This is a genomic window from Pseudoalteromonas sp. 2CM28B, assembly GCF_023161935.1.
Genome location: NZ_JALNTH010000045.1, coordinates 1 through 47671 on the forward strand (window position 1 = coordinate 1; position 47671 = coordinate 47671).

General features: G+C 40.7%; 40 protein-coding genes, 2 tRNA genes and 1 pseudogene. 15 read left to right on the forward strand and 28 right to left on the reverse strand.

Features of this window, described 5'->3' with window-relative positions; translation table 11 throughout:
• Positions 1-137 precede the first annotated feature (137 nt).
• Positions 138-788, reverse strand: coding sequence for a SprT family zinc-dependent metalloprotease (locus tag MTN96_RS31920; RefSeq protein ID WP_248534131.1), 651 nt, complete (start codon positions 786-788; stop codon positions 138-140).
• A 309-nt stretch (positions 789-1097) separates the two neighbouring features.
• On the opposite strand from MTN96_RS31920, the gene MTN96_RS31925 reads away from it, so the two are divergent.
• Positions 1098-4430, forward strand: a complete 3333-nt coding sequence (locus tag MTN96_RS31925; protein ID WP_248534133.1) for an MHYT domain-containing protein — start codon at positions 1098-1100, stop codon at positions 4428-4430.
• Positions 4431-4439: 9 nt separating this feature from the next.
• Positions 4440-5435: a two-component system response regulator gene (locus tag MTN96_RS31930; protein WP_248534135.1), complete on the forward strand. Its 996-nt coding sequence runs from the start codon at positions 4440-4442 to the stop codon at positions 5433-5435.
• Here MTN96_RS31930 and MTN96_RS31935 read toward each other — a convergent pair.
• Positions 5432-5860 (reverse strand): VOC family protein, encoded by a 429-nt coding sequence (locus MTN96_RS31935; RefSeq protein ID WP_096041487.1) that lies wholly within the window; start codon positions 5858-5860, stop codon positions 5432-5434. The genes MTN96_RS31930 and MTN96_RS31935 overlap by 4 nt on opposite strands.
• Position 5861: 1 nt before the next feature.
• The gene (locus tag MTN96_RS31940; protein WP_004589186.1) at positions 5862-6518 is read right to left on the reverse strand and encodes an HD domain-containing protein; all 657 of its coding nucleotides are present in this window, start codon (positions 6516-6518) and stop codon (positions 5862-5864) included.
• 140 nt (positions 6519-6658) lie between these two features.
• Between MTN96_RS31940 and MTN96_RS31945 the strand changes: the two genes are divergently transcribed.
• The gene (locus tag MTN96_RS31945; RefSeq protein ID WP_096041486.1) at positions 6659-7849 is read left to right on the forward strand and encodes a class I SAM-dependent methyltransferase; all 1191 of its coding nucleotides are present in this window, start codon (positions 6659-6661) and stop codon (positions 7847-7849) included.
• Between the two features lie 94 nt (positions 7850-7943).
• On the opposite strand, the gene MTN96_RS31950 is transcribed toward MTN96_RS31945, so the two are convergent.
• From MTN96_RS31950 to MTN96_RS32000, 11 genes are all read right to left on the reverse strand, one after another.
• Positions 7944-8240 carry a PilZ domain-containing protein gene (locus tag MTN96_RS31950; protein ID WP_004589184.1) on the reverse strand — a complete coding sequence of 99 codons (297 nt, stop codon included), beginning with the start codon at positions 8238-8240 and terminating at the stop codon, positions 7944-7946.
• Between the two features lie 9 nt (positions 8241-8249).
• A complete protein-coding gene (locus tag MTN96_RS31955) occupies positions 8250-8630 on the reverse strand; it encodes a PleD family two-component system response regulator (RefSeq protein WP_024034218.1) in 381 nt (126 codons plus the stop codon).
• Between the two features lie 74 nt (positions 8631-8704).
• Entirely contained in the window at positions 8705-12592 is a 3888-nt protein-coding gene (gene hrpA, locus MTN96_RS31960; protein ID WP_248534137.1) for an ATP-dependent RNA helicase HrpA, read from the reverse strand.
• Between the two features lie 95 nt (positions 12593-12687).
• A complete protein-coding gene (locus MTN96_RS31965; RefSeq protein WP_248534139.1) occupies positions 12688-13722 on the reverse strand; it encodes an isoaspartyl peptidase/L-asparaginase family protein in 1035 nt (344 codons plus the stop codon).
• Positions 13723-13967: 245 nt separating this feature from the next.
• Complete coding sequence (locus MTN96_RS31970; RefSeq protein ID WP_004589180.1) at positions 13968-14675, reverse strand: SapC family protein; 708 nt, start codon at positions 14673-14675, stop codon at positions 13968-13970.
• Between the two features lie 338 nt (positions 14676-15013).
• Complete coding sequence (pgl, locus tag MTN96_RS31975) at positions 15014-15724, reverse strand: 6-phosphogluconolactonase (RefSeq protein ID WP_248534141.1); 711 nt, start codon at positions 15722-15724, stop codon at positions 15014-15016.
• Between the two features lie 3 nt (positions 15725-15727).
• Entirely contained in the window at positions 15728-17200 is a 1473-nt protein-coding gene (gene zwf, locus MTN96_RS31980) for a glucose-6-phosphate dehydrogenase (RefSeq protein ID WP_004589178.1), read from the reverse strand.
• A 268-nt stretch (positions 17201-17468) separates the two neighbouring features.
• Positions 17469-19115, reverse strand: coding sequence for a glucose-6-phosphate isomerase (pgi, locus tag MTN96_RS31985; protein ID WP_248534143.1), 1647 nt, complete (start codon positions 19113-19115; stop codon positions 17469-17471).
• A 518-nt stretch (positions 19116-19633) separates the two neighbouring features.
• Entirely contained in the window at positions 19634-21859 is a 2226-nt protein-coding gene (locus MTN96_RS31990; RefSeq protein ID WP_248534145.1) for an aminotransferase class V-fold PLP-dependent enzyme, read from the reverse strand.
• Between the two features lie 126 nt (positions 21860-21985).
• Complete coding sequence (locus MTN96_RS31995; protein ID WP_096041482.1) at positions 21986-23062, reverse strand: AI-2E family transporter; 1077 nt, start codon at positions 23060-23062, stop codon at positions 21986-21988.
• Positions 23055-23273: a hypothetical protein gene (locus MTN96_RS32000; protein WP_138579812.1), complete on the reverse strand. Its 219-nt coding sequence runs from the start codon at positions 23271-23273 to the stop codon at positions 23055-23057. The genes MTN96_RS31995 and MTN96_RS32000 overlap by 8 nt, the downstream gene beginning before the upstream one ends.
• A gap of 147 nt (positions 23274-23420) precedes the next feature.
• On the opposite strand from MTN96_RS32000, the gene MTN96_RS32005 reads away from it, so the two are divergent.
• Genes MTN96_RS32005 through MTN96_RS32025 form a run of 5 tightly spaced genes read left to right on the forward strand, consistent with a single transcriptional unit; the run spans position 23421 to position 26941 of the window.
• Positions 23421-24086 (forward strand): hypothetical protein, encoded by a 666-nt coding sequence (locus MTN96_RS32005; protein ID WP_004589173.1) that lies wholly within the window; start codon positions 23421-23423, stop codon positions 24084-24086.
• A 1-nt stretch (position 24087) separates the two neighbouring features.
• Complete coding sequence (locus tag MTN96_RS32010) at positions 24088-25545, forward strand: M48 family metalloprotease (protein ID WP_024034211.1); 1458 nt, start codon at positions 24088-24090, stop codon at positions 25543-25545.
• 54 nt (positions 25546-25599) lie between these two features.
• The gene (gene arsC / locus MTN96_RS32015; RefSeq protein ID WP_029772483.1) at positions 25600-25947 is read left to right on the forward strand and encodes an arsenate reductase (glutaredoxin); all 348 of its coding nucleotides are present in this window, start codon (positions 25600-25602) and stop codon (positions 25945-25947) included.
• Positions 25947-26501, forward strand: coding sequence for an NAD(P)H:quinone oxidoreductase (gene wrbA, locus MTN96_RS32020; RefSeq protein ID WP_248462853.1), 555 nt, complete (start codon positions 25947-25949; stop codon positions 26499-26501). Before arsC ends, wrbA begins: the two co-directional genes overlap by 1 nt.
• A complete protein-coding gene (locus MTN96_RS32025) occupies positions 26498-26941 on the forward strand; it encodes a DUF2069 domain-containing protein (RefSeq protein ID WP_024034209.1) in 444 nt (147 codons plus the stop codon). The genes wrbA and MTN96_RS32025 overlap by 4 nt, the downstream gene beginning before the upstream one ends.
• Positions 26942-27224: 283 nt before the next feature.
• Here the strand turns inward: MTN96_RS32025 and MTN96_RS32030 are convergent, their stop codons facing one another.
• Together MTN96_RS32030 and MTN96_RS32035 are read right to left on the reverse strand one after the other, a co-directional pair.
• A complete protein-coding gene (locus MTN96_RS32030; protein WP_004589168.1) occupies positions 27225-28562 on the reverse strand; it encodes an ankyrin repeat domain-containing protein in 1338 nt (445 codons plus the stop codon).
• Positions 28563-28772: 210 nt separating this feature from the next.
• Positions 28773-29366, reverse strand: a complete 594-nt coding sequence (locus MTN96_RS32035) for a phospholipid-binding protein MlaC (RefSeq protein WP_248534147.1) — start codon at positions 29364-29366, stop codon at positions 28773-28775.
• 246 nt (positions 29367-29612) lie between these two features.
• Here MTN96_RS32035 and MTN96_RS32040 point away from each other — a divergent pair, with 246 nt between their 5' ends.
• Positions 29613-30149, forward strand: coding sequence for an acyloxyacyl hydrolase (locus MTN96_RS32040; protein WP_029772479.1), 537 nt, complete (start codon positions 29613-29615; stop codon positions 30147-30149).
• Between the two features lie 121 nt (positions 30150-30270).
• Here the strand turns inward: MTN96_RS32040 and MTN96_RS32045 are convergent, their stop codons facing one another.
• The gene (locus tag MTN96_RS32045) at positions 30271-31641 is read right to left on the reverse strand and encodes a YjiH family protein (protein WP_029772478.1); all 1371 of its coding nucleotides are present in this window, start codon (positions 31639-31641) and stop codon (positions 30271-30273) included.
• 70 nt (positions 31642-31711) lie between these two features.
• The gene (bamC, locus tag MTN96_RS32050) at positions 31712-32770 is read right to left on the reverse strand and encodes an outer membrane protein assembly factor BamC (protein WP_029772477.1); all 1059 of its coding nucleotides are present in this window, start codon (positions 32768-32770) and stop codon (positions 31712-31714) included.
• Positions 32771-33130: 360 nt separating this feature from the next.
• Here bamC and MTN96_RS32055 point away from each other — a divergent pair, with 360 nt between their 5' ends.
• Positions 33131-33667 carry a glycine cleavage system protein R gene (locus MTN96_RS32055; protein WP_024034205.1) on the forward strand — a complete coding sequence of 179 codons (537 nt, stop codon included), beginning with the start codon at positions 33131-33133 and terminating at the stop codon, positions 33665-33667.
• A 10-nt stretch (positions 33668-33677) separates the two neighbouring features.
• Positions 33678-34157, forward strand: a complete 480-nt coding sequence (gene bcp / locus MTN96_RS32060) for a thioredoxin-dependent thiol peroxidase (protein WP_029774548.1) — start codon at positions 33678-33680, stop codon at positions 34155-34157.
• Positions 34158-34273: 116 nt separating this feature from the next.
• Here bcp and MTN96_RS32065 read toward each other — a convergent pair whose 3' ends face one another.
• The 4 genes and pseudogenes from MTN96_RS32065 to queE form a co-directional block, all read right to left on the reverse strand.
• Positions 34274-34771 (reverse strand): lactoylglutathione lyase family protein, encoded by a 498-nt coding sequence (locus MTN96_RS32065; RefSeq protein WP_248534153.1) that lies wholly within the window; start codon positions 34769-34771, stop codon positions 34274-34276.
• Positions 34772-34849: 78 nt separating this feature from the next.
• A pseudogene (locus MTN96_RS37095) lies at positions 34850-34930 on the reverse strand (twin-arginine translocation signal domain-containing protein); the annotation flags it as partial.
• Between the two features lie 190 nt (positions 34931-35120).
• The gene (locus tag MTN96_RS32075; RefSeq protein WP_248534149.1) at positions 35121-36698 is read right to left on the reverse strand and encodes a DUF4041 domain-containing protein; all 1578 of its coding nucleotides are present in this window, start codon (positions 36696-36698) and stop codon (positions 35121-35123) included.
• A gap of 854 nt (positions 36699-37552) precedes the next feature.
• Positions 37553-38218 carry a 7-carboxy-7-deazaguanine synthase QueE gene (queE, locus tag MTN96_RS32080; protein WP_055255637.1) on the reverse strand — a complete coding sequence of 222 codons (666 nt, stop codon included), beginning with the start codon at positions 38216-38218 and terminating at the stop codon, positions 37553-37555.
• Between the two features lie 145 nt (positions 38219-38363).
• Here queE and queC point away from each other — a divergent pair, with 145 nt between their 5' ends.
• A complete protein-coding gene (gene queC / locus MTN96_RS32085; protein ID WP_004589469.1) occupies positions 38364-39020 on the forward strand; it encodes a 7-cyano-7-deazaguanine synthase QueC in 657 nt (218 codons plus the stop codon).
• A 99-nt stretch (positions 39021-39119) separates the two neighbouring features.
• Here queC and MTN96_RS32090 read toward each other — a convergent pair whose 3' ends face one another.
• A complete protein-coding gene (locus tag MTN96_RS32090; protein ID WP_248534151.1) occupies positions 39120-39569 on the reverse strand; it encodes an isoprenylcysteine carboxylmethyltransferase family protein in 450 nt (149 codons plus the stop codon).
• Between the two features lie 344 nt (positions 39570-39913).
• Between MTN96_RS32090 and MTN96_RS32095 the strand changes: the two genes are divergently transcribed.
• Positions 39914-40156 (forward strand): hypothetical protein, encoded by a 243-nt coding sequence (locus MTN96_RS32095; protein WP_024034198.1) that lies wholly within the window; start codon positions 39914-39916, stop codon positions 40154-40156.
• On the opposite strand, the gene MTN96_RS32100 is transcribed toward MTN96_RS32095, so the two are convergent.
• From MTN96_RS32100 to MTN96_RS32120, 5 genes are all read right to left on the reverse strand, one after another.
• A complete protein-coding gene (locus MTN96_RS32100; RefSeq protein ID WP_096041473.1) occupies positions 40153-41190 on the reverse strand; it encodes a hypothetical protein in 1038 nt (345 codons plus the stop codon). The genes MTN96_RS32095 and MTN96_RS32100 overlap by 4 nt on opposite strands.
• 101 nt (positions 41191-41291) lie before the next feature.
• Entirely contained in the window at positions 41292-41963 is a 672-nt protein-coding gene (locus MTN96_RS32105) for a tRNA (adenine(22)-N(1))-methyltransferase TrmK (protein ID WP_096041472.1), read from the reverse strand.
• Between the two features lie 148 nt (positions 41964-42111).
• Entirely contained in the window at positions 42112-43065 is a 954-nt protein-coding gene (locus MTN96_RS32110) for a class I SAM-dependent methyltransferase (protein WP_096041471.1), read from the reverse strand.
• The gene (gene uvrB, locus MTN96_RS32115; protein ID WP_096041470.1) at positions 43066-45060 is read right to left on the reverse strand and encodes an excinuclease ABC subunit UvrB; all 1995 of its coding nucleotides are present in this window, start codon (positions 45058-45060) and stop codon (positions 43066-43068) included.
• Between the two features lie 4 nt (positions 45061-45064).
• Complete coding sequence (locus MTN96_RS32120) at positions 45065-46435, reverse strand: MATE family efflux transporter (RefSeq protein WP_096041469.1); 1371 nt, start codon at positions 46433-46435, stop codon at positions 45065-45067.
• Between the two features lie 1062 nt (positions 46436-47497).
• Between MTN96_RS32120 and MTN96_RS32125 the strand changes: the two genes are divergently transcribed.
• Together MTN96_RS32125 and MTN96_RS32130 are read left to right on the forward strand one after the other, a co-directional pair.
• Positions 47498-47574 (forward strand) — tRNA-Asn (locus MTN96_RS32125).
• A gap of 21 nt (positions 47575-47595) precedes the next feature.
• A tRNA-Asn gene (locus MTN96_RS32130) sits at positions 47596-47669 on the forward strand.
• The last annotated feature ends 2 nt before the right edge of the window (positions 47670-47671 follow it).

Genomic DNA, 47671 nt, shown 5'->3' on the forward strand with positions numbered 1-47671 from the left:
CGAGCGGCCAAAGGGATCAGACTGTAAATCTGACGGCTCAGCCTTCGCTGGTTCGAATCCAGCTCCCTCCACCACTTCTTATCTTCAGTATCCTTTTCTATATCTTTTTCATTACTATTTAAAACTTCATTTTTAGACTAATTATCAAATACCCACTGTAATGTTGCCCCGTGGTTTTTAAGCCATGCTGATGCAGATTTATAATCGGGATAAAAATTAGCTACGCGCTTCCAAAAAGCGCTGCTGTGGTTCAAATACTTTAAATGAGCCAATTCGTGCACAATAACATAATCAATTATATGATGAGGCGCCCCAACAAGGTTAAGGCTAAAGGTTAGCTCTCGCCGAGAATTACAACTCCCCCACTTACGTTTATAACTTCCAATCGTCAATTTAGTCGGTAATGCTTCTGACATCTGTTGGCAATAATAAGCTAAACGCATTTCAATGTAGTTTGTTAGCATTTCTTCAAGGGCAAGGCAAAGTAACTGCTTGCGTTTTTCAGGCTGTTTTTTTACTCGATTAGAAGTGTAAATAGTAAATACGCTATCGGATTGCTGAACATGCGAGCGTGTCCCTTTTGCGAAAGTAATGGTATATGGCTTAGCAAAAACCATTATTTGCTGGTTTTTAAACGGGTGTTGTTGAGTATCAATGGCGTTAAGTTGTTTATGTAATTGCGCAGTTACCCACTCATTTTTACTAAACAGCCATTGTTCTATTTGTAGTTTTGGCACGTGTGTAGGCGCATAAACAGTAACTAATTTTTGGCTAACTTTTATTGCCACTGTTTTACGCCTTGCACTGCGTTTTAGCTGATACTCAAACAAGGTGTATGCTCTAAATATAAATAAAAGCGTATTATAAAGCCTTATTTAATCAATGCAGTTATTTAGCGATAAATAAATGGGCTCAGTGTTTATTATTATTTTTATTTACGCAAAATCACGTCTTATTAATAAAGTACGCTACGCATGTTAATACTTTAATGCTAAAAAGTAACCTCGCTGATTTATAATATAAATTATTAGATTAACAGTTTATTTATAAAATAAATCTATTAAACTAGTTCAATAAAGATACTAATTTGAGCCACTATGCTGTCTGCATTTTTTATAACCGACCACGATCCGAGCCTCATTATCAACGGTGCATATAACCCTATATTGGTTAGTTTGTCGGTCATTACCGCTATTTTTGCTGCCTTTTTTACGATCTGGTTGGTTGATGTAGCAAAGCAAACGCAATTCGAAAGCTATAAACGCTTAGCCAATGTAACCGGTGCCACTGTTTTATCGGCCGGTATTTGGAGCATGCATTTTATAGGTATGTTGGCCTTTTCGTTATGCACAGAAATACACTACGACCCAATCATTACCGTTTTGTCTTTTTTACCGGCGTTTATTGCATGTCAGTACGCTTTTTCGATTTTAGTAAAATCGCAAGGGTCATACAAACACCTTATTATTTGCTCTATTTTACTAGGCTCAGGCATTGGTACAATGCACTACAGCGGCATGGCAGCAATGGAGCTGGCCCCGTTACTACGTTACGATGCAATCATATTTGCTTTATCAATTGTGGTCGCTGTTGGTTTATCGTTCATAGCACTTTTTACGCGTTATCATTTAACGCGTTTGCTACCTAATTTATCACAACTGCAAGCGCGCTCTATTACCGCTGTTATTTTAGGCTCAGCGGTGGCAGGTATGCACTATATGGGTATGGCTGCTACCCGCTTTGTTGCAACCTCTCCGCTTTTACCCGATTACGAAGAGTCAACCACTGAGCTTGCTTTTGTGGCTATTGCCGTAGCTACCGCGACCGTTGCTATAACCTGTGTCATTGCAGTTATAAATGGCATGGTTAGATACCGCTTACTGCTTGAGGAAAAATCGGCGGATGAATCTCGACTAAATGCTATTTTAGGCACTGCTATTGATGGCATTGTGACTATAGATCACACCGGCATTATTTTGAGCTTTAACGAAGCTGCCAGCAAAATTTTTGGTTGGCGAGAAAACGAAGTTCAAGGTCATAATGTAAAAATGCTGATGGCCGATGAAATCGCTCGCCACCATGATGGCTATTTGTCTCACGCCAAAAATGTAGATCTAGGAAAAGTAATTGGTATAAATAGGGATGTGTCTGCCAAACACAAAGATGGCCACCTTTTTCCTATTCGCTTAGGTATAGGGGAAGTTAATCAGCCAGGCCATATGCCGTTATATGTTGGCTTTATCACCGATTTAACCGAACAACGCGCTATGCAGCAAAGTCTTATTGAAAAAGAGCAAAAGTACCGCTCTTTAATGGATAATATGCCTGGCGCTGCTTTTCGCTGTAAGTACGACGAAAACTGGAGCATGTTATTTATCAGCCCAACAGTGGCTGAGCTAACAGGGTACACGCCAGAAGAGTTCACAGAAAGCTGCATAGAACTTAACGATCTTATTTTAAAAACAGATCAGCCAACGGTAAACGAAGCCGTAGCGCAAGCCATGACCTCAAGTTTAAAGTACTCGGTAGAGTATCGTATTCGCCACCGTAACGGCAAAGTTGCCTGGGTATTAGATAAAGGCAGTATTACCTGTGATAAAGATAATAACCCGCAGTGGATAGATGGGGTATTGGTTGATATTACCGAGCAAAAAGAATACGAAGACAAACTTGAGCAGGCAAAATTGCAAGCTGAAGAAGCAGCGCACGCTAAGCAATCTTTTATGGCTAATATGAGCCATGAGATCCGCACGCCGATGAATTCTATTATCGGTTTTAGCGACCTACTGATGGACACTCCGCTAAACCAAGAACAGCAAAAGCACTTGGTTACAGTTAATAATGCGGCGCGTTCATTATTAAGGTTACTTAACGAAGTGCTTGATACCGCAAAACTTGAGCGCGGAAAGCTAACTATTGAACCCGTTCACTTTAGTTTAAAACAAGTACTCGATAGCATTATTTCGACATTTTGGCTTGAAGCAAAAAAGAAAGACTTGCGTTTAAAGTTGAACATTAAAGATTCTGTTGCCACAACTTACTATGGCGACCCAGATAGGTTAAGGCAAATTTTAACTAACCTCATCGGTAACGCCATTAAATTTACCGAGCAAGGTTCGGTTGAGCTAACTGTAAGTACTACGCAAACTGATCAGCTCTTTTTTGAAGTGCAAGATACCGGCATAGGTATTGCCAAAGACCGTGTTAAAGCTATATTTCAGCCGTTTGTTCAGGCCGATGGCACCACTACTCGTCGCTTTGGCGGTACAGGCTTGGGAACAACCATTAGTAAACAATTAGTAGAGCTGATGGGCGGCACCATAAATCTAGTCAGTGAAGAAAACAAAGGCACCTGCTTTTACTTCTCTTTACCGCTTATACAAGGCGATTCAGAAAAAATAGACCATTTCGATGGCCTGCACACTCAATTACCATCGCTAAGGGTACTTGTGGTGGATGATATTGAGCAAAACACCGAGCTGCTTTCGTTATTACTTTCTAAAGATCAACATTTGGTAAGCAAAGCAAGCAACGGTTTAGAGGCTATTGCAATATTCGAGAAGCAAGATTTTGATGTCATCTTAATGGATATTCATATGCCTGAGTGTGATGGCATAGAAGCAACCACAAAAATTAGAGCCATAGAAAAGCAAAGGCAGCTTAAATTTACCCCCATTATTGCGTTAACGGCAAGCGTCCTACAACAAGATAAACTCACAGCTAAACGTGCCGGCATGAACGGCTTTGCTAATAAGCCGATAGATATAAATCAGCTTAACCAAGAAATTGCCCAGGTGCTTGGCTTAGGTATTGCTAAAGATATGGTTATTAGCCAATCAGACCCAGAGGCTAAACACATCGACTTTGAAAAAGGTGTGATGCTTTGGGGTAATAAATGCAAGCAGTTAACCGAAATTGCCAAATTTATAAATGACAGCAATAAACGATTTGATATTTTTTTTAACAGTAAGTTATCTGAGATTAAAAACGCCAATAGCCTGATACATACCCTTAAAGGGGTCGCTGGTAATTTAGGCCTAACAACATTAATGACTTTATTAGCCAAGTTAGAGCGCGAGCAAACTTCTGAGCAATCTACAGCGTTAGTAACACAAATAAAAGGCGAGTTAGAGACAATAACGCAATTAATATCAGGCGATGAGTGCGCACAAATAACGCCTGCTGAGAGTGAAAATAATGAGCAAAAAAGCACGCTAAGTGCGGCTGAATTAAAGTCACTGTGTGAAACGCTACACCATGAAGCGCAAAGCGCCGAGCTCAACGATGATTTGCTTGCGCAGCTTGAAAATAACGCCCCTGCACACTTACAAACCCAAATAAATGAGGTTGTAAACGCATTTGATGAATTTGACTTTGATCAGGCGCAACACGTGCTAGACGGTCTAATTAAAGAGTTTACCCAAGAATGAGAATATTGAATGGATTTTAGCAACGACAAACCACGTATATTAATCGTTGACGATGAACCTGCTAACTTAAAAGTCATGCGAGAAGTATTAGGTAATCAATACCGTATGTCTTTTGCTAAATCAGGCGCTGCAGCACTTGCGCTACTAGAAAAAGAACAGCCTAAACTTATATTACTCGATATCATGATGCCCGATATGAATGGCTTTGAGGTCTGCGAAATACTTAAAAGCACACCCGCGCTTTCGCATATCCCAATTATTTTTGTAACGGCTTTGGGCGATGAAAGCGATGAGTTTAAAGGCTTTGAACTCGGTGCTGTTGATTACATTACTAAACCTATTAGCCCTGCGATTGTGCGCGCACGTGTTAAAACGCATTTATCGCTTGTACAAGCCGAGCAATTAAAGCAAGCCCATGTTGATTTAGTACATCGGTTAGGCCGCGCTGCAGAGTACAAAGACACAGACACTGGCGAGCACATTGCTAGGATGAGCCAATACAGTAAATTATTAGCATTAGAATTTGGCATGGGTGAGCAACAAGCAGAGCTACTTCGCCAAGCAGCCCCCATGCACGATGTAGGTAAAATAGGTATTCCGGATGCTATTTTATTAAAACCTGGGCGATTAACCCCTGACGAATTTGACCACATGAAACAGCATGCGGCTATTGGCGCGCAAATTTTAGCAAATTCCTCATCACCGCTATTACAACTTGCCCATAAACTGGCTCTAGAGCACCACGAAAAGTGGGATGGCAGTGGCTACCCTAATGGTTTAAAAGGCGAACAAATATCGGTTGAAGGGCGTATTGTGGCTATTGCAGATGTATTTGATGCCCTTACCTCTAAACGCCCGTATAAAGAGGCTTGGGGTGTAGAAGAGGCGCTTGAGCATATGCAAGCACAAGCGGGTAAACACTTTGACCCCCACCTCATCAATTTATTTGTAAATAAGCTCGATGCTATAATCGCAATTAAAAACACATATCAAGAGCAACACTAAGTATTGCGCGTGCGCGAGCCTTGTTTTACACCACCATATACCGCTTTTATGTGCGGGTAGTCATGAGAGGTTATTTCGTGACTATTCCCACTGTTATCTTTAAAATAAAGCGAAAACGTTACACCGTGATCGGCCAGTACAGTTTTTATGTTTAAGCCATTTAAATAATCAACCCAACGAATAAACTGTGCACCGGTGGCTGCAAACGCAATACCTTTGCTTCGCCCTTGTCCTTCAAATAACGCTAAACGCGTTGTTTTTGCGCTATCTTCAAGTGTGAGTGGCCCTTTGCCATTTTCATCCCAAAAGGCAAGCTCTTCAACGACGCTAAAGCCTAGTACCTGCTTGTACCACTTTAGCGCTTCTTGGATGTTTTCAACATTAAGGTGGCAATGATCAATGCCCGATAATAAAGGAGCACTCATATTATTGACCAATTTCTGATTTTAGCTGCTCTAAAAACGCATACATATACTCTGTGCGTCGCTCTGCCTCAGCTTTAGCTGAGGGTGTATTCATGCTCTTAGCAATATGAAGCAATTTAATAAAAAAGTGATCAAGGGTATAGGTTTTATCATCTGCTTCGCGGTTAACACAAAATGGGTCATCAGGGTTATACAGTAAGCGGCTAATAGAGCCCCCTACTTTCATACAACGGCTAACGCCTATTGCACCGAGTGCATCCATTCTATCGGCATCTTGCACGATTTGCGCTTCTACAGTTTTAACCGCTATATTGGCGCTAAAGCTATGGGCAGCAATAGCATGATGAATATCATCAAACAAACATGCGTCGTAGTTAATTGATTTTAAAAACGCAATGGCTTTATCTGCCGCCATAGTAGATGCTTTTGCTCTATCAGGGTGGTTTTTTGCCACCGCAACACAATCGTGCATCCACGCCGCCGGCAAAACAATATTCATATTGGCTTGCTCGGCGTGACATAATTGAATGGCAACACGCACTACGCGTTCAATATGCGTTATGTCGTGTGCTACATCGGCATGTATTAACGAAGTAATAAATGAGCGACATTGAGAATCAAGCTGTTGTAACTCAGGGCTTAAAGCAGTGTTGGCCACAGTGATGTTCCAAAAAACTAATTTATATGAGAATTATCCGTACTTTAACGTGCTTTACACCTCCCTTGCAAAACATTCATTGTATGTTGCCCTATGCTTGACTAAAATACAGCGCTTATTTATTACAACTGAGAAGTCTTATGTCATCTGCCGTTTACCTACAAGCTGGTCGCGAAAAATCATTAAAAAGAAAACACCCTTGGTTATTTTCAAAAGCCATCAAAAAAATTAAAGGTAAACCAGGCCTAGGTGATACGGTCACCATTCACGACAGCGAAGGTAAATTTTTAGCCACCGCTGCTTATAGCCCTCACTCACAAATAAGAGCGCGTGTGTGGAGCTTTGATGAAAAAGAAGTAATAGACCAACACTTTTTTGAGCGTCGCTTACGCCGTGCTTTACATGCCCGTGAGCATGCAATAGCCGAAGGCGGTTTAACTGGCTTTAGGTTGTGTGCTGCTGAGTCTGACTACTTGCCAGGTGTAACCATTGATAAGTTTGATAAAACCTTAGTTTGCCAATTACTAAGTGCCGGCGCTGAGCGCCATAAAGGTGAAATTGTAGGCGCGTTAATGGCTATTTTTCCTGGTGCGAATATTTATGAGCGCTCAGATGTAGACGTGCGCACCAAAGAAGGCTTAGAACCTATTAAAGGTGTACTGTGGGGCAACGAACCTTCAGAGCCGGTGGTTATTGAAGAAAATGGCTTAAAGCTTGAAGTAGACATTTTAGAAGGTCATAAAACAGGCTTTTACCTGGATCAACGTGATAGCCGCGCAGCACTTGAGCGATTTTCAAAAGATAAAACCGTATTAAATTGCTTTAGCTACACAGGTACTTTCTCACTTTACGCACTACGTGGTGGCTGTAAACACGTCACTAATGTTGATGTATCACAACCAGCACTGGATACCGCTAAGCGTAACGTAGAGCACAATAACTTAGATTTAAATAAAGTCGATTTTGTAAAACAAGATGTGTTTAAGCTATTACGCCAATACCGTGAGGAAGGCAAACAGTTTGACACTATTGTGATGGACCCACCAAAATTTGCAGACAACAAAGCGCAGCTAACCGGTGCGTGTCGTGGTTATAAAGATATAAACATGATTGCTATGCAAATATTAAAACCAGGCGGTACATTACTTACCTTCTCGTGCTCTGGATTAATGGAGCAAAACTTGTTTCAAAAAGTGGTAGCAGACGCTGCGCTAGATGCAGGTAAAGAGCTATTGATTATGGAGCGTTTAAATCAAGCGGCCGATCACCCTATTGCTGGCAGTTACCCTGAAGGCTTTTACTTAAAAGGCTTGATTTGTAAGGTTTACTAAAAATTATTGTTATTACCTACAAGGACGTAGGTAATAAAACCGAACTATTTAACACCCGCAATAGCAAAAGCCAGCCGCTTGGTGTTTATTCAATTTAATTAAACTGAACTATTTCTAATCCTGCGGTAATGGTGCCATCGTCTTCTTTGCTAGCACGTATAACTTTAGCCGTTGCATTTAAAGAGGCAATACTTGGGTGAGTCGACTCTATATTAACCTGTAGCAAAGTATCGAGCTCAAGCAAGTCATCTAAATGTAGTGATAACCCAGTGGCACTTAAATCAACACATTCTGCGGTATAATTAAGCCCAGCAACAGGCTCTATTGTAGTTAATTGCGCAGGGGTATTAACCTGCATACGTCTAAAATTGCGCTTATCTTCAGTAAACATGCATCACCTTTAAACAACCGTGTTTATTTGCTCAAATAAAGTACCCATCGAAAACGGTTTTACTACATAGGCATCACACCCTGCATCAAAGCCAGCTTGCTTTTCCGAGGGCGACTCTAAGCCCGAAACCATAACAACAGGTATATTTTTAGTCTCAGGCGTGTGCTTAAGCATCCGACATGTATCATACCCATCGAGGCCAGGCATACATACATCAAGCAAAATAATATCCGGCGGGTTAGCAATGGCAGACGCCAAACAGCTTTTACCCGAGTCAGCATAACTAACATCAAATTTTGAGGTCAGGGCAGATTTAAGCATTTCATAATTAAAATACTCGTCATCTACAACTAACAATCGCTTAATCTTATGTTCAACCGATGAGGACATAGGTATGTCGCTTCCTTCTCAACCAAAAATAAATCCTTCTATTAAGGTACTAAGCTTAATAGAAAATGCAAGTTTTATTCTATCTCTTTTATCGCATTCATAACGCGTTTTGCAGAAATAGGATATGGGGTACCTAAGGTTTGCGCAAACAGTGACACCCTAAGCTCCTGCTGCATCCAAAAAATAGCGTTTACCTGTTGCGGAATAGGTAAGCCTTTTGGAATTTTATTTACGAGCTTTTTGTACTCTTGCGCTACTTTTTCAAGTTCTAAAACACACAGTCTATCGCGGTTAGGATCAACAGGTAGTTTTTCTAAACGTTTTTGAATCGCTTTTAAATAACGAATTAGGTCGGGCATTTTATTCGCACCGTGAGCGCTCACAAACCCTTTAAAGATAAGTGACTCAAGCTGCGATTTTATATCGCCATGGGCAGTTATCATAGTTAAATCGACACGCCCTTTCATTTTTTTATGTAACGCATGAGCAATGCTTAAAACTTGTTCAACCTGGGTGGCAATTTCTACTACAGCATCGCCTAGTTCGCCCCTAATTTGCTCTTTAACTTTATCAAAAGCGTTTTCATCGCGTATATCGCCATGCTTTATTAATAAGCTGTCTACGCCGGCGGCAATACAATCGTCAATTAAATCCGCAATTTTCCCAAACGGATTAAAGTACAAGCCCAGTTTGGCTTTATTAGGCAAGTTTTGCTGAAGGTACTTTATTGGCGACGGCACATTTAATAAAACTAAACGCCGTAAACCTTGCTGATGCGCTTGCTGGGCTTTTTCTTCGCTATCAAAGAGCTCAATTGCCGCTGTGGATTTTTTATCTACCAGCGCTGGGTAAGCTTTTATTTCGTATTGGCCTTGCTTTTTAACGTACGAGGCAGGCAAAGCGCCAAAGTCCCATTGTGTTAAATCAGCTTTTTCAATGCCTTTATCGGCTACCTTTGATAGCGTATCGGTTACTTTGCCTTGCAGCTGTGCTTTTAGTTTTGCTAAATCTAGCCCGCGTGCAAGCAATTTATCGTGCTCATCACGCACCTCAAACTGCAACCTTAAATGAGGCGCCAGTGCGTTTAAATCCCACGCTTCTATATCTACTTTTACGCCTGTCATTCTTAGTAAGCGTGTAGTAAGTGCATCAAGTAAGCTGCCTTGCATAGGCTCAATGGCTGCCAGTACAGCATCAGCGTAATTGGGAGCAGGTACAAAGTTACGACGTAACGACTTAGGTAACGATTTAATTAAACCACTTATTAACTCATGCCTAAAGGCAGGTATGTGCCAATCAAACCCGGTTTCTTGCACTTGGTTTAAAAGTGCTACCGGTATTTGTACAGCCACCCCATCAACAGCTTGTCCTGGATCAAAATGATAGCTCAGCGGCAAAATAATATTATCTTGCTGCCATGTGTCAGGGTAATCAAACTCAGTAATATTACTTGCACCGTGTTGCATAAGCTCTTCACGGGTCATGTATAGGTAGCGTTTATCTTTTTGCTTTTGGGCTTTATACCACTTAATAAAGGCTGCACGGTTGTTGATTTCTTTAGGTATTTTTTTATCGTAAAATTCAAATAACGTTTGCTCATCAACCAAAATATCGCGACGTCGCGATTTATGCTCAAGTACCTGAATATCTTCTATTAGCTCGCGGTTGTACGCCAAAAATTGTTCATTTAAGCCAAGCTCTTGCTCTACAAGGGCGGTGCGTACAAACAGCTCACGGCTAACTTTAGGGTCTATATTGCTATACACACAGCGGCGTTTATTAACCACCAATAAGCCGTACAAGGTTTGTTGCTCGAACGCGATAACAGCGCCTGGTTTTTTCTCCCAATGCGGCTCAGAATAGCTTCGTTTTACTAAATGCTGTGCAAGGGGCTCTACCCAATTAATATCTATTTTGGCATTAATACGTGCGTATAGTTTACTGGTCTCTACCAGCTCTGCCGACATAATCCATTTGGGGCTCTTTTTAAATAATCCAGAACCCGGAAAAATATGAAACTGGCTATTACGAGCGCCTTTATATATTTGCTTTTCGTCTTTAAAGCCTATGTGACTTAACATGCCGCTCAGTAGCGCTTTGTGTATTAGCTCTGAGTCTGCCACTTGCGTGGTGGCTTTAATTTTCATTTCGTTGCACACAGTGCTTATTTGATAAACAATGTCTTGCCACTCACGAATACGCATATAAGCTAAAAAGTCTTTTTGGCACAACTTTCTAAACTGGCTATTTGTCAGCTCACTTTGCTGCTCTTCTAGGTAATTCCAAAGATTTAAAAAAGCAATAAAATCCGAGTCAGGGTCATCAAAGCGGCTGTGTTTTTCGTTCGCTGCGGCGCGTTTTTCTTGCGGGCGCTCTCGGGGGTCTTGAATCGATAGTGCTGCCACAATAATAATAACTTCTCGCAGTGCACCGAGCTTATTAGCCGTCAACACCATCTTAGCTAAACGCGGGTCGACCGGTAAGCGGCTAAGCTCACGCCCTGATTGCGTTAAACTCGTTTGATGGCGCTTTTTACTCGGCTTAATCGCCTGAAGTTCTTCAAGTAGGGTTAAACCATCGTTAATATTGCGGCTATCTGGCGCTTGTACAAACGGAAACTCGCTCATATCGCCAAGCCCTAATGCCAACATTTGCAAAATAACAGAGGCTAAATTAGTGCGCAGTATTTCTGGGTCTGTAAATTCAGGGCGAGATATAAAGTCATCTTGCGAGTATAAACGTATACAAATACCCGCTTCAACACGGCCACAGCGTCCCATACGCTGGTTCGCACTTGCCTGAGAAATAGGCTCAATAGGTAAACGCTGTACTTTAGTACGATAGCTGTAACGGCTAATACGCGCTGTACCTGGGTCTATTACATAGCGAATACCCGGCACCGTTAATGAGGTTTCGGCCACGTTGGTTGATAAAATAATATGGCGGCGCGAATGCGGGGCAAATATACGGTTTTGCTCTGCGTTAGATAAGCGCGAGTAAAGTGGTAATACGTCGGTGTGTTTTAAATTACGTTTAGAGAGCGCCTCTGCAGTATCGCGTATTTCGCGCTCGCCATTTAAAAATATGAGAATGTCCCCTGGCCCTTCAGCGCACAGCTCATCTACTGCATCAAAAATACCTTGCAGTTGGTCGCCTTCGGCTTCCATAGCATCTTTATTTATATCGCTTATAGGGTTATAGCGCACCTCAACGGGGAATGTACGTCCCGACACTTCAATAATTGGCGCATCATCAAAGTGCTTTGAAAAACGTTCAGGATCAATGGTCGCCGAGGTAATAATAACTTTTAAGTCGGGGCGCTTTGGCAGTAAGTTTTTTAAATACCCTAAAATAAAATCGATATTTAAGCTGCGCTCATGGGCTTCATCAATAATGATGGTGTCGTACTGATTTAAAAAGCGGTCTTGTTGTATTTCGGCGAGCAAAATACCGTCGGTCATCAGTTTTACATACGTATTATTAGAAACCTGATCGCTAAAACGTATTTTAAAACCGATTTGTTGGCCAAGCTCACATTTCATTTCCTCAGCAATTCGGTTAGCTACACTGCGCGCGGCTAAACGTCTTGGCTGGGTATGGCCAATAAAGCCATCAACCCCACGGCCAAGCTCTAAACACATTTTTGGTATTTGTGTGGTTTTACCTGAGCCTGTTTCACCGGCAATAATCACCACTTGATTATTCGCAATGGCGTCTTTAATGACGTCCTTTTTTTGACTTACCGGTAATTGCTCAGGGTACGTTACAGCGGGCAGCTCAGCTAAACGTTTTTCACGTAGCTGCTGGCTGCGGGTAATATCAGCCGCTATTTTTTCAAGGGCATTGGCCTGCTTAGTCTCGTCTTGTATTTTTTTTACGCCATGTAAGCGTTTTTTAAATATAAACTGATCTTTTTTTAAGCACGTTTTAAGCTCGCCAAACAACTGACCTAGGTTTACCACCCGCACACCTTATAAATTTAATAAATGAGGGCTAATAGTATCAAAATAAACGCGCAGCGTTAATCCTACAATCCCTATAAGGCTTATATATCACGCTATTGGTTTTTAAAAATTCCCACAAAGGTTGCTTGCGTGTTTGATTTGCTCGCTCGGTACATGCCCGTGGTATTAAATGGCATACTAATATGGCCTTTAGCATCCACAATAATAACCCCACCTGTACCACCTATAGGCGCAAGCACTTGGTTAATAACCTCATCCCCAGCTTGTTCAATGGTTTTATTTTGATATTTAACGCGTGCACAAATATCACTGGCAACACTGTAACGAATAAAATACTCGCCGTGACCGGTGGCCGATACTGCACACGAATCGTTTTCAGCAAATGTACCCGCGCCAATAACAGGGGAATCGCCAATGCGGCCAAAGCGTTTTGCGGTCATGCCACCTGTAGATGTACCTGCGGCTAAGTTGCCATTTTTATCAAGTGCCACAGCACCTACGGTGCCCATTTTATAATTTGTTGGCAGGGCTTTATGCGCAGCTTGGTAGTTTTTGCTGGTTGCTTTTTCTTTTTCTAATTTTTGCTTTGCTTTTAAAAGTGCTTCATAACGGTGCTTAGTATCAAATATATTATTTTCTATCAGCGCAACGCCCTGCTCTTTTGCAAATTCTTCAGCGCCTTGACCACTAAGCATTACGTGTACTGAGTTATCCATTACTAAGCGGGCTAATTGAATTGGGCTTTCTATGTGCTTTACGCCAGCGACCGCACCCGCTTGACGGTTTCGCCCATCCATTATTGAGGCATCAAGTTCATGGCTGCCATCATAGGTGTACACTGCACCGCGCCCAGCATTAAAGTAAGGCGACTGCTCTAATACTTCAATAGCTGTGGTGATTGCATCTAAACTTTCGCCGCCCTTTTCAAGTACGGTGTAACCCGCTTCAACAGCTTCAGCTAGTTTTGCTCGGTAGGCTTTTTCTTGCTCTGGGGTAAATTTTGCTTTTTCAATTGTGCCTGCTCCACCATGAATCGCTATAGCAAACGGGGCTTGTTCACTTAATGCTTGCGTGCTTAGTGTTAAGCAGCCGCTGGCTAAAACTGACAATAAGAATGTTTTTTTCATAGTGCGCTCTTTTTTAAATTTAGTATTGAATTTACTTTGAATGGTTACACGTATTTTTTCAACTAATATCAACGGCATTAAGTTAGCGCTTTATTTAAGCAGCTAATAAACAGCCTAATAACAAAGCGAAATACGGGGGCGTTATTTCCCTTCATCATCCCTACTTTTTAACCCAATTGGCATAGAGTAAGATTAATGGCACAAAAAAAGCGCCATCAGGCGCTTTTTACTAAACGTGTATGTAATTACGCGTCTTGCTTAGCTTTTAAACGTGCTAAACGTGCTACTTGGTGAGTAGATGTTAAGAACGAATAAATAGGTGCTAAGTAACCGCGCTTACGAAGCTCTAAAAATTCTTCATCGCTAAGCGAGTTAAGTTTTTTCTCATCGATAAGGTAAATACCGTTGATGTCTTTTTTCTCGCCTTTAATGTCTACAGTTAGCGTTTGCGCTACTAGTAGCTCTTTATCAGCTAAGTATTTAGTGAATGCCTCTGTTACTTGAGAAAACTCAATGAAAGACACTAAAGACTCTTTACGACGCTTTAAGTAGTCTGTTTCTTCACCATTTTCAAATAATGCGTTGCCTTCTTCTTCACCTACAAGCGAGCTTGCTTCGTCAATCACAATACCGTACTGATCTTGCTCAGGGTGCTTTACTAGACCTAATGGGTAACGCGTTGATGCCATAGGAGCAAAAGCTGCTGTCCATTTACCATCTTCTACAAACAGGTTTTCGCCAGGCTCTAGGCCAAACATTGCAACTGCTTGGAAAGTACCGCTTTCGTTGTTTTTAACAAAAGACATTGGGAATTCATTTGCTACGCGTGCAAACTCATGTGCAACTACTGGCACTAAATGTTGAGTTTTCATAAATTCAACGTTGATGCCGTTTTGAATTTTAGTGTTGGCATGCTTTTCGTTGTGTAAAGGCTGTACTTGTTGCTCCGCCATGTTACTGCTCCGTTTATTTTTAATATATATGTTTCATTGTTAATGCCTTTAGGCTAATGCTTTTGAACGAAAAAAGGAAGGGAAAGTTTTATGACAACCGTCATGAAAAAATAAAGTTTAACTAAATCTGGGCGTTGCTAAAAAACAGACAATAAAAACGCAACTAATACGCTCAAAAACAGTACAAATAACGGGTAATTTTAATACAGCACCATAAAAACCATTAACATTGGTTAACAGTTTGACGGTATTTTTTGAATAGGTTTAGCATGTTATTTAGCCAAATAAAAAGGCAGCTTAATTAAGCTGCCTTTTTAAACTGTAAATAAGCGGCTAAATTAAGGCGCCCAATACACTTCAATATTTATGCTTGGGTGGTTTATCACAGCGCGAAGTGGCATATCGTTTACATCGCCACCCGCTTTAGCTTGCTTGTATACCGCTAGCTTTTCTTCACCACTGATCAGGAGTTTAACCACTTTAGAGTTTGCTATTGCATTTAAAGTCAGTGTCATGCGCTCTGTAATGCTGCCTGTCACGTCACTTTCTATTGCATTAATAGCGCACACAGTTTGCTGTGTTGTTAAACCATGCTCAAGACCCTGCGCATGTGGGAACAAAGACGCTGTATGGCCATCTGGACCCATGCCTAAAATTGTTACATCATACGGTGCTTTTAAAGCGCCATAAGCGGCTTCACATACTTGTGCGCCCTGCTCTGCCGTTGCTGCATCGTTTTTCATGGTAATAAAATTAGCGGCACTGCCGTAATTTTGTAACAAGGTGCTTTTTATAAACGCTTCGTTACTTTTTTCGTGGCTTGGCTCAACCCAGCGCTCATCAACCATGGCTACATCTATATTTTGCCAATCTAAATCAAGCGTTGATAAGTGCTTGTACGCCGGCGCCGGAGACGAACCGCCCGATACCATTAGCACAGCACGGCCATCACTTTTTATGCCATCACGTAAAGATTGCTCAAGCGTGTGTGATAGCTCAGCGGTTAACTCATCTTTTGAGTCAAAAAATTTTTCAACAAGTATTGCCATACCTTACGCCTTATCGCCTGTGTTAAACCACACGTGGTTGTTTTCAGCTAATAATTCATCAGCATCATCCGGTCCCCAGCTACCAGCACGGTAAAGTGCAGGTTTGCCTTTGGTTTGCCAGCGCTCAATAATTGGATCTATCCATTTCCACGCTTGACGAACTTCGTCACGGTGTATAAATAACGATGGGTTATTAGCTGCAGCATCAAGCATTAAGCGTTTGTACGCATCAGAATGGAAACCGTTGCTGTATGCTTGAGAAAGCTCAATATTCATCGTTACCGGCTCTAATTGCATTTCAAGATTATCAAGGCGCTTAGACATAAGCGTTAATTGAATCGTCTCTTCCGGCTGCAAACGAATAACAAGGCGGTTTGGCTCAATATTACCCACGTTTTCTTCATAAATATTGTGCGATACTTTTTTGTACTCAACCACAATTTCTGCACAACGTTTAGCCATACGCTTACCAGTACGAAGGTAAAAAGGTACCCCCGCCCAGCGCCAGTTATCAATGTGTGCACGAATAGCCACAAAGGTTTCTGTTTTACTTGAACCTTCGTTAAGCTCTTCTAAGTAACCTGGTACAATTTTACCGTTTAAATCCCCTGGTACGTATTGACCGCGAACGATATTTTCATCTACGTCACCTTCAAGTAACGGACGAAGTGCTTCTAATACTTTAAGTTTTTCAGTACGGATGCTATTTGCGTTTAGTTTATTTGGTGATTCCATTGCCACTAAGCACAATAACTGTAATAGGTGGTTTTGCACCATGTCGCGCAGTGCACCGGCTTTATCGTAAAAACCAGCACGGCTTTCAAGGCCTACCGTTTCAGATAAACTAATTTGAATATTATCAATAGATTTAGCATCCCACATGTTTTCAAACAGTGAATTTGAAAAACGCAGTGCCATTAGGTTTTGTACTGTCTCTTTACCTAAGTAGTGGTCAATACGGAAAATTTGCTCTTCGTCAAAAAACTCTGCAATTTTACCATTGATAGCCTCTGCTGATTCGCCGCAGTAACCAATTGGCTTTTCAACAACCACACGTGAAGTGGGTGTGATTAAACCTTTCGTTGATAAAATTTCACAACATGTGCCGTAAACAGCAGGCGGAAGTGATAAATAAAATACGCGAGATTTATTGCTGTCGTGCTCATCTAAAATGCCTTTTAGTACATCCCAGTTGTCGTCAGCTTCAGTTACGTTGCTTACTACAGGCACTAAGTAAGTAGAAAATGCTTTCCAATCTTTAGCGTTAAATTCGCCTTTACTTAAAAATTCTTTCAGTGCGTTGTGTGCTGTTTCTATGTAGTCAGCACGCTTACTTTCTTCACGCACTGTAGGCAGAATACGCGAGCCTTCTGGTAAGTTGCCTTCTTGATATGCTCTGTACATTGCAGGTAGCAATTTGCGTAACGCAAGATCACCACCGCCCCCAAAAATTATAATATCAAAAGGATTAAGCATAGTTACTCTCTACGTTTGTAATACCTAAAAGCGACTTCCATAAGCCGCTTGGTATGCAGGTTTAGTGCTTGAATGACAGTGGCTCTTAGTGTTAATAAAAGCCTATTGAATGTTTTACGCTATGGCGTTTTATTTATTATTTGACTGTTCGCACAATTAAATGAGTCTTAGGAGTCCTGTAAATCCTCTCACAAAAATACAGGCCCTAAGAACTCCAGCGCTACCCGTTCAAAGGTACTCGGTTTGCTTATTTACATAAGCGAATATATTACTGCGTACGGTGTTGCTTGTAGTACGCAATTAAGCCATTTGTTGAACTATCGTGGGCGTGTTTTACGCTGTCATCGGTTAGTTCGCTTTCAATTTTAGAGGCAAGGCCTTTACCAAGCTCAACACCCCATTGATCAAATGAGCAAATTTCTAAAATTATGCCTTGGCAGAAAATTTTATGTTCGTACAGCGCAATTAAGCGTCCTACTGTTTTTGCATCAACTGTATCTAGCAGTATAGATGTTGTAGGGCGATTACCCTGATGAATTTTATGATTTAGTAACTCATCAATTTGCGCTTGTGTTTTACCTTTAGCGGCTAAATCTTCTGTGACTTGCTGTGCATCTACACCGCTCATCATTGCTTCTGTTTGCGCTAAAAAGTTAGATAATAAAATATCGTGATGCTTATCTACGGCTACCTGCGGCTTAACTGAGGCAATAAAATCAGCAGGTACAATTACATTACCTTGGTGTAAACACTGATAAAACGCATGTTGGCCGTTAATACCGGTCATACCCCAAATAATAGGAACCGTTGTATAAGGTACGGTTTCGCCAGCAAAGTTTACGTGTTTACCGTTACTTTCCATCTCACCTTGTTGTAAATACGCAGGTAACATATGAAGCGCTTGGTCATACGGTAAAATAGCTTGCGACGTAAAGCCTAAAAAGCTGGTATTCCATACACTGAGTAGTGCCATTATAAGCGGAATATTTTGCTCAAATGGAGCGGTTTTAAAGTGCTCATCTACTTCAAATGCGCCTTCTAAAATAGCTTCAAACGCGTCATAACCTAGGTATAACGCAATAGGTAAGCCTATCGCACTCCAAAGTGAAAAGCGACCCCCAACCCAATCCCACATAGTGAATACGTTTTCATCGCTAATACCAAAGGCTGCGGTTTTTTCTAAGTTTGTGCTAACAGCAACAAAATGCTTAGCAATGGCGCTGTCATCTTTTGCTGTTTGTAAAAACCAATCAACGGCCGTTTTGGCGTTGGTCATGGTTTCTGATGTGGTAAATGTTTTCGATGAAATAACAAACAAGGTTGTTTCTGGGTCAATTGCTTTTAACACAGAGGCAATTTGAACACCGTCAGCATTAGATACGTAATGGACATTTAAAGTGTCATCAGCAAGTGCTTTTAGCGCTTCGGTTGCCATTTGCGGGCCTAGGTTTGAACCACCTACACCAATGCTTACCACATCTTTTACTGCTTTACCTGTGTAGCCTACCCACTGCCCACTGCGTACTTTTTCTACAAAGGTTTTAATTTTTGCTAATTCGTTATCAACCGCTTGCGTTACGTCTTCGCCGTCAACAACTAAAGGTGTATGGGCACGATTACGTAAAGCAGTATGAAGAACAGCACGCTCTTCTGTAATATTGATTTTTTCACCGCTAAACATCTTGTCGCGCCAAGAGGCAATGTCACACTCTTTAGCAAGCTCGATGAGTTGTGCAAAAATAGTTTTATCAATACGCTGCTTTGAATAATCAAACAACACACCCGGAATTTGAGTAGAGAATGCATCAAATCGTGTATCATCTTGTGCAAATAACGTTTTTAGATGGGTTTGTTTCATCTGCGCGGCACTATTTTGCAGTGCTTGCCAACTTGCTAATTGCGAACGATTAGACATGTAAATATCCTCTAAAATATTTAAATTAATGATTTAAAAACAGTTTTAGGTAAAAAGACTTCGCTAATTGCGCGTAGTGCTAGTAAAAAAGCAAGCGCTTAGTATAACGAAAAAAGCAATAAAAATGCTGTTTTTATAATTTATGATGCAGATAATAACGCAATTTTTTACTTTTGACACCGGTATCATAAAAATTTTATGAATTAATTACCCACAAATTTTAAGCATTTAATAGTTTAAACAACATTTATTAAATATTCATGAATTAGGGCCTGCTGACCTTTTAGGATTAAAATTTGTACAAACTAGGAACAATTTAATCTTGGCGCGAGGTTTGTACCCTAGTGGGTTCAGTAACGGCTCTTGCGTTACGCTACTGGCTTACATCCATGTAAAAATAGCAAACACACTGCTGCAAATTAAACTTCGAAACATTACAAGCCCAAAGCATAAAATGCATCGTATGCACTCGCCTAGCTTTATAGGTGGTTAAAACATCCTTAAAGCTAGGCCCATAATTAGCTCACCAACGCCAAGCCACCCGCTACGTTATAAATATTCGCAAAGCCTAATTGCTGTAAATTTGCCGCTGCAATTTTAGAACGATTGCCGCTTCTACACAGTAATATATAGGTGTGTTGCGGATTTAATTGATTTTGTACTATGGCGTTAGCCATACGGCTAAGTGAAATATTAAGCGTATTAGCTAAAGGCGCGGCAAAAAGCTCCGCCACATTAATTGCGCCATGTTCATACGGCTCACGGGTGTCAATTAAATACACATTTTTTTGCGTTAGTAACGCTTTAGCTTGTCCAAAGTCTAGCTGCTTAGTGTCTGTTTGCACCGCCGCCTGTACATAGCCACACAGTTGGTTACTGGTTTGCCTATGTAGCTGATCGTGTTGTGCTTTTAGCTGTGCAAATTGCGCCGTACTTATTTCTCCATTTAATAACGGGCTAAGCAAAGGCGTTTGTGCACGTACAGTACGCCAGTTAATGGCAAAGCATTGCTGATAGTCATGCCCCGAACAAATAACCGTATCGTCACTTATTTGCTCAGCAAGGGTAATAAGTGAGTGTGCCATTTGCGTTGCACTGCCCCCTTCAAGCGAGGTATTACCAAGTCCTGCAGGTAAAATCAAATCACCGCAAAAACAATAATCAATATGGCCTGTGGTGCGCTCTTTTAATAAATAACTAACGCTGTCTTTACTGTGCCCTGGGGTTGGCTTTATGGTTAGCGTTTTTGTACCAAGCTCAATGCTATTTTGCATCGCATGCGTTGTGCCTAGTACTTCATTTAACAAAGCCACTGCGCTTGGACGGTCTTGGTGCTGGTGGGTATCTAAAATTGCTTTTACGTTGAGCTGTTGTGTGCTCACTATTTTTTCAAAGCGCGGAATAAGCTCTATTACCGGGTCAATAATAACGGCGCTGTCATCGTCACTAACATACAGCCAGCTACACGCCCCTTTATGCCTAAATTGTGTTAATCCCAGCGCGCATACTTCTTGCTTTGGCGAGGCACTGTCAGAAACAATTAAGCAATTGGCCTCCAATACCGCCTTTAACGAGCATATACGCTTACATGCTTGGCTAATTTGCTGCTCGGTTGCAGCAGGCCCAAAAGACAGCCTAATGGCGTTTTCACTTTGCCAATTAGTTGCCCCCATTGCATCAAGCACAAAACTGCGTGTTGCCCCTGTACTACATGCCGAACCACCGCTCACTCTAATGCCTGCTGCGTCAAATAAATCAATAACCTCTTTGGAGGTAAGCGTATCGACAGCAAAATTAAGGGTGGTAGGTACAGAATGTGAAAAATCGTGATTAAAGGTTATATCACCAAAGGTACTTTGCAGCGCATTAAGCAGTTGCGCTCTGTAGCTATTTAATACCTCAACCGACTTAAACGTGTCGTCGTTTTTATCTAGCAGCAAGTTAAACAGTTTATTAAGCCCTGCTATACCTGGTAGGTTTTCGGTGCCAGAGCGCATGCCGCTTTCTTGCCCGCCCCCCGCAATAAATGGCGTATAGGCACTGCCATTTTTAATGTATAAAAAACCAATACCTTTTGGTGCATAGAGTTTATGGCCCGAAAACGGGGCATAATCTATGCTGGTACTACTAAGCGCTAGCGCTTGTTTACCTAAGGCTTGTACACAATCAACCATCCAAGACACTGATTTATTGCGGCTGCGAATAGTATGTTCTATAGCGTTTAAGTCTTGATAAACACCGGTTTCGTTATTAACCGCCATGGTGCAAATCATTAGCGCGTTATTTATGTGCTCATTAATAAACGCTAAATCTAAAACCCCTTTACTATCAACAGGAATAGCCAGTAATTGGGCGTTAATGCCTAAAACGCTATTCCAATGTTTTAACGTGTTAGGCACCGCTTTGTGCTCAGTTGCCCCGTACAATAATACAGGGTTTTTAATCGTATGATTTTTAGCATGAATGAGCGTTGAAACAATGGCTGTTTGTATGCCTTCTGTTGCGCCCGAGGTAAAAAGAATATCGCCATCGGGCGCACCAATAACATGGCGTGCATTTTGCCTTGTTTGTTCTAATAAATACTTAGCTTGTATACCGCTAATATGGGGGCTTGAAGGGTTACCAAAACAAATTTGCATGGTGTGCGACACCACGTCGGCAATACAGGGTAAAACAGGTGTTGTAGCGTTTGCATCAAGATAAACTTGGGCCGCTTGTTCATCGTGCAATAAAAACTCAGACATTAAAAACGCACCTTTATTACTAAAAAATATATCTTATACCCAATAGTACATAAGTTTGTTCACATTGGGTAATAATCAATTAGTAACTTAGGTGCGTTTACTATGCTTTTTTAAACTAAAAGTACGTTACTCTGCCCGCTCTTTTGTTATTTCTCCATGCGTTGATGACCAAGCATTTATTAGCGCTTTTACAAGCGATGCGAGTGGGATGGCAAAAAACACGCCCCAAAAACCCCATAAGCCACCAAAAAATAGCACTGCAACAATAATAAATACGGGATTTAAATCAACGGCCTCAGAAAACAACAAAGGCACTAATACATTGCCATCGAGCGCCTGAATGATCCCGTAAATTATTAATATGGTCCAAAACTGCGTTTCGATACCAAATTGAAACAGCGCCACCGCCGCAACCGGTATGGTAACCAATGCCGCCCCCACAAATGGAATTAACACCGAAAACCCAACCAACACGCCAAGTAAAGCTGCATAACGTAAATCAAGTACAGTAAAGGCAATAAACGAGGTGCCACCCACAATTAAAATTTCGAATACTTTGCCTCGAATATAATTCATTATTTGCTGGTTCATTTCGTGCCACACTTGCAAAATTAACCGTCTCTGCTGCGGAATAAGCGTAGCGGCACTGCTTGTAAGCTCAAGCTTGTCTTTAAGCATAAAAAATACAAGTAAGGGTACAAGGACCAAATAAATAAGCCATGCCACAACATCTTTTAGCGAAGTAAGTGAAAACGAGACAATAACTTGGCCAAATTCGAGCGCCTTTGCCTCTACACTTGCCACAATAGCTTGGACCTGCTCGGCATTAATTAAACTGGGGTATTGCTGCGGTAAGGCCATTAAAAATGACTTACCTTGCTCTACCATGTGCGGGGTTTCTTGCACTAAATTACTGGTTTGCTTCCAAAGTACTGGGCCAATAACCAAAATAAGGGTAAGCATAACTCCGGTAAAAATAAGCATTACAATTACTGTTGCGCTAAAGCGTTTTAACCCAAAGCGCTCTAAGTGTACAACCGGCCAATCAAGTAAATAAGCAATCACCAATGCCACTAACACAGGAACAATTAACGAGCCAAAAAAGTACAGTAATGCCACAGAGGCAATGAGTAAAAAAAGTAAGGTGACTGAATGAGGATCTGAGAACTTTCTTTCGTACCATGTTTTAACGTATTCAAACATGCAATGGCTCCACTAGTAATAGTCCTAGGTGTTGATCAAATTTATATGTATATGCATTTTTGCTTAAAAAACGCGTAATATCATCTGCGTTTTCGTCGTTATTTATACTAAACGTTATTGCCTTATTAGATGACTGCGCATTACGAAGCGCTAATTTAAATTGTACAAACTGTTGTGGGCATTTAAATTTTTTTAAATCGCACTCTAACATAACTACTTTACTCGCTAAGTAAAATGAATAATAAGTCGCATATTGTCGGTCATTCTATTTATAAAATGTGAACAGCAGTAACTTTTTCTTAAAACCATTCCAGCAATGGTTTATCCTTATAACATAATTAGCAGTAAGGATAAGTTAATGCCTGGCACGCATAATAAAGCGCAACTACCTAGTAATCCAACTCTCAAAGAGATTAATTGGTATAAAAAGCAGATAAACTGGGGAGAGCTCCCGCCTTTTTATCATCTTGTTGCTTCTTCGGTCAGCGAATCTGAAGGAATATTGGAGCACGGATTTGATAACGCTGTAAAAAGCCTGATCAATAAACGCAATTGGAACTTAGACTTACTTGATGGCTATGAAGATGATTTTGGTGAAATACACACCAAGCATAAGCCGCGTATAGCGCTACACCAAGTATTTACCGACCGAGGCTTTGAGCTCTGGGCGCAACCCTATGCTAAAGATATAATTATTGATCAATACGTTAAAGATAACCGCTTTATGGAATTTAAAGTATGGGATCCGCATTCAATGAAAAACCTGATCCGCATAAATCAGCTCCATAAGTTTATTGGCTTTTATTTTGAGCGCGGCGACAAAGCCGATAAAGCCATTATTTTACATGCACATAAGGTAGTACATAAAATTATTAAATTTTTGCAGCAGGAATTGAACGTTGTAAAGCTTGATGGAGTCACAATAAAAGAACTCTACCAATTGTGCGAAAAAGACAGCCGTGCAAGCAGCGATGAAATTGACATAGCAAAAATTGCCATTGGTGAACAAATTAACAAGGAATAAAATGCAGCTAAAATCAGCCTTTATCACTTTATGCAGTGCCGCGCTTACCTTTAGCCTACTGGTTAGTGAGCCGTTAAAGGCACAAACAAACTTTACGCTACCCGATTTAGGCACGTCTGCGCTACAAGTTTTGCCACTTGAAAAAGAACAAGCCATTGGCGAAGTGATGATGATGCAAATAAGAGGCTCATCACCGGTAGTAAACGACCCCGTTTTAGACGAATACTTAACCACACTTGGCCGAAAACTTGTGGCTAATGCTAACGACGTGCGTTTTCCTTTTTCGTTTTTTTGGGTAAATAACAACGAAATTAACGCCTTTGCTTTTTACGGCGGGCATGTTGGTGTGCATACTGGGCTTATTGCGCAATCAGATAACGAAAGCCAATTTGCTTCTGTACTTGGGCACGAAATAGCGCACGTAACTCAGCGCCATTTAGCTCGTCGTATTCAGCAACAGCAAGATAACAGCGCACTGACTATTGCAGGCATGATAGCCGGTATATTAGCCACCGTTGTTGCTCCCGATGCAGGTATTGCTATTATTTCGGCTAACCAAACCCAAGCTGCGTTTAGCCAATTAACTCACAGCCGTGCTGCCGAGCAAGAAGCCGACAGAATTGGTATGCAAACCCTTAATAACGCCGGTTTTGACGCCCGTGCATCGAGTGAATTTTTAACTAAACTTTCAGCGCAAATAAGATATAAGTACAAACCACCCGCTTTTTTACTTACTCACCCATTGCCAGAGAGCCGTGTATCTGACGTACGCCTACGTGCAGAGCAATTCCCTGTGCGCCATTTAAACCCAAGCCTTGAGTTTAATTTAGCAAAAAGCCGAGTACTTGCTCGTTATGCCAATAAGCCCGAAAATGCCGAAGCGTTATTTAAAAAATTAATGCGCGAAAACAGTTACAACAATACCGCGCTTAAATACGGCTTGGGCATAAGCTTACTTGATCAAGATAAACTAGATGAAGCCGCCGAAATTTTAGAGCCGTTATTAGCACAAAGTCCTAAAAATTTATTCTATATCGATACCCACACCGATTTACTAATAGCGCAAAAAAAAGCCGACGAAGCGGTAAAGTTTTTGGCTGAACTAAACAACTATCGCCCTAACAACCAAGTTATAACTTTAAACTATGCAAATGCGGCATTAGAGGCTGAGCAGTTTGAATTAGCTGAAAACATTTTAAAAAGCTTTTTACTTGAAAAACCCGACCACAACTTAGGTAAACAGCTATTAGCCGATGCCTATAAAAAGCAAGACAAGCTTGCCGCTTATCACGAGGCCAATGCTGATGTGTTATCGCAATATGGCGCGTATATTAAAGCGGCAGACGAAATCCAAAAAGCGCTTAACTTCGTAGAACCCACAGAGCTGGTTAAACAGCAACGCCTAAAAGCCTTGCTTACTCAGTATCGCCGTTTACAAAAAGAGCTGGCAAGGCTTTAAGTCTGCCAGCGCTTGCCCTAAAATAGCGGCAAATTACATTTTGGAACTAATTGTATGTCAGTGACTATTTATCATAATCCACGTTGTTCTAAATCGCGTGAAACCCTCGCATTACTAGAACAAAACAACGTAACACCAAGCGTAGTAGAGTATTTAAAAACACCGCTTAACCATGAGCAAATAAGCCAACTTTTAGAACAATTAGGTTTTAGCTCAGCTCGCCAGCTAATGCGCACAAAAGAAGATGCATACAAAGCGCTTAACCTAAAAGAAGAAACCAACGAGTCAGCGCTAATAAACGCCATGGTAGACAACCCTAAACTTATTGAACGCCCTATTGTACAAAACAACGGTAAAGCAGCCCTTGGCCGTCCGCCTGAAAACGTATTAAGCGTATTATAATGACGACTCGCATTGTTGTCCTGTATCACTCAAGCCATGGCTCGGTTGAGGCTATGGCGCACGAAATAGCCGAGTCTATAGAGCAACAGGGTGCCACAGCCGTATTGCGTACCTTTGTTGCTAAAAATCCGCACGATATAGTAATTACAAAAGATGATTTAATAAATTGCGACGGCCTTGCGTTTGGCACACCTACCCGATTTGGCATGATGGCATCGCAAGCAAAAACGTTTTGGGAAACCACCAGCGATCTATGGCTAAAAGGCCAGTTAATAGATAAACCAGCCTGTGTGTTTTCATCGTCAAGCAGTATGCATGGCGGCAATGAAGCCACCTTACTTAATTTATCATTACCGCTACTACACCACGGCATGATGTTATTAGGGGTACCTTACGAAGTACCAGAGTTACTAGCTACGCAAACCGGCGGCACACCTTACGGGGCAACGCATGTAGCCGGCAGTAATAATACGAATACTTTAAGTAAAGACGAAATTAAAATATGCCAAAGCGTTGGTAAACGCCTCACTCACATTGCGAGAAAACTTCAATGAATACCGCTGACACCCCTGCTAAAAAGCCAATTACTGTAAAATTTCAGCGCACCGCTATTTTTGGCTATGTGGGTTTATTACTTTTATTTCCTCTGTGGATGTACTTTGTACCTCCGCTAAATGGCAACGCAAGTGTTGTATCCTTGTTTGTGCCTATAATCCCTTTACTGTTGCCCTTAAGAGGCTTTATTAAAGACAACACTTACACTTACGCCTGGGCTAACTTTGTTGTTATGTTGTACTTTATACACGGCTTAACCATGCTATGGGCTGCACCTGATGAGCTAATATGGGTGTTATTAGAGCTTGTGTTTGCCTCTGCCATGTTTATTGGCTGCACATATTACGCAAGGCACCGTGGGCAAGAGCAAGGCTTAAAAATACGTAAGCTTAAAGAAGAGCTCGCAGAGGAAAAAGCCGCTAACGAATACAATAAATAATGCTAATTCGCAAAATAAATTATTTAAGCTGAAAGCTGAAATAATACCAATCCGCATAAGTAATCTATTTTGAGGATGGAAAAACGTGTTGATAGCAAGGCAAAAAATTCGCTATTTAGTTGTTCTAAATGAGAGTTTTTTAACGCAGATAGCGACACGTTTAGCCCTGCAAAATGATTAGATATTATTGCGGATTGGTATAATAGCTTATACATACAAAAAACGCGCTTAACATAACAATGTAAGCGCGTTTTTTTAGGCTTTTAGTTTGCCATGGCGGCCGCTACACTAATTCGCTCAGTGCAGCCAGTGCAACTATGCTGGCTAACCCAAGCTGAGCAATTAAGCTCAACAACGAAAAAACACGCAACACAAATAATCCCCACGGGTGTTTTATATGTGGATAGAGCGCACAGCGCTTTAAGCTCGCCGCAAAGAAAAAACACACCGATGCAATCAATGTAAAAATTAAAGTCAGCTCACTTTTTATGGCAATACTTTCATCAAAAAAGAAATAGAGCTGCAATGGCAATAAAATAGTGACAATTGCGTGTAAGGCGTGCACCTTTTTAATGCGGTTAAACTGCCCTTCTGGCGAAAGCTCTTTTATACCAAAATCGCGCTCAAGGCATTTAACTAAATTGCTTGCTTTAATACTTACTGCTAACCGGTAACAGCTTAAGCCCTCGTTATTACGTGCTCTAAAGTCGTAACCTGCTTTTAGTAATAGCACCATAAGGGTTTCGTTTTTAGCTAACACTGCATAATGCAGTGCGGTATTGCCTAAGGTGTCTTGCGCTTTTTGATCCTGTTTAGCCAACAGGGTTTCTATCACATTTACATAGCCTTTTTCGGCTGCCCACATAAACGCTGTTTTATTGTTTTCATCAGCCAATGTACCAGTGGCACCTTGCTCTATAAAACGCATCGCCATGGTTTGCTTTGCGCTTTTTTGGCTTAAATGAGCAAGTAATGCTTTTTCAAGCAATACAATAGAATCAACATCCGGCGATACTTGCGTTAGCAGCGTAAAATAGTCTTTACCGTTTGCTACTTTTTGACTGGCAAGCTCTGTAAGTTCGTTTAAATCAGCAACCGATTCAGGTAGAAAAGCACTTAAACGCTCTCTAAAATCAACTTCTTGCCACAGTGCTAGCGTATCGTGTGCACTTAATTTGCTGCCACTATTTAGAGCATGTTCAATTAACGAAAAATAGCGTTTACTAAATAATAAGCTAAACAACGAAAGCGGCGTATCAAGTGCGTTTTGCGCCGCCACACTGGCGTATTTTTCTAAGCGCTGGCACAGCATTAGCGCCATTGATTCGCTGGTGTATTCGTTATCTAAATAATGATTTTTAACAGCAGCAATGTAAGCGTGCGCATCTTCGTCATATTCACTAATATGCTGAAAATAACACTCTTCAAAGGGTTCAAGCGGGGTTAACCATATCAAATAGTAAATGGGTGGTAGCACAGTGGTGCATACACCGTCATCTTCAATAGTAGAACGACATGCAGGCCAAGCTTCTAAAGCATCTAAAATAAAGGCACCGTTTTGTTCTACAAGTCCTTTAATAAGTAATGGGTATTCCTTTGGCCAAATCAGTACATTTTCCATTAAAACAGCACAACTCCAGTGTAGCTTGATGAGGCGTCAGTTATAGCAGTTTTTAGCTGACACCACGCTTAATCGACGTGCTGATATTCTATCACACCTTTTTTTTGCTGCGAGCTTAAAGTAGATGAATATTAAGAAAATATAAAAGCAGCCAATACACTTTAGTGCGGCTGCTTTTGTGGTTGGAGAGGGTCTTAATCAGGAAGTGAACTATTTATTTTTTAGTTCAGTAATTACTTGCTCTAAGCCTACATCAGAAATGCGTTGAATGATCTCTTTTTGCTTAGCGCTTAAAAGCGAAATACCTTCGGCAACAATGTCGTATACTTTCCATTGCTGGTCTTTACCTTGGCGCAGCTTAAAATGCAGATCAATCACGGGCGCATTTGGCTCAATAATTTGCGTTTTAACCGTCGCGTACTCAGAGTCGCTTTTCGCGGTATCTTGTTCAAATACCACTTGCTGGCCGGTGTACTTCATTAGCGCACCTGCGTAAGTACCTGTTAAATAATGCTCTACTGCATCAATAAAACGTACAGCTTGTTCGCGCTCAATGCCTTTTATGTGCTTACCAAGCAATTTAAACGACACAAACTTAATATCTATGTTTGGCATTAAACGCGTCTCTACAATGCGCGCCATATCGGCTTTGCTTGCATCGCCTTGTGCATTTACTTTTGCAATATCGCGAAAAAGCGTATCGGCAACGCCTTCAAGCATATGTTGAGGCGACTGCGCCGTTTGCGCAAATAACGCGCTGCTAAAAAAGGCAGCAGCAATAAAAATAGTGTTAAAAAGTTTCATGAGCGTGACCATGTGTGTGATTAAGATGTGGCTAAATTACGCGATTTTAAGCCACAAAAACAGACACAAAAATGCACCTTATTAATGCCAAAACAGCACCAATTAAATAAACTATTTATTTTCAATTAGTTAAGCCTTCACTGTTAACACCCCATAAACAAGCGGCATTTTGTCCTCATTGAAAATGTGAATGGCCCGCCCTTATCATTTATTTACTCATTCGACTCACACACCAATTTGGCAGTTATGAAAACGGTATATAAAACTTTTACACTTATTTTATTTTTAGTTATTTCTGTATGGGGTAACACGGCGTTTGCGCAGTCTAATCATGGTTACGCCGTAGATGTTCTCAAAGGCGAAGGCAACGTGAATGGCGTTAAGCTGGCTTATCAATATCATGCCCCTAGCTTACAAAACTTAGTGGGCGATGCGCGCTTTTATTTTGAAACCAGCGTTAATATGTGGGAATACCGCCATGGTGACAACTCGCAATCTAATCTTGTTTTGGCTATGTCGCCCGTGCTGCAGTTTCCTGCTTTTAGTTTTCATAATACCCCGTTTTATATTGAAGCAGGTATTGGCGTATCGCTTATTGATGAAACTAAATTTGCGGGCAAAAATATTAGTACTCACTACCAATTTGAAGACCGTATTGGCCTAGTTGCAGACTTTGGCCACACTAACGTAGCGCTTCGGGTTATTCATTACTCAAACGCCGGATTTAAAGAGCCTAACCCAGGTTTAAACTTTTTAACTCTTTCAGTGGCAAGGCGTTTTTAATCTTAATTCGTATTTAGTATCAATTTGCCCACTTAAGAATGTTAAGCATTAGGGTAAATTGAAATAACTAGCCACAAAAAAGCCCTGATAAATCAGGGCTTTTTATAATTAAAATACACTACTAGCCAACTAACCAATGCGCCATTAAGGCAATAACCGGCAGCGTAATAAGTGTACGTAAAATAAATATAACGAACAGCTCAACAATGTTTACCGGTATTTTACTGCCCAGTAAAAGTGCACCAACCTCAGACATGTAAATTAGCTGAGTTACGCTCATTGCGGCAATAATAAAGCGAGTTACATCACTTTCAATGGTGCCCGCAGCTAAAATTGACGGAATAAACATATCGGCAAATCCCACCATAATAGTTTGTGCCGCGGCCTGTGCTTCGGGTACTTGTAACCACTCTAAAAATGGCACAAACGGCATACCTAAATATTGAAATACCGGCGTGTGCTCAGCAATAATAAGTGCAAATGTTCCTACGGCCATTACAACAGGCAGTACACCAAACACCATATCAAGTGCATTATGTACACCCTCTTTTAAGGTACCTTTAAAGCCCGACGAGTTATTGGCTTTTGCTAATGCTACATCAAGTGAGTGCCCTACTAAGCTTTTACCCGTTGGGATAGCCTCAGCATCGCGATTTGGCTCACTACCATCAATAAGCAAGTCTTTTTTAAAGCGAAGTGGCGGTAAACGCGGCACAATAATAGCGGCTACCACACCGGCTAAACATACGGTGGCATAAAATGGGGCAAATAAGTGCTCTAATTTCACTTGGCCTAAAACCACCAAGCTAAACGTAATAGAAACCGCCGAAAACGTAGTACCAATAATAGCGGCTTCGCGCTGCGTGTAGTGCTTTTGGTCGTACTGCCTTGCGGTCATTAAAATACCAACACTGCCATCACCTAACCACGACGCAGTACAGTCAACTGCACTTCGCCCAGGTACGCCAAATACAGGGCGCATTACTTTGGTTAGCATAGTGCCTGCAAGCTCTAATAACCCAAAGTTAATTAGTAAAGGCAGTAATAAACCGGCCAGTATAAATACCGAGAACAAAACAGGTAATAAGTCGTTTAATACCAAAGCGCCTGTGTTTGCAGAGGTGATTGCCTCGCTACCTAACCCTAAATGGGTCATTAGCACAAACGCCATACCGAATAAACGCACCACTAACCACACTACACTTACATCAAATAAATGTTTTAACAGGGGTGATTGGCAAATAGCGGCGGGTTTAAATACTTTGGTGATCACCGACATAACGCCAGTAATACAAATAATAAGGGTAATAATTGCTTGCGCAGAGCCAGACATCAACGCTTGCACGCCTTTAGCCATTAACGCAATAGGAATGGTCATCCCGTCTGCGGTAGGAATAGGTGTCATAAATAAAAACACACCAATTAACGACGGTACTAAAAAAGTAAACCAAGTGCGCCACGTATAGTGCCCGCGAGGAGGTAACTGAGACATATTTTTTAATCCATAAAAACTACAAAAAGAGCAAAGCGCTCTTTTTGTAGTAAAAACTTATTATTAATTATTAAATTTTGATGCCGCGCTGAATAAGTGCTGCTTCTAACGCTTGTTGTAAACCATTCATGGTGCCAGGTTCGAGTGTTTCACCTTTGTCATCCATCCAGGTTAAGCTTGTACCGCCTTCTTTAGTTTTGCTCACTAAAATTTGGTATTGGCCTTCTTCAATAGGAAGCTGCGCAACTTCGTCGCCCCAAATAGAATCCCATACACTGCTTTCTGGCTTGTTGTAGTCGGCAGTTATTAAGCCGGTATCGGTTTTAATCTCAACAATAGTAAACGATAGGCGTTCTAAAAAGCCCGAGAAGCGATCGAATACTGCATCGTATGATTGCTCAGTAACAAGTGCAGCATTGCCTTTGTTATCAAAGCCCATTTCTAAAGAAATAATACCTTGGCGCTTGCGGTTTTCTACTTCTAACTGACGATAGCGATAATCAAATTCAGCCACAACTTGGTTAAGCGCGCGTACTTCTAATTGCTGCTTAAGTAAATCGGTTAACGTGTCATCACCTTTAAAGTCAATAAGTTCAGCGCGTAACGAAGCAGTACGCTGATGCGATTTTTCTTCAATTGTGAATCTAAAACGCTCTTGGTTTTCGCTTACCTCATCGCCCCATAACCAGCTCTCTTCAGCTTTAATTATTGAGTACCAGTCAGTTTCGATAATACCAAGTAGCTTATCTTCTTTTGTGGTTGTTGCATTATTTTCGGCAATAACCGCTTTAATTGAGTCCCAAACAAATTCATCTAAATCAACAATGCCATCGTTTTTATCAAAGTAAATACGCGCTTGTTTATCGCCCTCTTCTACCCAGCTACCTTTAGCAACAGTTAAAACCTGTGCTGGTGGACGATAGTTTGTTGCCTCAGGATTGTTATCGTATTGGCCCACATCCATTTTATAAACCGGATCTTGCGCTGGTTGAGATAACGATGGCGGGGTTTTAACACCTTCATGCGTACGATAATTGCGTTCGTTGTGCGCTTCATTAATAAAAACATTACACCCTGATAAACTTACCAATACACTCACTGCAAGTGCTTTTGGGATCCAATACTGCACAGATATTTCTCCTTAGCATACCCTTTAATTGTTTTACACGTATATGAGTGGGTAATACCGAATTTGGTTCAGTGTAAAATCAACATTAACTTTACATTTATTATTTGGCTGTCTAATTGCAATAAAGTTCACACCTAAGTGTTATAAAATCAATCACAACAAAAAGACAAATTTTAGCTATGGTACTTTCCTGTGCCAGTAAAAACAAGGAACACAACGCTTTAAAGCGCCTTTAATTAAGCGCCTATGTAGTTTAGGGCGCTTTTTGTGTTAAACTTCGCCGCCGTGCAACGTAGTGTATGCGCAGCGGGCTATACCAACTCGGTTGTTATATTTCAAAAAACGTAGGTATTAAACTTCATGACTGCATTTTCAAATCATCAAATTGTTTTAACCGCTATTGGCGAAGATAGACCGGGAATTGTAAGTGAACTTACACAGCTTGTAAGTGATTGTCATTGCAACATTATAGATAGCCGAATAGCTATTTTAGGCAGCGAATTTACCTTTACCATGCTGCTAAGCGGCGATATGTCGGCCATTAGCCGCATAGAGCACACCTTGCCTACTAAAGGCATGGAGCTAGGCCTACTCACCATGATGAAGCGCAGCACCACTCGCCACACCGAAAGTGAATTTTGCGCAGGCTATACCCTTGAATACACAGGGATAGACACCCCAGGTACACTGAGTAAAGTAACGCGTTTTTTTGCCGATCACCACATTAGTATCTGCTCATTAAAGTCAGACACTTACGATGAAGAAACCGACACTAAAATGCGCTGCGAAATTGAGTTTAATATCCCAGTAGAGGTTGATATAGACCAATTTAAAGTGACCTTTGAAAACCTTTCGCACAATCTTAACGTAGATTATATTTTTAAACGTATTCGCTAAGGAGCACAGCATGAACAAAATTAGTCCATTACAAGCCGGTGATACAGCACCAGAATTTAGCTTACAAAACCAAAACGACGAAACAGTCACCCTAAGTGAGCTGTTAAAAGAGCAACAAGTACTGGTGTACTTTTACCCTAAAGCCTCTACACCGGGTTGTACGGTTCAAGCCGAAAACTTACGTGACCAACAAGCGCAGCTTGCTCAATTTAACACCCGCGTTGTAGGTATTAGCCCAGACCCTATTAAGCGCCTTAAAAACTTTGAAACTAAAAAAGAGCTTAACTTTGATTTGCTCGCCGATGAAGATCACGCCATTGCTGAAGCATTTGGCGTATGGGGCTACAAAAAATTTATGGGTAAAGAATACGACGGTATTCACCGCTTAACCTTTTTAGTAGGCCAAGACGGTAAAATTAAACACTTATTTGATAAATTTAAAACCAAAGATCACCACCAAGTGGTGTTGGATTACTTAGCGGCGGAATAAGTTAGCTGTAAGCTGTAAGCTGTAAGCTGTAAAAAATATGCAAAAGCGTTTCTCTAGGGCAACGCTTTTTTATTAGCGTTTATAGAATGAAGTACAGTGACTCGTTACATAATTAATTAACCATAAGCGCCACTTGAATATATAAGCTCGTAACTGTGGCTATAAATTTCTAAAATATTGCCAAACGGGTCTTCCATGTAAATCATGCGGTATGGTTTTTCCCCTGGGTAATAATAGCGAGGCGCTTTCATACGCTTTTTACCACCTGCGGCCACTATTTTATCAGCGAGTCTTTCTACATCAGGGTCTTGTACGCATAAATGAAATATTCCCGTTTTCCAATACTCAAAATTATTTTTTGGGTTTTGCTGATTTTTAAATTCAAATAGCTCAACCCCCACCCTATCTCCTGTTGATAAATGGGCTATTTTAAAACTACCCCACCCAGCACCAAATACATCAGTACACATTTCACCAATCGGTGATTTATCTTCTGTTATTTGTGTGGGTTTCATAATTAAATACCAGCCCAGCACTTCAGTATAAAATTTAACAGCTTGCTCTAAGTTTGGCACTGACACACCAATATGCGAAAACGTGCGCGGATAAGGCATTGGCGAATCGTCTAAGCCATTTGCTTGCTTGCCTTTATCAGCTGCTTGCAGGTTGGCATTAGCATTTAAACTTGTAAACAGCATAGGCAGCGCGGCAGCACCCAACCCAGCAGCCGATAACTTCATAAAGTCTCTACGATTTAACTCTTTTTTATTCATGGCATGTTCCTTAACGGCAAAGGCGTTAAATGTAATTAAAGGAATTAATTAGCCATGATAAATGAATGTAGTAAGGACAAAAAATTATCAAATATGATATTTATGATTACGTTTTGTGATGGTGGTTGGAAGGAGTATTTAATTCATATAGTGTTATTTGAATCAACACTATATGAATTATTGGCTGTAATTATGCAATTGCGCTTTCTCGCATGCTTTTCTCTATGGATAGGCTTTCTCGATATTCAGCAGCTTCTGCTTTCAGCGTCCAATGAACATCTAAAATACCACTCACTTCTACAGCTTGTTTCACTTCAGATATCGTTGTTTTAAAAAACTCTTTTCTTGAGTTAATCTTATTAACTGAGCATAAGTTGAAACGACGATGAAGTTCTTTTTCCAAAGTTGGTGCGTCCTCACTAAATATCATTGCATGAACATCAAAAGAAAACGGGACAGATGCATCTCCAAGCTCTTTAACACGGTCCATTGGTTCTAACCTTCGAGTCATACCTATTTTAAATACTTCTTCACCAAAACTACCAATGTTACTGATGACATAAACATGACCACGTCTAGTTTGTTGTGCCATAGAAATAGCTCTTTGCCCTTTATCCTCAGCTTCTTTTAATTGATTTTCTAAATCAAACAACTTGGCTTCATAGTCAGCTTTTTGTTCATCATTAGCAGCTAAAAGCTCTTCCCTGACTTTTTTTAGCGCTTTTTGAATTAATCGTTCTTCCTTCTCAGCTTCTTTTCTTGCTTTTTCGATATCTCGTAGCGCTTTTTCCTCTTCACGTATCTGTGCCCGAATTTCAGCTTGTTCTTCTCGCTCAATTCTTTTAAGTTCACTGACCGCGACTGCCCACTTCAGCTCTGTTAAACGAGCGTTTAAATACTTTTCATTAATCCGCGCACTACGAAACGGTACGCCATTGTGATTTACTAATGCAAAAGCATCTAAAATTTCTTGGTTTATCTTCCCAAAATTGTCGTGTTTTACTTTGGATAATGCACTATCTACTTTGCCGTTAAAAGCATCAACTACAAAATGTATTGCGTATGTTTTTCTATGGTGCTCGACATAATCGCAATCGCCTGCAAAACCATCTTTAACCATTTGGCGGATGTTTTGACGTATTAATTTTAACTCGACTCCAGCCTCTTTATGGCTAAATTCATCAGCTAAATCATCTAAAACTGAGTGATTTGGTATTATGTAGTCGTCTTTATAGCCATCGATAGTATTTCGCATAGCTTTAATTGCTTGTTCATAGATATCTGCTTTTTCTTTAGCCTCGTAAGCATCACCAGCAATTTCTTTAGCTTGCTTAACTGCAAATGATGTAATTCGATCTGCCTCTTGATTAGCCTCAAGGCGAATTTTCTCAGCTTTTTCTTTTGCTTCTTTAAGCTTTTGGTTCCCTTCGGCTTTATACCCTTTCAGGGTTTCTCTTGTAGTAACAGCTTCTAGTTCAATGTCATTCGCTAAATCCATTGCATTTTGTTTTATAGTCTTTGCTTCCAACTCAGCTTTTTCTAGAAGGTCTTTAATATAGTTTTCTACTTGAATAATTGGGCTGTATTTATCAAGTAACTCTTTATTTTTAATTGATGTGTTCTTAATTTCTGCTCTTGACACATCAAGCTTGTCATTCAATGAATCTATATTTTTTTTAGATTGCTGCTTTAGGTTTTTAACCGTGCTGTACCAGCTAAAACAAATGATTATAACTACAAATGCGAGTATTGAACTAAGAAGTTCCATATCTAAATCCTTTTATTAAATTAACTACAGACCGTATCACAGATTAGCTGTACTTGATAAATGTATAGCAATACAAACCCACTCTTAAAAGCATTTGAAAATAATGGGGCTGGTAGTTTTATAAGAGTTCTCTGTTTAAAATTAAGTGGCTAAATACCAATCTATTTGATAAAAAGATAAAAAAGGAGAATTTAATTTTGAGTAAGGCAATCAAGTTTAGAGTGTATTTAGTCGCATTGATTATATGTGTTATTGGCTTTATGTTTTCACCAGCGAGTAGCCAGTTTTATACAAACCCGTTTTATATTGGCAGTTTTATTTTTGCAATCGCGCTGATTATGAATGTTATTAATTACTTTTGCCCAAATTGTAAGAAAAACCAGGTAATGCAATCAGCTACTAGCTATCGCCTGCCAAAAAATAAATGCTATCACTGCGGGGAAGAAATTAATTAGCCTTTTCGGATGGCGCTTTGCTTATCCGACCTACGCGTTTAAATAAGCTGGTGTGGTGGTTTATATAAAGAGTGAGCAATGAAGTTGTGGTGTTGGGTTTCGTTTCACTCAACCCAACCTACTAGAGAACCTGAGGGGTCAAATCTTGACTTCATACATCATAAATTAATTAGCTATTGATATTCGCCGAAACTTAAATAAGTTACGGTGTCGGATGGCGCTTCGCTTATCCGACCTACGCGTTTAAATAAGCTGGTGTGGTACTTGATATAAAGAGGGAGTAATGGAGTTGTGGTGTTGGGTTTCGTTTCACTCAACCCAACCTTGTATCTACGTAATATAACTTAACGCCGAGCAGCTTATCGCTTACAGCTAAGCACTTACAGCTGCTCTTGCGCTTTAGCTAATCCCTAAATACTTATGTACTTGCACCGATAAGCGCCAGTTTTTGGCAATACAAGTGTCGATGGCTAATTTGGTGGCTGACACTTTTTGGCTGATTGGCTGTAAGTATACAAGCTTCGGGTTAACACCTGTTTTGGCAAATAGCGCTTCAAGCTCATCTACGTGCTTTTGCATCGCTACTGGGTGCTTTATCTCGTTGGCGCGCTTCATGGCGCTGGTAAGTACTTCGTAGCCGCCGCGCATGTTAATTTTAGGCGATACGGTAACCCAGGTTTGCTCAGGGGCGAGTATTTCAAAGGTGCCGCTGGTTTCTATTTGTGTTGTAAAGCCGTTATCGTGCAATAGCTTACACACTGGGTTTAAATCGTACATACACGGCTCACCGCCGGTAATTACAACATGCTTGGCTGTATAGCCACGTGATTTAAACAGCTCAAGTACTTGCTCGGCGCTGGCATCGGCCCAATGATCTGAATCGGCTTTTTTTTCTACCGTTTCATCAAGCGATACTTTGTACACGTTATCGACTTCCCAAGTTTGTTTAGTATCACACCATGCGCAGCCCACTGGGCAGCCTTGCAAACGCAAAAATATTGAGGGTGTGCCGGTAAAACTTGCTTCACCTTGGATGGTTTCAAACACTTCATTAATTTTGTACAAAAGAGATCTCACTTACTGCCTAGCTGCAAAATTGCTACTATAAAAGACGAAAAAGCGCTGCCCAAAAATTGTTATTTAAGCTGCGGCCGTGTAGTATATCGCGCCCTGATATAAACCTCTATTAAAACTAAAGAGCAATCCAGATATGACGCAAAAAGTAGTTGTTATTTATTCCGGCGGTATGGATTCGTTTACCGTATTAAATAAAGCCTTACAACAAGGCCATGATGTTTATGCCCTTTCATTTGACTATGGTCAGCGTCATGTTAAAGAGCTTGAAGTGGCTGCAAACGTGTGTGAAAAACTCAACGTTCCACATAAAATTGTAGATATATCAGCTATTAACCAGCTTATTGGTGGCTCATCACTGACTGATGATATTGATGTACCAGAAGGTCATTACGAAGAAGAAAGCATGAAAAGCACCATAGTGCCTAATCGTAATATGATTTTGCTTTCGCTGGCGGTTGGTTACGCTGTGTCTTTAAAAGCGAGCAAAGTATATTATGGCGCGCATTCGGGCGATCATGCTATTTACCCTGATTGCCGTCCTGAGTTTGTGCAAAAAATGGATGATGTATGTCGTATTGCTAATTACGACGCTGTAGAAATTTTTAGCCCGTACCTAAATAACACAAAAATTGATATTTTAACCGATGGCATAAAAATGGGCTTAGACTACAGCCAAACATGGACTTGTTATAACGGACGCGAAAAAGCCTGTGGTAAATGTGGCGCCTGCCAAGAACGTTTAGAGGCATTTTCGCTTAATAACGTCACTGATCCAATCGAGTACGAATAACGCTAGTTATGGGGTTTTCAGTGAAAGCACGGTTAGTTTATTAGCGCTGAACGCAAAAAGGCTATCATCTCGATAGCCTTTTTTGTATTTGCTTGTAAATTACAACCAGCGTTTTACTTTGTTTTTATACTCTGTGAATTCTTGACCAAATAATTTGCTAAGCGCCCGCTCCTCAGGAATTATTTGAAAAAACGTTAAATAAGCAATAAACCCAGCAACACATAAAAGTGCCCACAGCGAACTAAGCCAAATACCCCAGCCAGCTAAAATAAACGCAAAGCCTACATACATAGGATTACGTGAAATTTTATATACACCACTGGTTACCAACTTTGATGCTTGCTCAGGCTTATTTGGATTAACTGTGGTACGTGCAAATTTAAAGCTTACTACCCCGGCTATACAAAATGCGCACCCTATAATGACTAAGCTTGCTGCTAAATAGGCAATAAACGCTGTAAAATCAATCACACTGTAATGGGCTATTAACGCCATAATGCCTGCAAAAACGAGCACGACAATAACCGGAGGTATTTTATTATTTAACATAGCAACTCACTGTATTGATTATAAAATATAGTTCTAGAAGTCTGTAAACACTATACCCGTTTGCATTAATACACAATTAAATACAAGGTTAACGCTGGCATAGAGCGCGTTAAAACTGCTGATCAAAGCAACACAATAAAAATGTTGGCTTTAAAGTCACACGGTTTAATCTCAAATAGACTTATTAATTACGCCATTAGTTATTAAACAATAACGCAGGTGTATCAATGATGAACACAACTCCACGCTGCAATCGACAAATAAAGTTACAATTGTCAGGTTTAACCGCTGCTAAATATGGTTATACTTTATGCAACAGTTAAAACTATAAAAAGGAAGTGGTTATGTCAGGCACTACAATGATAGTACTTATTGTGCTTATATCGGTTGGCTCTGGGGTTATTTACGATATGTACAAAAAGCACCTTGAATTTAAACACAAAATGCAAGATAGCAACCAAGATGCCAATAAACAACTGGCCGAGGTAAGTGCCCAAGTGGTTGCTTTAAAAGAGCGCGTACAAACGCTTGAGGCCATAGTGACAGACTCAAGCTACACCACAAAAGAAGAAATTAACCGCCTTTAAAAACGATATAAATGTGCATTTTCTGGCTGCTCTATACCGTGGGCAGCTAAAAACCCATCTATAGCTTGGCCGCAACCTTGTGGCGCACGCGAACTATCAATTTCAAAATTAAGCTTATTTGCATGTTGCTTGCCAAGCGAGCACAGCCCCAACACTTTTGGCGAGCGCATTGCCACACTAAGTGCACCAATTTTTTCTACGCAATTGTGTTTACTAAAGCGGGCAAACCCTTGGTATTTAAATTGCTCACTCACATACTCATTACTAATATCAACCAGGGCATTAATAAGGCCATGTAAAAAGCTATTTGCGCTGCTATCACTGGTTAAAAATGCAAAGGTTTTATTATTAAATTCAGTAAGCTGGCAAGTATTGCAGTGTAATTTTAAGGTGTATAACCACTGCTGCGAGCTTAGTTGCTGCATAGCACTTAGCGATACCTTATCACCTGCAAATACTACCCGTTTTAATAGCTGCTCAATTGTGCAATGTTGCTCATTGCCCTGCGGCGCGTGTGCAATAACAAGCTCTGCATTTTGTGCCATAACTGGTAAATCATGATGATTATTAAATGGCGTGCTGGTTGTATTATTGCTGTGAGTAAGTTGAAACAGCTCTCTTACCTCGTGCTCTCGCGCTATTTTAAGCGCTAAAAACGCTGTTTGAATAATCTCGGAGGTTGGTAAGTTTTCCTCTACTATCCAGCGTCTGCCAAACAGTAATTTTTTTGCTGTGCCCTCACCCGCGTAACTACTGGTTTTGTAATTATCGGGGCTGAGTACGGCAACTTGTAAATAAATTTGTTGATCTTTTTGTGCAGCAAGCACTCTAAAGTGCGCTGAAAAATTTATATTTTCTAGTACTTTATTAACGCTTTGTAAGGTGTGTTTATAGCGTAAAAAGTGCTGTGGAACTATCCAGCTGTTATTAGCAAGTTGCACTAATGGAGCATACGAAATTGGCTGCTCGTAGCTGTTTTGCCATTTTTGCTCTGCACTGAGCAGCGGCTCAATGCGACTTTTTTTATCTGACATACATAAACCAAATAAACTCGCGCAAGGCGATATAATCTATGTTGATGTTACGTTTTTGCGCCTTGCATTAGATCACACTATTAGAGCTAAATAAGCCATTTTTAAGCGTCGCTGAGTTTTTTATAATCTGTTATAACTTTTTGATAATAAAGCTCATCTTTATTAAGCATTTTATTATAATGAGTGAGTAATTGTTTAAGGTATTGCCTGTGCGATGCATTATTTAAATCCCACATGCTGTTACCAGTAGATGTGAGCAACGTTGTGCTACGTTGACTTACCTCTATAAGCTCATAATAGCGGTTGTTTTCAGTGATTAATTGCTCGCTTTCAAGGCCAAAGCCTAATTTGGCTAAACCACTGCGCAAATGATAAGTATGGTGTATAGGGCAAACTATAAAACGGGTGCTTGCTACAGATGCAGCGCAATTGTTTTTAATAATGCCAGTAACAAGTTTTAGTAACAGCTCGCCGCCAACACCTGCAATAACTACAGTATTTAACGCATTTGGAACGAGCTTTATTTCTCTTACATCTTGGCAATGTACTTTATATTGCGCACCACTTGGCAGTGTTTGGCTAATATTTTTTAGGTGCTCGCTCAGCTCGGCCATTATTTTATCTACCACATCGACAAAATTAACCTGTTTTGCAGCGCGGCGCTTTAATAGTGCAATGCCTAAGTAACCATGATCGCAGCAGCAATCCCAAATAACATCAACGGGGTTAGTAATTAACGCATTAATTGCGTTTAAACGCTTACTCAGTTTCATTTAATACCAATTAGCTTAATTAAGTGATCTATTTTGAGGCTAAAAAAACGTGTTGATAGCTAGGCAAAAAATTCGCTATTTAGTTGTTCTAAATGAGAGTTTTTTAACACAGATAGCGACACGTTTAGCCCCTTAAAATGATTAAGTATTATTGCGAATTGGTATAAGTTGCGGTATGCGCCGTTTTATACACTAACGCTTTTAAGCTTTTATTGCTGTCTACTTCTACAAAACGGGCCGTTGGTGCAAGGCGCTCAACAAATTCTATTGCTCCTTGGGTGTGCTCGTTTATTAAAGCTTTAAACGCATCTTCGCTAAGCTCTGGGCTATTAGCGCATAATAAAAGCTGTGTGGTATCGCACAGTAGTTCGGGCAATCTGCGCAGCACCTTTTGATAATCTTTAGTTAGAATAAAGCTGCCCTTTTGAAAGCTTGGCGGGTCTACAATAATTAAATCAAACGGCGCTGCTTTTTTTAATTTACCAAACGACTTTAAAATATCGTGCGGTAAAAAACTCACTCCGCGTTCGAAACCATTAAGTTGGTGGTTTTGCTTACCTACTTTAAGTACACCTTTGCTCATATCCATGTTCATAACGTGAGCAGCCCCGCCTTGCATTGCCGCAAGCGAAAAACCACACGTGTATGAAAACAAATTAAGTACTTTTGCATGTTTACTATTGGCAGAGACAAACTCACGCCCACTTCGCATATCGGGGAATATTCCGGTGTTTTGGCGGCTTGTTAAATCCACTAAAAAACCAATGCCGTTTTCTTTTACCACATGTGGCGAGGGAAGATTACCATGCACTAAACGATTGCTGCTTTGTACACCCGCGCGCTGTTGATACACCAATGCAGATATCAATTCAGGGTGATGCTGTTGCGCCCACGCCCAAAGGGTACTGCTCAGTGTATTTAACGTGGCTTCGTCAATTTCTTCGTACGAAATTAAAAACAAGCTTGGCGGATAAAAGTCTAAATTAATATGGCTTAGCGATACCACGCTATGGCCGCGACCATGAAATACGCGGCATAGTTCGTTTTGTAGTAATGGCGCATCTTCAAGCGCGCTTATTAGGGGCGAAAAATCGGGTGTCATTTAGTTAATCAACTGTTGTTGTAGTTCGTGTATTTCGTCGCGTACAGACGCGGCTTTTTCAAATTCAAGATCGCTGGCATAAGCATGCATTTTGCTTTCAAGCTGTTTAATTTGTGTGGCAATTTCTTTCGCACTGAGTATTTTTTTAGACTCTTTACGCACCAGCTTAAGGTTATCTTTTGGTGCGGCTTCTTCGCCCACATCCATAATATCGGTGATCTTTTTAACCAAGGCTTGCGGCTCAATGCCGTGCTCTATATTAAAGGCGTGTTGTATTTCGCGGCGGCGCTGTGTTTCGCTAATCGCTTTTTCCATCGATTTAGTTACTTTATCGGCGTATAAAATGGCGCGCCCGTCGAGGTGACGTGCAGCTCGGCCAATGGTTTGAATAAGCGAACGTGCTGAGCGTAAAAAGCCTTCTTTATCGGCATCTAAAATGGCAACTAGCGCCACTTCTGGCATATCTAAGCCTTCTCGTAATAAGTTAATACCCACTAACACATCAAATACACCGGCGCGTAAATCACGAATTATTTCAACGCGTTCTACTGTGTCTATGTCTGAGTGCAGGTAACGTACTTTTACGTTGTGCTCGCTTAAGTAATCGGTTAAATCTTCCGACATGCGCTTGGTAAGCGTAGTTACCAGTACTCGCTCACCTTTTTCTACACATTTATAAATTTCTGAGAGTAGATCATCTACTTGAGTGCCTACAGGGCGTATTTCTATTTCTGGGTCTAACAGGCCAGTTGGGCGTATAACTTGCTCTGCTACTTCGCCTGCGCTGCGCTCTAATTCAAAATCACCCGGCGTTGCCGATACATAAATCGTTTGCGGTGCTATGGCTTCAAATTCTTCAAAGCGCAATGGGCGGTTATCCATCGCCGATGGCATTCTAAAGCCATATTCAACTAGGTTTTCTTTACGGCTTCTATCGCCTTTATACATGGCACCTATTTGCGATACGGTTACGTGCGATTCATCGATGATCATCAATGCATCATCAGGAAGATAATCGAGTAGTGTTGGTGGCGGATCGCCCGGTGTACGCCCCGACAAATAACGGCTGTAGTTTTCTATGCCCGAGCAATAACCAAGCTCGGTCATCATTTCTATGTCGTATTGTGTACGCTGCGCTATGCGCTGCTCTTCTACTAATTTATTGGCACTTAATAATTGTGCTCTGCGTTCTTTAAGCTCAGCTTTTATTTTTTCTATGGCATCAAGAATTTTTTCGCGAGGCGTAACGTAGTGCGTTTTAGGGTAAATAGTGGCACGTACTATGTGTTTTTCTACAGCACCGGTAAGGGGATCAAAAATACTGAGGCGCTCTATTTCGTCATCAAACATTTCTACACGTACTGCATAGGTGTCTGACTCAGCAGGAAATATATCAACAACTTCGCCACGTACACGGTAAGTACCACGGCTAAAGTCAATGTCGTTACGGGTATATTGCAGCTCAGCTAAACGGCGCAGCATATCGCGTTGGTCGACCTGTTCGCCTACTTTTAAAAGCAGCATCATTTTCATGTATGAGTCGGGGTCGCCCAAACCATAAATAGCCGACACAGAAGCCACTATTATGGTATCGCGGCGCTCAAGCAATGCCTTAGTAGCACTTAAACGCATTTGCTCTATGTGCTCATTAATAGATGCATCTTTTTCTATAAACGTATCGCTGGCAACCACGTAGGCTTCTGGCTGGTAGTAATCGTAGTAAGATACAAAATACTCAACTGCATTATTAGGAAAAAACTCTTTCATCTCTCCATATAACTGTGCGGCTAGTGTTTTATTATGCGCCATTATTATTGTTGGGCGATTTAAATCGCTAATAATATTGGCCATGGTAAATGTTTTACCTGTACCTGTAGCACCGAGTAAGGTTTGATGCGCAAGCCCGGCTTCTAAGCCTTCTTCAAGCTGTTTAATCGCTGTGGGTTGATCGCCCGCGGGTTTAAATTGTGACTTTAGCTCAAAGTGATCACTCATTCATTTACTCCGTTACCGTGTTACTGCATATTGCATCTAGCTCTTTTACAAACCATTTGTACGCGACTAACCCTGTGAATACATTACCGATTGCAGCGCCAATAAATAAGCCAATTAAGCCACCTAGCATACTGCCTACATAAGCAAAAGGCAGGTAAAACACAAACAAACGAATAATACTTAAAAACAATGCATTCATAGGTTTGTGTAAAGCATTAAACGATGAGTTTGATAAAATGATCACCCCTTGAAAACCATAACTTAGCGGTATGGTGTATATAAAGAGCTTAATAACATCGATTACAGCTTGTTCTTTACCAAATAATTGGCTTATTACCCCTGACAGCGCAATGAGTAAAATATAAATAGCAAATTGCCATATCATCACAAATTTAAGCGTACCAATGTACGCCTCTTTTACGCGGCCTAATTTACCTGCCCCAAAGTTTTGGCTAACAAAAGGAGGCAATGTCATCGATAAGGCCAGCACTAAAATACTGGCAATTGATTCAATACGGCTGCCCACACCAAAAGCGGCAACCGCTTCGGGTCCATGATTGGCAACGAGTGCGGTCATCACAGCCATTGCTACTGGGGTAAGCATGTTAGCCCCCGCTGCGGGTAAACCTATTTTAAGTACTTTTTTAATTGCACTTGCCGCAGTTTGATTACCGGCTTTTAAGCTTAGTAGTCGCTTTTTAACGCCCAGCACATATAAAATAATAATAACCGCTACGCCCCAGGCAATAACACTGGCAATAGCGGCACCTTGAATGCCTAGTGCCGGTACTGGGCCCCAGCCAAATATCAAAATAGGATCGAGTATGGCATTAATAAGCCCTGCCCCACCCATTACTATGCTGGGTGTTTTAGTATCGCCACTGGCTCGTAATACCGAATTACCTATCATAGGGGTAATTAAAAATACGCTGCCAATAAACCAAATATTCATATAATCATGAATAAGTGGCAGCACTAATTGTCCGGCCCCTAATAAAGTGAATATTGGGTCGATTAGTAAATATCCAACAAACGAAAGTAAAATAACTAATAGTAGCGCCACAATAAGCGACACACTGGCATCAAATCGCGCCTCTTCTATTTTATTACTGCCTAAGGCTTTCGCTATTACCGCTGATGTACCAATACCTAAACCTATGGCTAGGCTTATTACCGTAAAGGTTACCGGAAACGTAAAGCTTACCGCTGCAAGGGGCTCTGTGCCCAACATACTGATAAAAAATGTATCGACTATATTGAACATCATTAGCGTGACCATGCCAAATATCATCGGAATGGTCATTTTTTTCAATGTAGGCAAGATGGGATCGTTAAGTAAATCTGGGCGTGATTGAGAATGTGAAGTTTCGCGCATGGAATAAATAAGCCTCTTTTACTGAGCGAGCCATTTTAAAGCATCATAGCAATTCAAGCCACGGATTTATCAATGGATTTCATACTAATAATAAAGCAACAATTAAAAAAATAGCTAAAGTTGAATTTTTAAGCATTTGTGCACAAATACGCCCTTAGAGCGCCATAAAACAATAAGTGAACATTTTTATTACTTTTTTAACATTTAACCCTGCAAATTCGCTGAATTTTTACACAGCGCGGTATTAATCTTTATCGTAACGAATTAATTTACTCATCGTTGCATGGTAATTCAGCATGCATTTATAACCCTATGTTTTTTATAGTAATAAAAAAATCGTTTTAAAAGCTTGAAATCGTTGTAGCGCCCTAAAACTCTGGTCGGGACAGTGTTCTTAAAGTTTCATAAACAGAGTTATCCACAGAAACCGTGGATAACTCAGCTGAGCCCGCATTTATAAAGGCTTGCGCGCTGGCTAAAATTCAGCTCAGGTCCAACCTTTGCTCAAAGTTAAAGTTAAAAACTTATCAATGCTTACAAACAAAAAATTAAGCTAAGCCAAATCTTTGTGCCTAATACAGCTATAAGTGTCTTAATTAGTTAACGCCAATATTTAGCAACTTATTGATTGTTTTGTTTTTGTACAGCTTTTTAAAATAAAGTTTTCAACCACGGCTTTATTAGTTTAACCCCTCTTAAATACCGTAATACGAAAAAACTACCCTACTGGATTTTTTAAAAAGATCTGCTAGCTAAATTTATACTCGGTTTTATGACAACCAGGTTAAATACAAATTTACTGATTTGCCGCGATAAATTTTGTCTCAGCGGCATTTTTTACACATAAATTAAACAATGGCTATTTTATCGGCGCTGTTTTTTTCACATTGGTGTGAGTCTAAATAGAGATTTACCGCCGTGTTTTGCATAAATAGAGTTATAAAATGCGCAGATCGAACATAAAAACAACGAATAAACTTCTTTTTTAAATTTATGACTTTTATATGTTGACACTTTGCGGCTCCATCATTAATATTTCGCCCCGTTGAAAGGCATGACGCTTCCCCCTTAGCTCAGTTGGTTAGAGCGACGGACTGTTAATCCGCAGGTCCCCCGTTCGAGTCGGGGAGGGGGAGCCAAGTTTTTCAATCATAAACGATTCCCCCTTAGCTCAGTTGGTTAGAGCGACGGACTGTTAATCCGCAGGTCCCCCGTTCGAGTCGGGGAGGGGGAGCC

Excerpts from the sequence above, each read along its gene's own strand:
- MTN96_RS31925 (WP_248534133.1), top strand. The coding sequence starts at position 1,098 with ATGCTGTCTGCATTTTTTATAACCGACCACGATCCGAGCCTCATTATC.
- MTN96_RS31930 (WP_248534135.1), top strand. The coding sequence starts at position 4,440 with ATGGATTTTAGCAACGACAAACCACGTATATTAATCGTTGACGATGAA.
- MTN96_RS31935 (WP_096041487.1), bottom strand. The coding sequence starts at position 5,860 with ATGAGTGCTCCTTTATTATCGGGCATTGATCATTGCCACCTTAATGTT.
- MTN96_RS31945 (WP_096041486.1), top strand. The coding sequence starts at position 6,659 with ATGTCATCTGCCGTTTACCTACAAGCTGGTCGCGAAAAATCATTAAAA.
- MTN96_RS31950 (WP_004589184.1), bottom strand. The coding sequence starts at position 8,240 with ATGTTTACTGAAGATAAGCGCAATTTTAGACGTATGCAGGTTAATACC.
- MTN96_RS31955 (WP_024034218.1), bottom strand. The coding sequence starts at position 8,630 with ATGTCCTCATCGGTTGAACATAAGATTAAGCGATTGTTAGTTGTAGAT.
- MTN96_RS31965 (WP_248534139.1), bottom strand. The coding sequence starts at position 13,722 with ATGAAAAAAACATTCTTATTGTCAGTTTTAGCCAGCGGCTGCTTAACA.
- MTN96_RS31970 (WP_004589180.1), bottom strand. The coding sequence starts at position 14,675 with ATGGCGGAGCAACAAGTACAGCCTTTACACAACGAAAAGCATGCCAAC.
- pgl (WP_248534141.1), bottom strand. The coding sequence starts at position 15,724 with ATGGCAATACTTGTTGAAAAATTTTTTGACTCAAAAGATGAGTTAACC.
- zwf (WP_004589178.1), bottom strand. The coding sequence starts at position 17,200 with ATGCTTAATCCTTTTGATATTATAATTTTTGGGGGCGGTGGTGATCTT.
- pgi (WP_248534143.1), bottom strand. The coding sequence starts at position 19,115 with ATGTCTAATCGTTCGCAATTAGCAAGTTGGCAAGCACTGCAAAATAGT.
- MTN96_RS31990 (WP_248534145.1), bottom strand. The coding sequence starts at position 21,859 with ATGTCTGAGTTTTTATTGCACGATGAACAAGCGGCCCAAGTTTATCTT.
- MTN96_RS31995 (WP_096041482.1), bottom strand. The coding sequence starts at position 23,062 with ATGTTTGAATACGTTAAAACATGGTACGAAAGAAAGTTCTCAGATCCT.
- MTN96_RS32000 (WP_138579812.1), bottom strand. The coding sequence starts at position 23,273 with ATGTTAGAGTGCGATTTAAAAAAATTTAAATGCCCACAACAGTTTGTA.
- MTN96_RS32005 (WP_004589173.1), top strand. The coding sequence starts at position 23,421 with ATGCCTGGCACGCATAATAAAGCGCAACTACCTAGTAATCCAACTCTC.
- MTN96_RS32010 (WP_024034211.1), top strand. The coding sequence starts at position 24,088 with ATGCAGCTAAAATCAGCCTTTATCACTTTATGCAGTGCCGCGCTTACC.
- arsC (WP_029772483.1), top strand. The coding sequence starts at position 25,600 with ATGTCAGTGACTATTTATCATAATCCACGTTGTTCTAAATCGCGTGAA.
- wrbA (WP_248462853.1), top strand. The coding sequence starts at position 25,947 with ATGACGACTCGCATTGTTGTCCTGTATCACTCAAGCCATGGCTCGGTT.
- MTN96_RS32025 (WP_024034209.1), top strand. The coding sequence starts at position 26,498 with ATGAATACCGCTGACACCCCTGCTAAAAAGCCAATTACTGTAAAATTT.
- MTN96_RS32030 (WP_004589168.1), bottom strand. The coding sequence starts at position 28,562 with ATGGAAAATGTACTGATTTGGCCAAAGGAATACCCATTACTTATTAAA.
- MTN96_RS32035 (WP_248534147.1), bottom strand. The coding sequence starts at position 29,366 with ATGAAACTTTTTAACACTATTTTTATTGCTGCTGCCTTTTTTAGCAGC.
- MTN96_RS32040 (WP_029772479.1), top strand. The coding sequence starts at position 29,613 with ATGAAAACGGTATATAAAACTTTTACACTTATTTTATTTTTAGTTATT.
- MTN96_RS32045 (WP_029772478.1), bottom strand. The coding sequence starts at position 31,641 with ATGTCTCAGTTACCTCCTCGCGGGCACTATACGTGGCGCACTTGGTTT.
- MTN96_RS32055 (WP_024034205.1), top strand. The coding sequence starts at position 33,131 with ATGACTGCATTTTCAAATCATCAAATTGTTTTAACCGCTATTGGCGAA.
- bcp (WP_029774548.1), top strand. The coding sequence starts at position 33,678 with ATGAACAAAATTAGTCCATTACAAGCCGGTGATACAGCACCAGAATTT.
- MTN96_RS32065 (WP_248534153.1), bottom strand. The coding sequence starts at position 34,771 with ATGCCTTATCCGCGCACGTTTTCGCATATTGGTGTGTCAGTGCCAAAC.
- MTN96_RS32075 (WP_248534149.1), bottom strand. The coding sequence starts at position 36,698 with ATGGAACTTCTTAGTTCAATACTCGCATTTGTAGTTATAATCATTTGT.
- queC (WP_004589469.1), top strand. The coding sequence starts at position 38,364 with ATGACGCAAAAAGTAGTTGTTATTTATTCCGGCGGTATGGATTCGTTT.
- MTN96_RS32090 (WP_248534151.1), bottom strand. The coding sequence starts at position 39,569 with ATGTTAAATAATAAAATACCTCCGGTTATTGTCGTGCTCGTTTTTGCA.
- MTN96_RS32095 (WP_024034198.1), top strand. The coding sequence starts at position 39,914 with ATGTCAGGCACTACAATGATAGTACTTATTGTGCTTATATCGGTTGGC.
- MTN96_RS32100 (WP_096041473.1), bottom strand. The coding sequence starts at position 41,190 with ATGTCAGATAAAAAAAGTCGCATTGAGCCGCTGCTCAGTGCAGAGCAA.
- MTN96_RS32105 (WP_096041472.1), bottom strand. The coding sequence starts at position 41,963 with ATGAAACTGAGTAAGCGTTTAAACGCAATTAATGCGTTAATTACTAAC.
- MTN96_RS32110 (WP_096041471.1), bottom strand. The coding sequence starts at position 43,065 with ATGACACCCGATTTTTCGCCCCTAATAAGCGCGCTTGAAGATGCGCCA.
- uvrB (WP_096041470.1), bottom strand. The coding sequence starts at position 45,060 with ATGAGTGATCACTTTGAGCTAAAGTCACAATTTAAACCCGCGGGCGAT.
- MTN96_RS32120 (WP_096041469.1), bottom strand. The coding sequence starts at position 46,435 with ATGCGCGAAACTTCACATTCTCAATCACGCCCAGATTTACTTAACGAT.